The following is a 57,061-nucleotide window of genomic DNA, read 5'->3' as shown; positions in this document are numbered from 1 at the left end:
GCCGACCCGGCTGGAACTGCCGGCCCCGCTGCTGGATGCCAGGCGGGTGACGATCCTGGGCGCCATCCCGCGCCAGGACGGCCGGCCGGCACCGGAACACTGCCTCGTGCCGCTCACCGATGCCGGCGGCCGTATCGGCGCGGTGGTTGCCGCCATCGCCTATCCGCGCCCTGGCGATCTGCCGGTGGATGGCGGCGGCAGCGCGGCGCTGGGGCAGATCTATCAGGCGGCGCTGGATGCGGCCACCAGCCGCTTTCCCGGCCTTCCGGTCATCGCCACCGGCCATCTCCACGTCGCCGGCGCCACGGTGTCCGAGACCAGCGAGCGCCCGGTGATGATCGGTGGTGAAGAGGCGATGTCCGCCGGCATCTTCCCCGCTGGGCTCGCCTATGTGGCGCTGGGCCATCTGCACCGGGCGCAGCGGGTGGCGGCCGGCACGGCGGTGCGCTATGCCGGCTCGCCTTTTCCGATGTCGATGGCCGAGCGCAACTATCGCCATTCGGTGGCGCTGGTGACGCTGGCGCCGGATACGGAACCCGACATCCCCCTGCCCGAGATCGACCTGATCGAAATCCCGCGCCCGGTGGCCTTTCTTCGGGTGCCGGCCGACGGTGCTCTGGCCCCCGACGATGCCATCGCGGCGCTGACGGCGCTCGACATCGCCCCGATGCCCGAGCATGCGGAACTGCGCCCCTTCCTTGAGGTGGTGGTGCAACTGGATGCCCCGGCCCCCGATCTGCGTCGCCGGCTGGATGCGGCACTCGATGGCAAGCCCGTGCGGCTGGCGCGGGTGCGCAGCCTGCATGCCGGTGCCGGCGGCACGCTTGGCGATGGCACCGCCGCCATGGCCGGGCTCGACGAGATCAGCCCCGCCGAGGTGTTCGCGCGGCTGCATCGCCAGAGGTTCGAGACCGATCCGCCTTCGGCGCTGATCGACGGCTTCCGGCATCTGCTGGCCGATGTCGCGGCGGGCGACGATCAGGACGACCTGGTTGCCAACACGACTGGGCATGAGGTGCCGCGATGAGACTGCTCCGGCTCAGCGGCCGCAATCTGGCCAGCCTCAGCGGTTCGTTCGAGATCGATTTCGAGGCCGCACCCCTGGTCCATGCCGGGATCATGGCGATCACCGGCCCGACCGGCGCCGGCAAATCGACCCTGCTGGATGCCATCTGTCTGGCGCTGTACGACGCGGTGCCGCGCAGCGCCGGCGCCGGACGGATCGACGGCCAGGATATCCAGATCACCGATGGCCGCCGGGTGATGTCGCATGGCGCGGGCCTGTCCGAAGCCGAGATCGACTTCGCAGGCGGCGACGGCCGGCGCTATCGCGCGACATGGCGGGTGCGCCGCGCCCGGGGCAAGGCCGATGGCAGTATCCAGGCCAGCAGCCGGTTGCTGATCGACATCGCCAGCGGCGACGTCATCGCCAACCAGAAAAAAGAGGTCGCGGCCGAGATCATCCGGCTGATCGGGCTGGATTTCGACCAGTTCCGCCGCGCGGTGCTGCTGGCCCAGGGCGAGTTCGATGCCTTCCTGCGCGCCGAACCGAAGCTTCGGGCCGAACTGCTTGAGAAGATCACCGGCACCGCGATCTATGGCGCCCTGTCACGTGCCGCCCACGACCGCGACCGGCAGGCCCGCGCCGGCATCGCCGCGATCGAGGCGCGTCTGGGTGAACACCGCCCGATGACCGCTGAAGACCGGGCCGGCGCCGAGGCGGCGGCCGAGGCCGCCCGCGACATGGCGGCAAGGGCCGCCAGGGCACAGGCGGATGCCGCCGACCAATTGCGGCGCGTGGAACAGCGGCTGGCGCTGGCCCGTGCCCGCGACGCCGCCGCAGCGATCCTGGCCGAGGCGGAGGCCGCCGACCGCGCCGCCGATCCGGACCGCGCGGCGCTGGATCGCGATCGCCGCGCCTTTGGCCTGCGCGCGGACTGCAGCGCCGCCGATGACGCCGTGGCGCGCCATAGCGTCGCCCATGCGGCCGAAGCCGAAGCGGCGGAGCGGGTGACCGCCGCCGAGGCGGCGGTCACCGCCGCCGACATCACCCGCGACGCAGCCTGTGCCGCGCGCGATGCCGCCACCCATGCCGCACGCGCCGTGGCGCCGGCGATCGCCCAGGCCCGCCTGCTCGACAGCCGGATTGCCGATGCCGCCGCCGCCGCGACCGAGGCTGGTGCCGAGGCGCAACGCGCCGAGATCCATGCGGCCGAGACGGCCGAGGTAGCCCGCCGGATCGACGCCGCGATCGCTGCCACGACGCAACGCCATGCGGCCGCGACCGCCGATCTGGCCCGACATCAGCAGGCGGCGCCGGCCCTGGCCGATCGGGCGGCGGTGCTGGCACTGATCGACGAGCGCGCGCCGCTGGATGCGGCGCAGGCCGAACGCGCCGCCGCGATCGCGGCACATGATCGCGAGGACGCCGCCGATACCCGCCGGCTGGCGGCGCTCACCGCCGAACGCGACGCAAGGGCGGCACAGCTCGACATGATCGCACCGGCGCTCACCGCCGCCGAGGCCGCGGCCGATCAGGATGCGGCACGGGATCTGCGCGACCGGCTCGACCGGCTGGGCATGATCGCAACCCTGGTCGACAGTCTGCGCGACGGGATCGTCGATGCGGCGGAAGCGCTGCGGCACAGCGACGGCTTGCGCGCGCAACTGATCGCCGTGGACGCCGCCATCACCGCCGCCGCCGCTCGCGCGACCGCCGCCACCGCCGCGCTGCCGGTCAGTGAAGCCCGACTGGACGAGGCCACCCGCGCCCGCGACCTCTCGGATGCCACGGCCGACGAACATGCCCGCCGGCTGCGCGCGCTGTTGATCCCCGGTGCGCCTTGTCCGGTCTGCGGATCAACCGACCATCAACGCCAACGGGTCGAGCCGGATGCGGCCGGCGACCTGCTGGCGGCACGGCTGGACGAAGACCGCGCCCGGGTGCGCGCGCTTAGCGCCGAGGCGAACCGGCTGCATGGCGAGATCGCCGCCGCCCACGCCCGGCATGGCGATGAACGGCGCCGGCGGGCGGAGATTGAGGCCGCGATCGCCGATGCCACCGACACGCTGGCCCGCATCGCATCCGACCATGATCAGGTGCTGCTGGCACTGGATGCCGCCGCCGCCGAGGCCGGGCTCACCGATGCCCCCCTGCTGCCGGTCGACCTTCAGGCCACCGCGCGATGCCCCACGCCGACCGCGCTTGCTGATGACTGGCACGATCTGATCGCGCATGAGGCCACCGCCGCCCGTGAGCGGCTGGATGCGATCGATCAGGCAATGGCCGAGGCGCGCGCCCTGCGCGACCACCGGGACAAGCTGCTGGCCGATCGCGATGCCGGCGCCGCCCGGATCGCGGCCATCACCGCCGAGGCGGCCGAACGCCGGGCGCTACGGGCGCGACTGGACCAGCACCGTGCCGATCTGGCCGCACAGGCGGTGCGGATCGATGCCCGGCTGGCATCCCTGCTGGACGCGACCATCCCCGACTGGCAGCAGCGTATCGCCGCCGATGCCGCGGGTTTCGCCGATGTGCTGCGCACCGTCGGCGAGGCCATCGACCATGCCCGCCAGCAGCTTGCCACCGCCGAGGCCGATCTGGCGCGGCTGGCGACGGAGCTTGCCGCCGCGAAGGCCACCGCCCAGGCGGCAGCCGACCGCCGGCAGGCCGCCATCACCCAGGCCGGGCGGCTGGCGGCGGCGCGAGACGACCTGCTCGCCCAACGCGCCGCATGCCTGGACGGCCAACCGGTCGACGCGGTCGCGGCGGCCCATGACCAGGCCTGCGCCGCCACCGCCGCCCAGGCCGAGGCAGCAACCGCCGAGGCCGAAGCCGCGCGTCGGACGCTGGCCGTGATCGCGGAAGCCCGGCGCGGCGCCGTGCAGGCGGCCGAAGCCGCCCGCCATGATGCCAGTGCGGCACAGGCGGCGCTGGAGGCTGCCTGTGCCGCCATCGGATGTGATGTCGATACGGTCCGGGCCGTGATTGCCCGTGGTGGCACGGTGCTGGAGGCTGAGGCGGAGCGGCTGGCAGCGCTGACCCGCGCGGTCGGCGATGCCCGCGCCACGCTGGCCGCCCGCGCATCCGATCTCGACCGGCATCTGGCCGACCCGGCCACCATCGCCGCCGGCGCCGACACCGCCACCATCGACATGGCCATCCAGGCATGCGATGCGGCGCAGGCCGCCCGCGATCTGGCCGATGACCGGCTGCGTCAGGCCCTGCAGGTGATCGCCGCCGATGATGCGGTTCGCCAGACCGCCGGCGCGCTGGATGCCGAGCTTGCCGCGGCGCGGCAGGCAGCGGAAGTCTGGGCCGATCTGGACGACCTGATCGGATCGGCCGATGGCACCAGGTTCCGCCGCTATGCCCAGTCGCTGACCCTGGACCGGCTGCTGGCCGGCGCCAACCGCCATCTGGCGGAGCTGCACCCGCGCTATGCCCTGCGCCGGATGGCGGGCAGCGACATGGCGCTGGAGGTGATCGACCACGACATGGCCGACGAGGCGCGCGCCGTCCATAACCTGTCGGGCGGTGAACGCTTTCTGGTCAGTCTGGCACTGGCGCTGGGGCTGGCCGATATCTCGGCCGGGCGGGGGCTTGGTATCGAAAGCCTGTTTATCGACGAAGGCTTCGGCGCGCTCGACCCGCAAAGCCTGGGCCTTGCGATCAGCATGCTGGAACGGCTTCAGGCCACCGGCCGCCGGGTCACCGTCATCAGCCATGTCGAGGCGCTGAAGGACCGGATTCCGGTGCAGATCCAGGTCGTGCCGCAAGGTGGCGGCCGGTCGAGGATCGCGGTTGTGGCCGGCTGACGCGCGGCCACGACCCTGATCACCACCGGCCACCACCGATCCTGGCACCGCAGATCAGGGCGCGCTTAGCCGTTGCGGTACTGGAAGCTGTAGGCATTGATCGCCGGCACCCCACCCAGATGGGCGTAGAGCACAGTGCAGCCGGCAGGGATGCGGCCGGTTTCGATCAGGTCGATCATCGCCTGCATCGACTTGCCCTCATAGACCGGGTCGGTGATCAGCCCTTCCAGCCGCGCCGCCAGCCGCATGGCGGCGTTGGTCTCAGGTGACGGAACGCCATAGGACGGATAGGCATAGCCGCGTTCCAGCACCACATCCTCGGGCGTGATCGCGCGACCCAGCCCGACCGCGTCGGCGGTGTGCCGCGCGATCCGCAGGATCTGGGCGTGGGTCTCGTCGGGCGTGGCCGAGGCATCGATGCCGATCACCCGGTCCGCCCGGCCGTCGGCCGCGAAGCCCACCACCATCCCCGCCTGGGTGCTGCCGGTCACCGAGCACACCACCACACAGTCAAACCGCAGGCCCATCGCCGCTTCCTGTGCCCGCACCTCTTCGGCGAAGCCCACGAATCCCAGCCCGCCCAGCGGATGATCGGAGGCGCCGGCGGGGATGGCATAGGGCCTGCCGCCGCTGCGGCGCACATCCTCCAGCGCCTCTTCCCAGCTCTGCTTGAAGGCGATGCCGAAGCCGGCATCGACCAGATCGACCCGCGCGCCCATCAGCCGGCTGAGCAGGATGTTGCCCACCCGATCATAGACCGCATCGTGATAGTCCACCCAGTTCTCCTGCACCAGCCGGCAGCCCAGCCCCAGCTTGGCCGCCACCGCCGCCACCTGACGGGTGTGGTTGGACTGGATGCCGCCGATGGTCACCAGCGTATCGGCGCCCTGGGCCAAAGCCTCGGGGATCAGATATTCCAGCTTGCGCAGCTTGTTGCCGCCGAAGGCCAGGCCGCTGTTGCAGTCTTCCCGCTTGGCGAAGATCCGGACCTTGCCGCCCAGATGCGTCGACAGCCGGTTCAGCGGCTCGATCGGTGTGGGGCCGAAGGTGAGTTGATGACGTGGAAACCGGTCGAGATGCATGGCATTCAGCCTCCCCTGACGCGCGGATGGCCCCCGCCATCCTCACCCCCCTCAGGCTCCCGCGGATCGCGGCCGGCGGCAAATGCGTTTTCAACCCGAATCGCGCCTTGAAATATGTCGATATGGTCGAGATAGTCGGTATTAATTGTGCAATTATGGCATAATGCGCTTTAGTATTGCGCATCATCGGCGACGTAGCCCATGGATGACGCGCCACCCCTCGACCGGATCGACCGCAATATCCTGCGGGCGCTGCAACAGGACGCCGACCGGCCCAATACCGAGCTGGCGGCCATGGTCAATCTCAGCCCCACCGCCTGCCTGCGGCGGGTTGAGAAGCTGAAGGCACGCGGCATCATCCGCCGCACGGTCGCCCTGGTCGACCCCGACACGGTCGACCTGACCACCCTGGTCTTCGTGGGTGTGGTGCTCGACCGATCGACGCCCGACAGCTTCGAGGCGTTCGAAGCCGCCGCGCGCGGCCTCAGCGGCTGTCTCGAATGCCATCTGGTCGCGGGCGAGGTGGATTATTTCCTGCTGCTGCGCACCCGCGACCTCGCCCGGTTCAACAAGCTGCATGCGGGCGAAATCATCAAGCTGCCGGGGGTGCGCCAGATCCGCACCTTCTTCGTGCTGAAGGAAATCCTGTCCACGACAGCCCTGCCGATCTGACCCGGCGGCGCCGACACGGACTCTCTGAAAGGCACCCGCACATGGTGGCTCCCAGCTCGGCCTGCTGACGGCGGCGGAGGCCCGCATCGTGGCGCTGGTCAACGACCTGGATCAGGCAGCGCTTTATGGCGCGCCCCCTGGTACAAGACCCGCACACTGGGCCGCATGATCCAGTTGAACACGGCATCGCCCTATCGCAATGCCCGCGGGCGTCTGCGCCGCTGGATGGCAGGGCGCGGCCCGCCTACGAGCCCTCGGCGCGCTGCGGTTGCGGCGCCGCATGCGGAACAAGAGGTTCACGTGTCGCGGTCTGGCCCACCGGCCCGTCATGATCGGTGCCGGTGATCAACCGGGCGCCGCGCTGCAACGTCATGTAATCCCAGGCCCATTTGAAGGCGACGGCGATGCGGTAACGCAATCCGATCAGGAAATAGACATGGGCAAAACCCCAGAACAACCAGCCGATATAGCCGGTCAGCTTCATGCGGCCGCGCTTGACCACCGCCGAACGCCGGCCGATGGTCGCCAGATCGCCTTCGTGATGATAGGTGAAGGGCCGGCTGGCGGTCTTGCCGGCGGCGCGGTCGCGGATCAGGGCCGCCACATGGGCGCCCATCTGCTTGGCCGCGGGCGCGATGCCCGGCACCGGCTTGCCATCGGTGCTGGTGACGCTGGCCGTGTCGCCGATCGCGAAGATCTCAGGATGTCCGGGCACGCTCAGATCGGGTGACACCTGGATGCGGCCGGCGCGGTCATGCGGCGCGCCGATCCAGCGCGCCGCCGGTGATGCCACCACACCCGCGCCCCAGACCACAGTTCCGGCCTCGATCCGGCCATCGACCAGGGCGCTGTCCGGGGGGGTTGTCTGCCCCTCGGCCAGATCGACCGAGACACCATCGGCGTCGCAGGCGGTGACCCGGGCACCGGTCAGCACCTCCACCCCCATGGCGGTCAGCGATGTGCGGGCGTAATCCGCCAGATCCTGCGGAAAGCTCGCGAGGATGCCGGGCCCGGCCTCGACCAGCACCACGCGGGCGGCACGCGGGTCGATGCGGCGGAAATCGGGCGCCAGAATCTTGCGGGCGATTTCCACGATCGCGCCGGCCATCTCCACGCCGGTCGGCCCGGCCCCCACCACCACGAAGGTCAGCAGGCGTTGCCGCAGGGCCTCGTCGCCAGCCATTTCGGCGCGCTCGAATGCCAGCAGCAGCCGACGGCGGATCGTGGTCGCATCCTCGATCCGCTTCAGGCCGGGCGCGGCATCGGCCCAGTCGTCATGTCCGAAATAGGAATGGGTGGCGCCGGTCGCCAGGATCAACTGATCATAGGGTATGGCGATGTCGCCGGCATGAACCACGCGGGCTCGGGTGTCGATGGCATGGACATCGGCCATCAGCACAGTGGCATTGCGCTGCCGGCGCAGGATGCCGCGGATCGGCCAGGCGATATCGGCCGGCGACAGGCTGGCCGTCGCCACCTGATACAGCAAGGGCTGAAACAGATGATGGTTTTCGCGGTCGATGACCGTCACGTCCACCGGCGCCCCGTCCAGCGCCTGCGCCGCCTGAAGTCCTCCGAACCCGGCGCCGATGATCACCACGCGCGGGCGCGATGGCACGGAACCGGCGTCGGCGGGCATTGGTGTGGTGGGAACGGCTTCGGGACGGGTATCAGGCATGGCGGGCACTCCTGCGGCTGTCGCGGCGATACATGCACGGGCAGGAATGACCGTGATCTGTCGCCGCAGTCCGCAGCACCATATGGCGCCCGCCGCAGGTCAATGCCACCGGCAGGGCATCGCCCCACCAGTGGCAAAGTCATGGCACCCATGTCGGATGGCGCCAAGGTGGCCGGGTGCGGACGCGCCGGCTCAGTTGCCGCGCAGTTGCTCCGTCACCTTGGTGACATTGCCCGACACCTCGCTCACATCGCGCGCCACCTGGGTGATGCTGGCAGAGATTTCGCGGGCCGCGGCATCCTGCTGTGACACCGCCGAGGCGATGCTGGCCGAGATGGTCTGCACCTGACCGATGGCGGCGGCGATCGCCTGGATCGCATCCACGGTGCGGGCTGCCTCGCGCTGAACCGACGCGATCTGTTCCACGATCTCGTCGGTCGCGGTCGCGGTCTGCTTGGCCAGCGACTTGACCTCATTCGCGACCACCGAGAACCCCTTGCCGGCGTCACCGGCACGGGCCGCCTCGATGGTGGCGTTCAGCGCCAGCAGGTTGGTCTGGCTGGCGATATTGTTGATCAGCTTGATGACCACGCCGATCCGGTTCCCGGCGGCGACCAGCGCCTGCACGGTCTCGTTGGTGCGTGCCGCCTCGTCAGCGGCCGTCGACGACGCACTTGCGGCGGTGCTCGACCGCGCGGCGATCTCGGCCACGGATGCCGACAATTCTTCGGTCGCCGTCGCCACCACCTGGGTGTTCGCCGTCGCCCTGTCCGCCGACATGCCAACCCGCGCCGACAGGGTGTCGGCAAGGTCCAGAATCGTCTTGCGCCGATCGGCTTCCGCCCGCGCCTCGGCGAATTCGGCCAGCTTCTGGCCGTGGATGTCGATCAGCGAACCACAGGCCCGCAGCGGATTACCCTGGGCATCGCGCGACACGCCGCCCACGGCCCGGAACCAGCGATACTCGCCCGACCGGGTCTTCAACCGATAGGGCACGTCATAACCGGTCCGCCCGCTGCGATCGGCCAGGCAGGCGCCGAAGGCATCTAAGGTCGGGCCGGAATCGTCGGGATGCAGGCGATCGGACCACGAGGTGACATGGTCGGGAAAGCCCTTCATGTCGCCGCGCTCGAAACCGACCAGCCGGCGGAATTCATCCGAAAACCGCCAGACGCTCTTCGGGTCCATGGCGTCGCCGTTATGCAGCGTCGCATCCCACAGGCCCATGCCGGCATGGGTGTCGAGCAAAGCCATGCGTTCAAGCTGGTTGCGTTCGGCATTGATGTCGATCAGCGAGCCGCAGGCGCGCAGCGGATTGCCCTGGGCGTCGCGGGCCACGCCGCCGATGGCGCGGAACCAGCGATACTCGCCGTTCTTCATCCGCAGCCGATAGGGCACGTCATAACCGGTGCGACCGGTCTTGTCGTTCAGGCAGGCGGTAAAGGCCGCGAAGGTCGGCCCCTCATCGGCCGGATGCAGCCGGTCCGACCACGCGTTCACCTTGTCGGGAAATCCCGCCAGATCACCATGGGCGAAGCCGACAAGCCGGCGGAATTCATCTGAAAACCGCCACGACGCCTTGGCATGCATGGCGTCGCCCTCATACAGCACGGCATCCCACAGGCCGACGCCGGCATACTTGCCCAACAGCTCCATCTGGCGGAGCATTTCACTGTCGTTGCTCTGTAGTCTGTTGTTTTTTTGCCAGAACATGATATTGCACCCGCTGCCCAATGAACCTTGAGCAAGCATTTATAGAACGGTCTCGTGAATAATCAGTTAAATCTGCATCGTGGTCTTTCGGGATGAAAATGCGTTCATCACTTGCATTTTCTTTAGCTTATCAACCATGGCGATATGCGGACAAGGTCAAGGCTCCCCGATAAAGGCCGCGAGTTCCGGTGTCTGTTGATGCGCGAACAGGTCTTTGGGCGCGCCCCGTTCGTGGATGCGCCCCTGATGCATGAACACCAGTTCGTCGCAAACCTCGCGGGCGAAACGCATTTCATGCGTCACCATCACCAGAGTCATGCCCTCTTCGGCAAGGGTACGGACCACCGCCAGCACCTCGGCAACCAGTTCCGGGTCCAGCGCCGAGGTGATCTCGTCGCACAACAGCACCTTCGGCTGCATGGCCAGCGCGCGTGCAATCGCGACACGCTGCTGCTGTCCACCCGACAACTGGTCGGGCGTGTGATCGAAGCGATCCGACAGGCCCACCTTGGCCAGCATGGCCCGCGCGACCGCCTCGGCCTCGGCGGTTGCCATCTTCTTCACCACCTTCAGCGACAGCATGACATTGCCGCCCGCCGACAGATGCGGGAACAGATTGAACTGCTGGAAGACCATGCCGACCTTCAGCCGCAGCGCCTTCAGGTCGCGCTCCCGCTCGCGCCCGTCGGCGCGCTCGCCATCGACGATGACCACCCCGTCGGTCGGCCGTTCCAGCCCGTTGACGATCCGCAGCAGCGTGCTCTTGCCCGATCCGCTGCGCCCGATCAGCGCCACCACCCGGCCTTCCTCGATCGAAAGATCGACCCCCTTCAGCACCTCGACCGCACCGAAGCTCTTGCGGATGCCGGCCAGCTGGACCAGCGGCCCCGCGCCCTTGCCCGCCAGGCCGGCACCGGACGCGGCCGCCCGGGTCATCATCGTGTCAGCGTGCGACATTGAGTGTCCTTTCAAGCCGGCGGGCCAGCATCGAGAGCGGGAAGCACAGGGCGAAATAGATCAGCGCGACAAAGCCATAGACCGTGAACGGATCGAAGGTGGCATTGGCGATCATGGTGCCGGCCTTGGCCAGTTCCACGAAGCCGATGATCGAGGTCAACGCCGTGCCCTTGACCACCTGAACCGAGAAACCCACCGTTGGCGGGATCGCGATCTTCAGCGCCTGCGGCAGGATCACCCAGCGCATCCGTTCGGCATAGGACATCGCGAGCGCGCGTGCCGCCTCGTCCTGGCCCTTTGGCACCGCCTCGACGCAGCCGCGCCAGATCTCGGCCAGAAACGCGCCGGTGAACAGCACCAGCGACAGCACGGCGGCGCTCCAGGCCGACACCTCGATACCGATCAGCGGCAGGCCGAAGAACACCAGGAACAGTTGCATCAGCAGCGGCGTGCCCTGGAACAGCTCCACATAGCCGCGGGCGATACCGGCCGGCCATCGCCTGCCCGAGACCAGCGCGAACAGCGCCACCAGCCCCGCCACCGCGCCGCCGGCAAAGGCGATCAGCGACAGCACCACGGTCCAGATCGCCGCATCCAGCAGGTTGCGCAGGATGTCGAGCGTGCCGAATTCAACCATGGACGGCACCTCCGGATGCGGCCGCGGTGGTGGCGGCCCGTCGCGCGGCCAAGGCGGCACGCCGGTTGGCGCCATAGAGCAGGCGGTCACCCAGTTGTTTCAGCAGCGCGCGCGTGCCGATCGCCAGCGCCAGATAGATCGCGGTCGCCACCAGATAGGCTTCGAACGCCCGGAAACTGCGGGACTGGATGAAATTTGCGGCGAAGCTGAGTTCCTCCGCCGCAATCTGCGAACACACCGACGAGCCCAGCATCACGATGACGATCTGGCTGGACAAGGCCGGCCAGATCTTGCGCAGCGCCGGCACCAGCACGACGTGGCGGAAGCATTCGATCCGGGTCATGCCCAGGCTGGCCGCCGCCTCGCGCTGGCCGGCCGGCACGCCCTGAATGCCGGCGCGGATGATCTCGGTCGAATAGGCCCCCAGATTGATCACCATCGCCAGCATCGCCGCTTCCACCTCGCCAAGCCTGACACCGGCGGCGGGCAGGCCGAAGAAAATGAAGAACAGCTGCACGATGAACGGCGTGTTGCGGATCAGCTCGACATAGATCCCGGCCAGCTGGCTGAACACCGCCACGCGTTCAGCCCGGGCATAGGCGCAGGCGATGCCAAGCAGCACGCCGACGACACCGCCGACCAGGATCAACTCGATGGTCAGCACCACGCCTCGCACCAGGACGTCGGCATAGGTCAGGATGGGCGTGAAGTCGAAGCGATAGGCCATGGGGCATCGCCCTTCGAGCGGCGCTGGCGCGGGGGAGCCGGGGCTGAGAGCCGGGAGTCGGAAGCCGGACGGTCAGAGATCGGCCGGCAGCGGCGCGCCCAGCCAGGTTTCAGAAATCTTCGACAGCCGGCCATCGGCCTTGGCGGCGGCGATGATCTCGTTGATCTTGGCCACCAGCGCCGTATCGCCCTTGGCAACGCCGATATAGCATGGCGAATTCTTGATCAGGAATTTGGGTTCCGGCCGGGTGCGCGGGTTGCGCTCAAGGATGGCCGCCGCGACCACATTGCCGGTCGCCACCAGCTCCACCTGCCCCGACAGGAAGGCCTGAATGGTGCCGTTATTGTCTTCATAGCGCCGGATGGTGACATCGGTCGGCGCCACCTTGGTCAGTTCCAGATCCTCGATCGCGCCGCGCGTGACGCCGATGGTGTGGCCGGCCAGATCCGCCGGCCCCGCCACGGTCAGATCGGCCGGGCCGAACACGCCGTTGTAGAACGGCGCATAGGCGTCGGTGAAATCGATCACCGCCTCGCGCTCAGGATTCCTGCCCAGGCTGGAAATCACCAGATCGACCTTGTCGGTGGTGAGATAGGGAATGCGGTTGGCGCTGGTCACCGGCACCAGTTCGGTCTTCACGCCCAGCGCCTCACCGATCAACCGCGCCATGTCGATGTCATAGCCGCGTGGCGCCATATCTGGGCCGACCGATCCGAAGGGCGGAAAGTCCTGAGGCACCGCCACCCGCAGCACGCCCATGGCCTGGATCGTGTCCAGGCCGGCCGCCGCGGCCGGCGCGCTCGCGGTCACCAAACCGACACCGGTCGCGGCCATCACCGCCGCCATGGCCATCGCACCCAGTACGCCACGGCGACGCATCATCATCCCTGCCTTGAACCGACCCGACATCGACATCCCCCATCCCTGAAGATCCCAGGCCCCGACGAGCCCGGTGCATCGCAGCGCCCTGTCCGCTGCTCATGTTTTGAGCGTGATTATATTTGGGGCATGAGTCAATGCGAATTTTTCAGGCAAGTATCGATGCCATCTGCGGCATCCGCTTGCAAAGCCCAGAAAATCAGGACATTCTTCGCCTGAAATATCCGGTCTAACTGGTCTGACCGGTCCAGCCAAAGGAACCAAAATTGGCCGGAGACAGCGTCCCCGAATACGTCGCGGGCCAACTTCAGCGAATGATTCTGGCCGGTGAACTGGCCCCCGGCGCGGCCCTGCCCGCACAGCGCGCCCTGGCCGAACGCCTCGGCGTCAGCCGGGCGTCGCTGCGCGAGGCACTGACCGTGCTGGAAACCCTGGGGCTGGTGCGGGTGCGCGCTGGCAAGGGCGTGTTCGTCGCCGATCCGTCCGCCGATGACACCACGCCGGGTCCGCGTGGCGACCGGCACGACCATGCGGCGCGCGTCTATCAACTTCGCCTGGCGATCGAGCCCTTCGTCGCCGGGCTGGTGGCGTTGACCGCGCATGATGCCGAACTCGACAGCCTGGCCGAAACCGTGGCCGAGATGCGCGCCGCCATCACCGATGGCGATCTGGTGCGCGCGGCCCAGGCGGATGGCGATTTCCACCAGCGCCTGCTGGTCTCGGCCGGCAACCCGCTGTTTCCGGCGGCGATGCGGCCGGCTGGGCCGATGCTGGCTGAAACCCGCCGCATCCCCTTTGCCAACCGCGAGGGCGTGCGCGCGCCGCTGGATGAACATGAACGCATCCTGGCCCAGATCCGCGCCCGCAGCCCGCAAGGCGCGCGCGACGCCATGCACCGCCACATCCTTAGCGCCGCCACCCGCGCGGGCGTGGGCGTGCTGCGGCCCTAACGTCGCCACCCATCCGCCCTTCGATCATGTGCCCCCATCAAGCCGGAAGCCGATCCGATGCCGATTTTCGCGCCCACCGCCGCCATCAACCTCGCCTCCCGCGCCCTCGGTGCCCGCACGCTCAGTTGTTCCGACGATTTCTTCGGGGCGCTGGACCGGCTGATCGACGATGCGCCGCCGGTGTTCGTTCCCGGCAAATACGACGACAACGGCAAATGGATGGATGGCTGGGAAAGCCGGCGCCGGCGCGATGACGGGCATGACTGGTGCGTGCTGGCGCTTGCCGCCCCCGGCCATATCGACGCGATCGAGATCGACACCCGCCATTTCACCGGCAATTTTCCCGCCGCCGCCGGCCTGTGGGCGTTGGCCGGCGACAGCGTCGCCGAAACACCCGCCGCCGATGATCCACGCTGGCGGCGCATCCTGGCGCCGTCTGCCCTGAAGGGTGATGCCGGCAACGCCTTCATGCCTGATGCCGCCGTGATCGCTGCCGCGGACGGCCGTGCCTGGACCCATCTGAAGCTCGACATCTTCCCCGATGGCGGCGTTGCCCGGCTCAGGGTCTATGGCCGCCCCGCCAGCCTGCCCGCCCCACGCGCCGACGGGCTGGTGGAACTGTCATCGGCCCTTGGCGGCGCGCGCGCGATCGCCTGGAACGACGCCCATTACGGCGATCCGCGCCACCTGCTGCTGCCGGGGCTGGGCGAGCGCATGGAAGATGGCTGGGAAACCCGCCGCCGGCGCGAGCCGGGGCATGACTGGTGCATCATCCGTCTGGGAACGCCGGGCAGGGTTGCATTTATTGAAATCGACACGCGCAGGTTCAAGGGTAATTATCCTGACACCTGCTCGGTGCAGGGTGTGATGGCACCCCGGATGGCGGATGCGGCATGTGTGCCGCAAAGCCTGTTCTGGGCGGATGTCCTGACCTCCCGCAAGCTCGGTCCTGATGCCTTCCACGGCTTCGAACCCGATGCGCCGGCAATCCTCTCCCATATCCGCTTCAACATCTTCCCCGACGGCGGCGTCAATCGGCTGCGTATCTTCGGCACGCCTTGCGCCGTGGAGTGATGGTTTGCATGCATACGTTCCCACGGAGCATCCTGCGGCCGCGGCGGCTGACCCGCGCCGACTTCCTGCCGTTCGGCGACGTCATCGACGCCGGCGACACCGGCCGCACGCCGATTGCGATCAATGGCGGCACCTGCCTGCGTCATGACAGCCTGGCCCTGGTGGAAACCGACCCGGCGGGACATGCGGCACTCAGCCTGTTCTTCGCCCATGAACCGGTCAGCCTGCCGCTGGTGATCGAGGTGATGGAACGCCATCCCCTGGGCAGTCAGGCGTTCATGCCGCTCAACCGCTGCCGCTTCATCGTGGTGGTCGGTCCGGCCGAAGACCCGCGCCCGCGCCCGGAAAATCTTCAGGCCTTCATCTCCGACGGCCGCCAGGGTGTCAGCTATCGGCGCGGCACCTGGCATCTGCCCCTCACCGTGCTCGATACGGGCCATCTGCTGGTGGTGGACCGTAAAGGCCCCGGCTGCAATCTGGGCGAACACGTGTTCGAGCCCGGCACCGGCCCGCTGCTGCTGCCGCAGGATCTCTGATCCACCGCAGCTCAGGACGCCCGGGTGTCAAGACACCGGGGCATCCAGAAACCGCTGCGCCACCGGATCACCGGCCGCCGCGAGATTGATCCGCAACCACGGGCCGGGGGCCAGATCCGGCCGGAACACGGCGCCCGAAACCAGCCCGATGCCCCGGGCTTCCGCCGCCTGTACCAGATCGTCCGCATCCGCCACATTGCGGTGGCGCGCCCAGACGAACATGCCGCCGGCGGGGCGGGTGAAGATCTCCCATCCCGCCGCCGCCATCCGTGGCAGCAGCGCCGCCCGCCGCAGCGCCAGCCGGCGGCACAGCGCGTCGGATTGCCGCCGCAGGGCGCCGGTTTCGATCATCACGGCCACCACCTGTTCGGCGAAGCGCGACGAGGCGACGCTGGTCAGCATCTTCACGTCCACGAAGCGCCGCAGATATCCGGGATCGGCGGCGATATAACCCACCCGCAGGGCCGATGACAGCGGCTTGGAAAAGCTGCCGACCATCACCACCCGGTCCAGCCCGTCCAGCGCCGCCAGCCGCACCGACGGCACCCCGTCTTCGAAATCGGCATAGATGTCGTCTTCGACGATGGTCAGGTCGTGGCCCGCCGCCAGGTGCAGCAGCCGGTGCGCCACCGTGGCCGAGGTGGTCGATCCGGTCGGGTTGTGCAGAACCGTGTTGGTGATGAACAGCCGCGGGCGGTGGGCGCGGACCAGATCCTCCAGCACCGCCAGATCCGGGCCTTCCGGCCGCCGCGGCACGCCCAGCATGCGCACACCCTGCAGCCGCAGGAGCCCGAACAGGTTATGATAGCCCGGATCCTCGACCAGCACGGCATCGCCGGGCCGGGTCAATCCCCGCACCACCACGTCCAGCGCCTGACTGCCGCCCGTGGTCAGCATCACCCTGTCCGCCCCCGCCGGCACCGACAGCCGCTCAAGCCGCCGCGCCACCAGCTGGCGCAGCCGGGGTTCCCCCAGCGGTGTGCCGTAATCGATCAGCGCCCGGCCGCCCTCGCGGGCCACACGGCGGATCGCGCGCGCAAGCTCGGTGGTATCGTGCCAGTCGTCGGGCAGGCGTCCGCCGCCCAGGCGCAGCAAGGCCGGCCGGTCGTCATACAGCCGCCAGATCCGGCCCGCGACCGCGCCCACCCCCTCGGCATCGGGCGGTGCCGAGGGCAGCGGCGCCGGCGGTGCCGCGACATGAAAACCGGCGCCGGGCCGCGCCACGATCCGGCCATCGGCCACCAGACGGTCATAGGCCTCGATGACCGTGTTGCGGCTCACCCCCGCATCCACCGCCAGACGACGGATCGACGGCAGCGCCGCACCGGCGGCCGCATCGGGTCCACGCGCCTCGATCCAGCGGCGGATGGCGGCAACTAGCTGATCGGCCAGCGGCTCGGGCCGGCTGCGGTCGATATCCGGCGTCATCCGGCATGGCCTCGCATCGCCTGGGGGCAGCGTTCACTGTACCTGTCATTTGATGGATACGGAACTGGCGATCCGCGCGGCGCCGTGCCTGTCGCCACGGCCCGGCCGGCGGCAGCATGGCGGTCGCGGCCATGTCGGCCGCAAATGGCGGTCGCGGCCATGTCGGCCGCAATCCGGAGCCCGCGCCATGTCCCTCGATCTGTCCGCACGCCATGCCACGACCCGCGCCGGCTCGCCCGCGCGGCTGGCGCTTGCCCTGATGGCCGTCACCACCGCCGCCAATCTGCACACACCGCTGGCGGCGCGCTATGCCATGGCCGACGGCCTGGGCTCAGGGGCGGCAGGGCTTGCCTTCGCGGCCTATGTCGGCGGCGCGCTGCCGATGCTGCTCGCCGGCGCCGGGCTGCCCGACCGGCTGGGGCGCGGGCGCACCCTCAGCCTGGCGCTGGGTCTCGCCGTCCTGGCCGATCTGATCGTCATCGCCCGGCCGGGGCTTGCGGCACTCGGCCTGTCGCGCGCGCTGCTCGGCATCGCCGTCGCCGCCACATCGACGCTTGCCCCCGCCTTCATGACCGCGCAATTCGCCCCCGGCACCGATCCGCGCCGGATTGCCGCCAGGGTCTCCGTCGCCACCACCTTCGGCTTCGGGTTCGGCGCCGCGATGACCGCGCTGTGCCTGATCGTCGATCCGCTGGCCTGGATACGGCCGCTCACCGTCCTGGCCTATCCGGTGCTCGCCGGCCTCGCTCTGCTCGCGGTGTCCGGATTGCCGCAGGGGGCCGGCCGCAGGCCCGATGCCCCGATGCTGCGCCGGCCGGCCTTTCCTGCCGGCACCCTTCCCTTCGGCTTCGCCATTCTCGTCGCCTGGGCGGTGGTGGGCGTGGTCATCGCCGTGCTGCCGGCAACCCTCGCCCGCGCCGGGCTCGACAGCTATGCCGGCCTCGCCACCTTTCTGGTCATCGTGCCCGGCATCCTGGCCGTGCCGGCCGCCCGGCGCATGACGCCGGAGGCAGCCATCCGCCGCGGCCTGCTGATCCTGATCCCGGCCTATGCGCTCATCGCCTGGGGCGCGCTCGACGGCCGGATCTGGGCGGTGTTCACCGGCACCGCGCTGGCCGCGACATCCTGCTATGGTCTGGTGCATGCGGGCGGGCTGGCCGGGGTTCTGATCCGCTCCGGTCGGGCGGCGACCGGTGCCACGGCCGGCTTCTATCTGCTGGCCTATCTGGGGTTCAGCCTGCCGGTCATCGTCACCGGCCGGATCGCCGATCTGGCAGGGCAGGAGGTCGCATTGGGCGGCTTCGGCGCGGCGCTGGTCATGGCCGTGCTGGTTCTGTGCGGCCTGTCGGCCAGAACCTCCCCACGCTGACGGCTGCCACCTGCCCGCGCTTACAAACCGTCCCAGAACCCGCCCTGGAAACGATGCGCCGCCCCGCGATAATGGCTGGCCAGCCGGTCCAGATAGATCCGCCGCACCTCATCCTGCCCGGCCTGATAGCGGTCGAGCCCGCCGTGATCGCCGCCCAGCGCCGCCGCGACCGCGGCACTGCCGGTCAGGGCGCCATGCATCGCCGACAGAAGGCCCTGGGCCGACAGCGGATCGAAGGCCTGGGCGGCATCGCCGATCGCCAGCCAGCCATCGCCGGCAACGCTGTCCAGCCGGGCGCCGCCGGCATCACAGCCGACCGGCGCTGCCAGGGCCTCATCCGCCCCGGCATGACCGGTCAACGCCGACAGATGCCGGGTCGCCAGCCGGGCCTGATGCCACAGCAGAGGATCGGCCAGCATCCGCGCCGCCACCGGTGCCGTCGTGTGCAGCGATGCCAGAACGGCGCCAGAGGGCATGCGCGCCGCATACCACCATCCCTCCGGCACCGCCTCGATCACCGTCCGGTCGAAACCGGGGTCGGACATGGCCCCGGCAATGGCGTTGAACCGGCCATAGAGAGCAATCAACTGCCGGTCGCGCAGCCGTGCCGCCCCCAGCCGGCGGGCGATCGCCGCCCTGCGGCCGGTGGCATCCACCAGCCAGCGCGCCTTGAGCGGCGGGCCGCCGTCGCTGAAGGCCACGCCCCAGTCGCCGTCATCCAGGCGGATCAGATCGCGCACGGCGGCACGTCTGAACCCGGCGCCGGCAGCACGCGCCGCGCGGCGCAGATCGTCGTCGAAGATCAGACGGTCCAGCCGCCATCCGGGGCCGTCGGGGCTGCGCAGGAAATCCGACGCCACCAGATCCGGCGTCGACCATGCCGACCAGTTGCCCCGCACCGGCCTGTGCCCCGCTGCATCGGACGGCACCGGCAGGCCTTCTGCCCGCAACAGACGCAGGGCCGCACCGGGCAGCGCCTCGCCGATCTTGGGCGCGGTCTGAACGCGGTCGGCCATCGTCACCGACAGCCCGGCCCGCGCCAGGGCATGGGCCGCGACCGCCCCGGCGGGGCCGGCACCCGCGACCAGGACATCGACCCCAGGCGCGGGCATGGCAGTATCGGCATGGTTGCCGGGAGCGGTCAGGTGGTCGTCCAATCGGCTGTCATCCATTCCCGGTGGCGGGTCGCCATCCTCAATCGTCGGTATGGCGCACGCGGATGCTTCTGAACGCGGCCAACTGTTCCTCGCTTGCCCAGCCTGCGCGTTCGGCACGCGACAGATTGCGCGGACCGGCCGCAAGCCGCAAGCGTGCCACCTGTTCCGCCGCCTGTTTCAGCCGGCCGCCGGCCAGGGTTTCCACATACATCACTGCCGGCAGGTCCGGGTCGCCGTCAACCCCCGGCCGGGCCTCGACAATGCCCATCGCACCGAAATGGGCGATCATCTCGTCCATCACCTCGGCGACGCTGCCAGTCAGCGCCCGCAACCAGCCGGCGCGGGTCTGGAAGGCGGCCACCCGCTGGTCGCGCGGCATATCGGGGTTGGTGACCAGATCATAGACCTCTTCGGTCAGCACCTGATTGGGCACCCGTGCCGGCCAGAACGACGGCAGATAGGGGTCGTATGCGATGTCGTAACCCGACCGGCAGAACGCCGTATCCCCCTGCCAGGGCAACGCCATCCAGCGGCTGATGTCACCCGGTCCCTGATCATAGACCGGCCCGCCCGGCGCCAGCGCGATCTGCTGGTCCAGAGTCTTGCCGTAATCGGGTTCCACCGCGCCGGCCGGCCGGTGACGCAGCCGGTAGAGCGACATGTACATGGTGCCATGACGCATCGGCCAGGTCATCTCGCAGCCCGGATGGAAAGCGTCGGCCAGGCAGTAGTGCAGCGCCGCCTTGTCGAGCATCGCCGGCTGGTCGGCCAGCGGCACCTGAGCGATGGTGGCGGGCGGCGGACCGGCCCTGGCGCGATCATCGACGAAATGCCCCTCCACCCAGCGGCGCAGGATGGCCTCGCGCACCCGCGACAGCGGCAGGTTGTTGCCCGGCGACGCTTTCGAGAACGAGCCGAAGGCATCGCCATAGAGCCATGGCCACAGCCGCTGCTCGTTCACCGGCGTGTCGGCCGGCCGGAAGGCGTTGAACACCACCTGGCGCAGTTCGATCCACGGATCCTCGCCGTCGGCGCCGGGAACCTGGGCCAGCCGGTCGATCAGCGCCGGATCGTCGAAATCCAGCGGACCGCCCTTGCCGAACATGGCAGCGAAGCCCTTGTTCACCCATTGCAGATTCGACAGCCGCGACAAGACCGGCAGCACGTCGCGGGTGAACGAGATCACCTCCGGCATGGGCAGGCGGCCGTCGTCGATATACATGTCGCTCAACAGGTCGTGCAGCGTCCGCCACGAGATGATGTCGGGCGCGTAATTCGGCGGCGCCACCACCACCCAGGCCGGGTCGACAGGCAGCGGACGGCCATCAATGGTCACCGCCGCCGTGACCGGCCCGTCCGAGATATCGTCATACCAGTCATTGGCATTGTTGAAGCTGTTGGGGTCTTCCGGCCGATAGACCGGCGCGCCCGAGGGTGATGCCGACACGCCCCGGCCGCCCAGAAAGATCAGCCGCCCGGCCGCGTCGGTGCGGATCTCGCCCAGCGGCACCACCACGTCCTTGAACCTGCCGGTATCGAAGGCATGTTCCGGCCCGCCCGACACCGACACGCCGCTGATGCTGCGCGGCCCCGGATCGATGACCAGCGACCCGCGATCGGCGAAGGGCACATCGGGGTTGCGGCGCGGCACGGTCATGGTCACCGCGTCCGGAATGTCGAGCGCCGCCTGGAACTGATACCACGCGGCCTTCTTGTTGGCCGGATGCACGGTCCAGGTGATGTCGGCATTCTCGGCGGTCAACTCGCGCACCACCTGGCCGGCGGCGTTATAGCCATAGATCCGGAACTGCGCCGCCTGGCGCTTGATGGCGCCGGTCTCGTCACGATAGAAGCCCGGCGCCTCGGGCACCGGCCCCACCACCTCGGGGCCGATATACCAGGCCTCGGCCGCATCGCCGATCCGGGCAACACCGATGCCGGGGTGGACGGCCGCGCGCACCACCACGCTGTCGACCGCCGGCGCCACCTGCACCAGCGGCCGGGGCACCGACGGCTCGCCCAAGGCCACACCATTGGCGTTGCGGCGCTGGTCGGCCGACGCGGCATAGACATCGCGCCGCGCCTCGGCGATCGACCCCTGCGGGGTATGGTCGGCGGTCACCCGCCAGATGTTCATCGACAGATTTTCACCATAGGCCGGCTGCCCACGTATGGTGATGTCCTGCGCGGGCAGGATCAGGTCGGCCACATGCACCGGCGGGCTCAGGGCCTCGTCCCAGCGCACGGTCGCCTCGTCCAGCGGCATCAGCGCCGGATCGGTCCGGAACTGGACCATGAAACGGAAGCTCGCCTCGCCGGCGCGCAGCCGCGCTTCCAGATCGGCGGCCAGATAGGTCGGATCGGCCGGACGTTCCGGCAGCGGATCGGCATCGATCGCCGCTTCCAGCTTATATTTCACGAACCGGCCGGGGCCATAGGCGAAGGGCACGCCGCTCCAGTAATCACTGCCCAGGCAGCTTGCCACCGGCTTTGCCATCTCGTCGAGCATCCGCGCAGTTTCGGGGTGTGCCTCCAGATAGGGACCATAATCGCCATTGATCACGCCGGCGCGCGTGAATTCGCACATATCGCGGGCGGTGTTGACGAAAAACACGTCGAAGTTCTGAAGAATGATGTCGAAGGTGGTTTCGGTCGGCGCCCCGAAGATCTTCGGGATCGGGGTGTCGAACAGCTTGATGCCGATGCCCAGCGTCGTCTTGTAATCGCTGATCGTCGGCAGGGTGTCGGACGAAAACCGCACCCAGGCCGGATATTCGGTGCCGGCGAACAGGCCCACCTTCAGATCTTCGGGCAGGTCGGGCCGGATGCGGAACCGGCCCGCCGCCACGCCATGCGGCTTCAGGAACACCGGGCGCAGCGCCGGGCACTGGCCCTTGGCGATCCGTCCGCCCTGCACGATATTGACGAACATGTCGACCAGCGATCCCACCGGATCGGTCGCACAATCGACGGCGGCTGTCGCCCCGGCGCCAATGCTGGCGCCGGATGCGGCATCCTTCAGATGATCGGTCACGGCTGCTCTCCCCACCCTGGTTGCTCCGGTTCACCCGGAGACACATTCGTCACCTATTGTGACGCATGCCACAACCATAGCAATGATTTCTGACAGCCGTACTGCCGCGTCAGGTGATGGATCCCTCGGCCTGCGGCGCATAGCCGAAGCCGGTTGCCGGTGCAGCGGCAGTCTCCACCCACACGCTTTTCACCCGCACATATTCCAGCAGCCCCTCATAGCCGCTGGACCGGCCATAGCCGCTCTCTCCGAACCCGCCGAAGGGCGACATGACGCCAATGGTCTTGTAGCCGTTGATCCAGAAGGTGCCGGCATTCACCGCCGCCGCCACCCGATGGGCGCGGGCCACATCCTGCGTCCACACAGCACCTGCCAGCCCGAAGCGGCTGTCATTGGCGATCGCCACCGCCTCGTCCTCGTCATCGAACGGCATGACCGACACCACCGGGCCGAAAATCTCCTCACGCGCCACCGCCATGACATTCGACACCCCGGCCAGGACCGTCGGCGCGTAGAAGAAGCCGCCGGCGAGGCGCGCGTCGTCCAGCCCGGCGGGCCGGCCGCCACCGGCCACCGCCACGGCGCCATCCGCCAGGCCGGCCGCGACCAGATCGCCGATCCGGCGGTGCTGGGCGCCGCTGATGATCGGCCCGATCCGGGTCGCCGGGTTCAGCGGATCGCCGATCGCGATCCGGCCCGCCGCATCGGCCAGCCGCTCGACCACCTGGTCATACGCCCGGCGCTGCACCAGCAGCCGCGACCCGGCCACACAGGACTGCCCGGCGCCCGAGAAGATCGCTGCCTGTGCGCCAAGCACCGCCCGGTCCAGATCGGCATCGTCGAACACGATGTTGGCGGATTTGCCGCCCAGTTCCAGCACCGTCGGCACCACCCGCATGGCCGCCTGGGCGGCAATGCGGGCGCCGGTCGCGGGCGATCCCACGAACACCACCTTGGCGCAAGCCGGGTGGGCGATCGCCGCGGCACCCACCGTATGGCCGGCACCGACCAGCACGTTCACCGCCCCCGCCGGCACACCGGCTGCGGTGATGATCGCCCCCAGCGCCACCGATGACAGCGGCGTCAGCTCCGACGGCTTCAGCAGCACGGCATTACCGGTGGCCAGCGCCGGCGCCAACTGCCAGCCGGCGGTGAACAGCGGCGCGTTCCAGGGCGTGATCTGGACCACCACGCCATAGGGTTCATAGCGGGTATAGTTCAGATGGCCGGATGGCACAGGGATCACCGCGCCATGCAGCTTGTCGGCCCAGCCGGCATAATATTCGAACATCTCCGCCACCTTCAGCGCCTCGGCGCGGGTGTCGGCCAGGGGTTTGCCGGCGGTCAGGCTTTCCAGTCGTGCCAGATCGTCCAGCCGGGCGCGTATGGCCACGGCCGCCGCCCACAGCACGCGGCCACGGGCGGCATGGGTCAGCGCCGCCCACACCCGCTGCCCGGCCCGCGCGGCCTCTGCCGCCGCATCGACGACATCGGCGCCGCCATCGGCCAGCGTCACCACGATGCGGCCTGTCGCGGGGTCGACAAGGTCCAGGGCGTCGCCGGTGCCGGCAAGGATCCGGCCGTCGACAAAGCTGCCGAAGGTCTCCGATCCGGTCAGACGGGTGAAGATCGCCCGGATCTCGGGCAGGGTATCGTCGGGGCGCATGACATGGGTCTCCGGTTTCAGAACGCGATCAATCGAGGGCGGCGATGCGGTTGAAGTCTTCGTCATCGCCCAGCGCATCGGCACTGTCGCGCCACAGCCGGGCCGCGACATCGAGCAGCGGCATGGATGTGCCGGTATCGCCGGCCAGCGCCTGAGCCAGCCCCACATCCTTGCGCATCAGCCCCATGGTGAAGCCGCTGTCGAACAGGCCCGACAGAATCCAGCGCGGAAAGTTGACCTCCGAGACGCCGGCGCGGCCCGATCCGGCATTCAACGCACCGATCAGGGTCTCGGCATCGACCCCCGCCGCCACGCCCATGCGCACCGCTTCCGACACAGTCAGCAGATGGGCGGCACACAGCAGGTTGTTCACCAGCTTGACGACATGGCCGGCGCCGACATCGCCGCAGAGCGACAGCTTCGCCGACAGCGCATCCAGCACCGGCTGTGCGCGGGCGATATCCGCCGCGGCACCGCCGACCATCATGGTCAGCGTGCCGGCGGCGGCGCCGGCGGGTCCACCCGACACCGGCGCATCGACCAGCGCATGACCGGCATCCGCCAGCATCGCCGCCAGCCGGCGGGTGACCGCCGGTTCCGACGTGGTGGTGTCGATCACCAGACGATCGGCCAGCCCCGCCGCCATCAGCCCGTCATCGCCGGTCAGCACCACTTCGACATGACGCGCCATCGGCAGCGACAGCACGGCCACCGGTGCTGCGGCAAAGGCGGCGGCCGGGCTGTCGGCAAGCGCGATACCGGCGGCGGCGGCCCGCGCCCGCGCCCCGGGGCCGGGGTCGTATCCGGTGACGGCGAAGCCGGCGCGCGCCAGGGTTTCCGCCATCGCGGCACCCATATTGCCCAGCCCGATCACGGCCACCTGCCTGTCGGTCATGTCACTGCTCCCTGAACTGAACCCGCTATTCGCGGTCGTTTGCGGGCAAGGCGCGACGACTTGCCGTCACCATGCCATCATCTTCACAATCCGCATCCGCCACCGGCTCAGCATGCGCAGCCGGCAAATCGCCGCTCAAGCGCTATTGCCGGAACGCCGCGTTGCCGTTATGGCAACGGTTGGCGACGCAAACTGACAAGGTGGAGACCGGGCGATGCTCAGGATCGACGACAAGCCCTTGCGCTATTTCCTGGCGGTGTTCGAGGCCGGATCGATCCGGGCGGCGGCCGACGGCCTGCACATCGCGCCTTCCGCGATCAGCCGTCAGATCGCCGGCATGGAAGCCGATCTGGGCGTGCTGCTGATGGAACGCACCAAGCAGGGCATCCGCTTCACCGAGGCCGGCCGGCTGGTCGCCGGTCATGCCCGCCGCCGGCTGGAACTGGATGACGGTTTCGCGGCCGAACTGGCGGCGGCCAAGGGCGGCATCGCCGGCCGGGTCCATGTCATCACCGGCGAGGGCTTCGTGGTCGACATGATGCACCATGCGGTCGCGGCGCTGGGCACGGCCTTTCCCGATGTCCAGCTATCGATCGATGTCGGCGGCACCGACCGGATGATGAACGGCATCCTGAAGGACGCCTATGATATCGGCCTGGTGTTCAACCCGCCGCGCCTGCCCGAACTCGACGTGCTGGCCGAAGCGGAAAAGCCGCTCTGCGTGCTGGTGCCACCGCATCATCCGCTGGCCGGCCGGTCCAGTTGCACCCTGGTCGAAACCCTGGACATGAAGGCGGCGCTGCTGGCCGAAACCTTCGGCGTGCGCAAGCTGATCGCCGGCGCCGAGGCCGCATCCGGCCTGCGCATCCGGCCGGCCCTGGTCACCGACTCGATCAATGTGGCCATGCATTTCGTGCTTGCCGGCTGCGGCATCACCTATCTGCCGGCCTTCGCCGTGTCGCGCCAGCTCCGCCGTGGCGAGGTCAGCGCCGTGCCGCTTTCCGATCCCGCCCTGGCGCATGTGCCGTCGCGGATCGTCGTTCGCGGCGGCCGGCCGCGCACCGGCGCCGTGCGGGCGGTGGCCGAGTTGATGGCGGCACGGATGGAGGCCTTCGGCGCCGAGGCCATGTGAGCCGTGGATCGCCAGCCGTTGCCGCTGCGGCAACGGCTGCGTGTGATTAAAGTGCTTGCCGTCCGGTGTCACGGTTTTGATTCTGGGGGGATGACAAGGGCCGGCCGGCCTGCGCGCCGGCCGGCCCGACAAATAACGCGCAGAGCCTGGGAAGGCCACGTCATGCCCCGGCCATGTCCGGGGCGGTAACCTCCATTCCGCCGGGGGGACGCAACATGTCCGTCGTAAAAGAAACCATGCAGCTGTGGCGGCTGCATCTTGCCGTGCTGGTGCTGGCGATCATCGCCGAGCTGATCGGCATCCAGCGCATTCCGATCGGGATCGGCGCCATCCTGCTGCTGCCGCTGCTCTATGCCTTCGTGATGGCGGCGCTGCTGAACCCCAACATCATCAAGCCGGCCGCCCGGCTGATCGGTACGCGTGAGGTCAAGGCCGCCTCGCCGCTGATCGTGATCGCGATCATGCCGTTCATCGCCAAATTCGGCACCACCATCGGCCCCGCCATCGACAAGATCATCGCCGCCGGCCCGGCGCTGCTGCTTCAGGAACTGGGCAATCTGGGCACGGTGCTGATCGCGTTTCCGATCGCGGTCTGGGTGCTGAAGCTGGGCCGCGAGTCGATCGGCGCCACCTTCTCGATCGCGCGCGAGCCAAACATCGCGATCATCGCCGACCGCTACACCCTGAAATCGCCTGAAGGCACCGGCGTGATGGGGGTCTATGTCATCGGCACCCTGTTCGGCACCTTCATCTTCGCCATCCTGGCCTCGGTCTTCGCCACCGCCGGCTGGTTCGATCCACGGGCGCTGGCCATGGCCTGCGGCGTCGGCTCGGGTTCGATGATGGCCGCCTGCACCGGCGCGCTGGCCTCGGCGCTGCCCGCCATGAAGGATGAACTGGTGGCGCTGGCCGCGGCATCCAACCTGCTGACCTATGCGACCGGGCTGTATGCCGGGCTGTTCATCGCCCTGCCGATGGTCGAGAAGCTCTATGTCATGGCCCGCGGCCGTGACGATGCCACGGCGCGCCGCGCCGCCGAAGCCGGGGAGTGAGACCGATGTCCGATACCACCCTTCAGGCCCCGGCCACCCCTGATGAGCGCAAGCTCAACCTCGTCGATCACGCTTTGGTGCTGATCGTGATCTGCGCCATCGATCTGGTGGTCAATGCGGTCAATCACCAGGTCGGCTTCCTGCACAACCTGACCGGCATGGTGGTGCTCTATGCCATCTGCATGGCCGGGCTGGTGCTGACCCGGATCATGCCGTTCTATCTGCCCAGCGTCGCCTGGATCTCGCTGGTCGGCATGGCCGTCACCCTGCCCTTCGTGCCCGGATCGGACTGGGTGGTGGCGCAGGTGACGGCGATCGACTTCCTGGCCCTGACCACCCCCACCCTCGCCTATGCCGGCTTCGCCATCGCGCGTGAGGAAATCGCCACCGCAAAGACATCCGGCTGGAAACTGGCCGTGGTGGCGGTGATGGTGTTCTTCGGCACCTATCTGGGCTCGGTGCTGATCGCCGAGTTGATGCTGGCCTGGACCTGACCGGTTCCCACATCCTTAGTCATGATCCACGCGTCATGGCGCCCGGGCATTGCCGTCCGGGCGCCATCCTCCGTCGGAAGCGCCCCCCATGTCGCTCAGCCTGTTCGACCTGTTCAAGATCGGCATCGGCCCGTCGAGTTCCCATACCGTGGGCCCGATGGTGGCGGCACGGCGGTTTCTCGATGCGCTGGACCGCGACGGCCGCTTCAGTGCCGTGGCCGGCATCACCGTCGAGATCTATGGCTCGCTTGCCCTCACCGGCCGCGGCCATGCCACCGATACCGCGATCATCCTGGGGCTTGCCGGTGAAACGCCCGACGGCGTCGATCCCGACCTGATCGCCGGGCTGGTCGAGGGGGTCCGGCAATCGCTACGTCTGGCGGCGCTGGGCCGGCGGCTGATCAGCTTCGACCCCGACACCGATCTGGTCTGGCGGCGCAAGGACACCCTGCCCCATCACACCAACGGCATGACCTTCATCGCCCGCGACGCAGGCGGCGCCGAGATTGCCCGCGACAGCTTTTATTCCATCGGCGGCGGCTTCGTGATCAGTGCCACTGAGGCCGATGCCGCCGCCGGTGATGCGCCGGTTCATGGCGATCGCGGCGCCCTGCCGCTGCCGTTCAGCAGTGCCGCCGAGCTGCTGGCCCTGACACGGCACCATCAGATCGATATCGCCGGGATCGTGCGCCGCAACGAGCATGCGCTGTGGGGGGCACCCGAAACCGCGCGCCGGCTGGCGGCGATCAAGGCGGCCATGCTGGGCGCGGTCGATCGCGGACTTGCGACCGACGGTCCGCTGCCCGGCCGGCTGACCCGGCGGCGCGCCGCCGATCTGGCCCGCCGGCTGACCGAACGCGCCGGCGCCAATGCCCTGCCGGCGCTGGATGGTTTCGAACGGCTATCGGCCTATGCGATCGCGGTCAACGAGGAAAACGCCGCCGGCGGCCGCATCGTCACCGCGCCCACCAATGGTGCCGCCGGCATCATCCCGGCGGTGCTGGCCTGGCTTCTGCGCCATTCGGGCATCGGCGGCGACGAGCGGGGCCGCGAGGCCGCCGCCGACACCATGCTGTTCACGGCAGCCGCCATCGGCATGCTCTACAAGCTCAACGCCTCGATTTCCGGCGCGGAGGTCGGCTGTCAGGGTGAGGTCGGCGTGGCCAGCTCAATGGCCGCCGGCGGGCTTGCCGCCGCGATGGGGGCGAGCCCGGCGCAGGTCGAGAACGCCGCCGAGATCGCCATGGAACATCATCTGGGCATGACCTGCGATCCCGTCGGCGGACTGGTCCAGATCCCCTGCATCGAACGCAATGCCATGGGTGCCGTGAAGGCGGTCAATGCAGCACTGCTGGCGCTGGCCGGCGATGGCAGCCATGTGGTGTCGCTGGACACGGTCATCCGCACCATGAAGGAGACCAGCCACGACATGCAGAGCAAATACAAGGAAACCAGCCTGGGCGGCCTTGCCGTCAACGTGCCGGTCTGCTGACAGGAGGATGATCCCGATGCCCGATAGCATGCCCCCCCGACAGAACGTCACCCTTCATCCCGCGGTCACGGCGATTGCGGACGAAATGCGCGCCTGGCGCCATCACCTCCATGCCCATCCCGAAACCGCCTTCGAGGAACACCAGACCGCGGCCTTCGTCGCGGAAAAACTGGCATCCTTCGGCATTCCGGTCGCGACCGGCATCGGCCGCACCGGCGTGGTCGGCACCATTCAGGGCCGCCGCGCGGCGTCGGACACGGCCCCCGCGCGGTCGATCGCGCTGCGGGCCGATATGGACGCGCTGCACGTCACCGAACTCAACCAGTTCGAGCACCGCTCGCAAAATCCCGGCCGGATGCATGCCTGCGGCCATGACGGCCATACCACCATGCTTCTGGGGGCCGCCAGGGTGCTGGCGGCCGATCCGGATTTCGCCGGCACCGTCCATCTCATCTTCCAGCCCGCCGAAGAGAACGAGGGCGGTGGCCGGGCGATGGTCGAGGACGGGCTGTTCGACCGCTTCCCCGCCGACATGGTCTTCGGCATGCACAACTGGCCGGGCCTGGCGGTCGGCCATATGGCGATGGCGGCCGGGCCGATGATGGCCGGCTTCGACATCTTCGAAATCCTGGTGCGCGGCCGCGGCTGCCATGCCGCCATGCCCGATCTGGGCCATGATGCGGTCACCGCCACCGCCCATCTGGTTGCTCAGTTGCAGAGCATACCGGGACGAAGCATCAACCCCCTGGCCTCGGCGGTTGTGTCCGTCACCCAGATCCATGGTGGCGACACCTGGAACGTGATTCCCGAAGAGATGGTGATCCGCGGCACCACCCGCAGCTTCAGCCCGGATGTCCAGGCGGTGATCGAGGCACGACTCGCCACCATTGCCGAGCACACCGCCGCCGCCCATGGCTGCACGGCCAGCCTGCGCTATGAACGCCGCTATCCGGCCACGGTCAACACGGCGCCCGAAACCGCGCGGGCGGATGCCGCCGCCGTGCTGGTGGTCGGGGATGCCGCCATCGACCGCAACCCGGTGCCGTCGATGGCGTCGGAGGACTTCGCCTTCATGCTGCATCAGCGGCCCGGCGCCTATGTCTGGCTGGGCAACGGCCCCACCGATGGCGGCTGCCTGCTGCACAACCCGGCTTACGACTTCAACGACGATGCGGCCCCCATCGGCGCCAGCTATTGGGTCCGGCTGGTGGAAACCGTGCTGGGCGGCTGATCCGCCCCGACCAGTGCCGCCCGGACCAGTGGCGACCGGGGCATGGGCGGCAAGTGACGGCGCCAGGAGGCACCCCGGCGCCGTCATCCATGTGGTCACGCGGCATCCGCGTCGATATCGGCCACATAGCTGTCGACGAGCTGCCGCAAATCGCGGGTCTGGGCGGCAAGTGCCGTCGACGCGCTGCTCATCTCGCCCGCGGCACGGCCGGTATGGCCTGCCGCGTCGGCAATGCCGGTGATCGACTGCAACACCTCGGCTGTGCCCGACGATGCCTGCTGAGTATTGCGGGCGATTTCCGACGTCGCCGCAACCTGTTCCTCCACCGCCGAGGCAACCGCCGTGGTCAGCGCACCGACCCGGCCGATGGTCGACGAGATCGACCGGATGGCGTCGACCGTGCGGCCGGTGGCGCCGGTCATGGCATTGATCTGCTGCTGGATCTCCTCGGTCGCCCGCGCGGTCTGGGTGGCCAGGTTCTTCACCTCCGACGCCACCACCGCGAAGCCCTTGCCGGCTTCACCGGCGCGCGCCGCCTCGATGGTCGCGTTCAGGGCCAGAAGATTGGTCTGAGACGCGATCTGCTGGATCAACAGCACCACATCGCCGATCTTCTGAGTGTTGGCGGCCAGTTCCTGCACCGTCGCATCGGTCGCCTCGGCCTCGGTCACCGCGGCACGGGTGACATCGGCGGTATCGACGGTGCGCGCGCCGACCTCGCGGATCGATGCCGCCAGTTCCTCCGACGCCGTCGCCACGGTCTGGACGTTGGCTGTCGCCTGTTCGGCGGCGGCGGCGACGGTGGTGCTGCGGCTGCTCTGGTCTTCCGCGGTGCGGCTCAGCCCCTCGGCATTGCCGCGCACCTGATCGGCGGCGCTGGACAGGGTCGAGACGATATCGGTCACACCGGCCACGAACTGCCGGGTCAGATCCTCGCGACGGCGACGCCGGGCAGCCTGGTCGGCGCGGGTGGCCTCCTGTTCGGCCGCCAGCGCATCGGCACGGATCATGTTGTCGCGGAAGGTCTCGACCGCCTTGGCCATGGCACCGATCTCGTCGCCACGATCAGCGCCGGGGATGACAACACCGGTGTCACGCGCGGCCAGACGCTCCATGGCCGCGGTCATCCGGCGCACGGGCACGGATACCTGGCGGAACATCAACCAGCCTGCGGCGATCGCAATCACCAGCCCGGCAGCCATGGCGACGATCATACCGAAGGTCGCACGTTCATTGGCACTGGCCGACAGGGCGCCCGAGCGGTCGGCGCCCACGACATTAACGCGGGTCAGGTCCGTGAGGCTCTGCCCAAGCGCTTGACGTGCATCCCGGGCCGGGCCGCGATATGCGCGCTGCGCTTCAAGCATCTGACCATCATTGAGCAGGGCCGACAGCCGTGCATTCTCGCTCTGATATGCGGCCCAATGCGTCATCAGGCGGTCGAAGATGGCCCGCTCTTCGCTGTTCGAGATCAGAGGCTTGAAGGCCTGAAGAGCAGTATCGACGGAGGCTGCCGCCGCGCTCATTCCTTCAAATAGTTCTCGTCTGGCGGACGGATCCCCCTCAAGAACCAGACCCGCGACCTGAATCCGATTTTGAAGGATGCCACGGTCGATATCGGCGATCAGCGTCAGGCTGGGGATCCGGTTCGCCCTGAGATCCAGAGACGTCTCTTCAATCACTTGAAACTGCCAGAGAGCAAACATCCCAGAGATAAAAATCACAGAAGTCAGAGTTGCAAACGCAAGTGACAGCTTTTGGCCAATGGAGAGGGACCGTTTCGACATAAATTGAGATCTCCCACAGTTTAGGGCCATAGACATGTGATGGCATTGACCGGTTTGTAGCAAAACGCCATATAATATTCGTAGTTAATTAACAATTATATAATCGAAGTGGATTCACCGTCTGCCCTTGATGTACGAAATATCCCAGTTTATTTTGTACAATCCGAAAGGAAATGATCGGCCGCCGAGGGCCGCCTCCCACCATGGTTTACGCAGACCGCACGGCCGTCGATCGTCAGCGTTTGACTCCGACAGTGCCGGCCCCCATGTCAATGGCTCATCAATCTTCCTCCGGAGGCTGACGCACGATGCTGATCCGCGCCGATTTCGCGGCCCCCGCCCTGGTCCGACCCGATCCCGAGGCGTGGATCGCGTCCCCTGCCGCCGGCGTTCATCGCCTGATGCTCGATCGGGTCGGCCACGAGGTCGCCCGCGCCACCAGTCTGGTGCGTTACGAACCCGGTGCCGGCTTCACGCCCCATGTCCATGGCGGCGGCGAGGAAATCCTGGTGCTGAAGGGCGTGTTCGGCGACGAGCATGGCGACTATCCGGCGGGCACCTATCTGCGCAATCCGCCCGGCACATCCCACACACCCCGCGCCCCTCAGGGCAGCCTGCTGTTCGTGAAACTGCGCCAGTTCCAGGCCGGCGACACCGCTCAGATCGCCCTGAACCCGGATGACATACCACCGCAGCCATTGGCCAAGGCCCGCGATGTGACCGAACGGCTGTTGCATGAATTTGGAGACGAGCGGGTGACCCTTCTGGACCTGGCCCCCGGGGCCGAACTGCCGGCCTGCCGCCGCAGTGGTGGCGAAGAGATTCTGGTGGTCAGCGGATCGCTGATCGATGGCGCCCACGGCCTGCTGCCGGCCGGAAGCTGGCTGCGGCGGCCACCGGGGCGGGTGTCGGCGCGCCGCAGCGATGGTGGCTGCCGGCTCTATGTCAAAACCGGCCATCTGCCGCCCGATCTTCAGGCGTTCGCGGCATGAGTGCCGCACGAGGCATGTCTGATATCCGTCTGCGCACAGCCACCGATGCCGATACGACCGACATCGCCGCCGTGGTGACCGCCGCCTTCGGCCGCCCGGACGAGGCCGATCTGGTCAGCCGGCTGCAGGCCGATGGCGATGTGGTTCTGTCGCTGCTGGCCGAGGATGCCGATGGGCGCATCGTCGGCCACGCCCTGTTCGGCCGGCTGGAGCTTGCAACCGGGATCGTCGCCGATGACGGCCCGGTCCGGTCGGTGTTCCTGGCACCGGTTTCGGTGCTGCCCGATCGCCAGCATGCCGGCATCGGATCGATGCTGATCCGCTTCGGTCTGTCACGCATGCGCAGCAGCGGCCGCGAGGCGGTGTTCGTGCTGGGCGATCCCGCCTACTATGCCCGGTTCGGGTTCGACGCCGAACGCGCCGCCGCCTTCGACTGCCAATGGTCAGGTCCGCATCTCATGGCGCTGGAACTGGTCGCCGGCGTTCTGGGCAACGGCACCGGAACCCTGCGCTATCCGGCAGCCTTCGGCGGCAGCCGCTGATCCGGCCAGACACCCACTTGTCGGTTCAACACCCCCGGGCGGTTCATCTGGCAAAGCAGTCTTCCAGCACAATGGCCGAGCGGGTGCGTTCAACCCCGTGAAAGGCGGCAATGCGGTCGATCAGGGCGTTCAGCCGGTCCAGATCGCCGCAGCCGACCAGGGCCAGCAGATCGAAGGGCCCCGAGACCGCATGCAGGGCGGTCACTTCAGGGCAGGCCTTCAATTGCTGGATCACCTGCCGCCCCAGCTTGGGGCGCAGTTCGATCATGACATGCGCCCGGACCTTCGGCTCCAGCGGCGTGCCCACCTCCACCCGATACCCGCGGATCACGCCTGTGGCCTCCAGCGCCGCCAGCCGGTGACGCAGCGCCGTGCGCGACAGGCCGACCTGTCGCGCCAGCGCCGCCACTGGCATACGGGCGTCCACCTTCAGCGCCGCGATCAGCGCGCGGTTGATGTCGTCGAGATCATGGGCCGCCATAGATCGGACTCCTGCCGTGGCTGATCGGCCCGGCCATAGCCGGATCGGCTATAAACAACCCGGCTTCAGCCATATCGTCAAGTGGATGCCGCACCTTGGCCCGCATCAGGATGGTCGTTGACAGGGCCACACCCGTCACGCACGCCAAAGAAGCGGAGACCATACCCATGCGCATCCTCATCCTCGGTGCCGGCCGTATCGGCACGGCCGTCGCCCATATGATGGCAGACGCCGGCGACCACCGGATCACCCTGGCCGATCGTCATTTCGGCCACGAGGCCAGCCAGCTCGCGCCCTCGATCGCGCAGATCACCGCCGATGCCGGCGATCCGGCCGATCTCGACCGGATCATGCGCGACCATGACGCGGTGCTGGCCGCCGGCCCCTATCATCTGTGTCCGGTGATCGCCGAGGCGGCGGTGCGCAACGGCCTGCATTATTTCGATCTGACCGAGGATGTCCGCTCCACCCGCGCGGTATCGGTGCTGGCCGAAGGGGCGCGCACGGCCCTGGTGCCGCAATGCGGTCTGGCACCGGGGGTGGTGTGCGTCATGGCCCATGGCCTGGCCCACGGCTTCGATCAGGTCGAGGCCATCCGCATCCGCGTGGGTGCCCTGCCGGCACATCCGACCGGGCCGCTCGGCTATGCCATGACCTGGTCGACGGCAGGTGTGGTGAACGAATACTGCAACCCCTGCGAGGCGATCTGGAATGGCGAGCGCCGCGAGGTGCTGCCGCTGGAAGGCGAGGAAACCGTCATCCTCCATGGCACCACCTATGAGGCGTTCAACACCTCAGGGGGGCTCGGCATGCTCGCCGATGCCTTCGACGGCCGTATCCGCACGCTCGACTACAAGACCCTGCGCTATCCCGGCCACCGGGCGATCATGAAGCTGCTGCTGGAAGACCTGAAGCTGCGTGACCGCCGCGACCTGCTGGAACAGGTTCTGGAAGCCTCGGTGCCCACCACCGACCAGGACGTCGTGGTGCTGTCGGTGTCGGTCGACGGCATGGTCCATGGCCGGCTGACCCGCAAATCCTGGACCCGCGAGGTTGGCGCGCGCGACGTTGCCGGCATGCATATGTCGGCCATCCGCCTGACCACCGCCGCCGGCGTCGCCGCGGTCATCGACATGCTGGCGGCCGGCCAGCTGCCGCAGCAGGGCCTTGTCCGCCACGACCATATCGACGCCGACACCCTGCTCGCCAACCGCTTCGGGCAGCACTACGCCTGATGTCCCGGACACGACGCGCATGCGGGTCAAATATGCCCGCTGGCAATCCGGGGTGGACATTCCGGATGAGCGGGATAGAACAGAAAGGGTGGTGCGGTTGATGATCCGGGTCGCACGGCAATCACGAGAGATGCCGCGCGACCCGATCGGGTCTTCTATCACTTGTCCACACACCATCAGGCGCACCCCGCAATCGTGCGGCTGTTTTCAAGGAATGACGAGGCCGGCACAGGCACACCGGCGATGTCTGGCAAGGGATCTTGCAGATGCTCAGCAGAACAGGGCACAGCCCGCGCGCGGCCACCTGCGGTCTTCGCAGCCTCGCCGCATGCGCGCTGGGCGGCATCGCCTTGATGGCGCTTGCCGGTGGTGGCGATGCCCGGGCGCAAGGGGTCGGCATCACCATCTCGTGCGGCGCACTTGGGGTGGAATTGCAGCTCTGCCGCGATGGCGTCGCCGCCTGGGAGCGTGAGACCGGCAACACGGTCGAGATCGTCTCGACGCCGAATTCGTCGAACGAACGTCTGGCGCTGTATCAGCAGATTCTGGGTGCCGGCGCCGACGACATCGACGTGTTGCAGGTCGACGTGGTCTGGCCGGGCATTCTGGCGCCGCATCTGGTGGATCTGAAACCCTTGCTGGGTGATGCGCCCGATGCCCATTTCCCGGCACTGATCGACAACGACACCGTCGATGGCCGGCTGGTCGCGATGCCCTGGTGGACCGATGCCGGCGTGCTCTATTACCGCCGGGATCTGCTTGAGAAATACAGCCATCAACCGCCTGAGAGCTGGTCGGACCTGACCCGCATCGCAGCCCTGATCCAGAAGGCCGAACGCGCCGAGGGCCGGGACGGTTTGTGGGGCTATGTCTGGCAGGGCCGCGCCTATGAGGGGCTGACCTGCAATGCGCTGGAATGGTTCGACGCCTTCGGTGGCGGCACCATCGTCGATGGCGATGGCAAGGTCACCGTCGACAACCGCCGAAACCGTGCGGCCCTGACCGAGGCGGCGGGCTGGATCGGCACCATCTCGCCCGAAGGCGTGCTGAATTACGACGAGGAAGCCGCGCGCGGCGTGTTCCAGTCGGGCAAGGCCGTGTTCATGCGCAACTGGCCCTATGCCTGGGCCCTGTCGCAGAGCGAGGACAGCCCCGTGCGCGGCAAGGTCGGCGTGATGGCGCTGCCGCCCGGCGGCCCGGAGGGCAAGACCACGGGCACGCTGGGCGGCTGGCATCTGGCGGTGTCGCGCTATTCGGCCCATCCAGAGGTCGCGGCCGATCTGGTGCGGTTCCTGACCAGCCCGGCCGAACAGAAGCGCCGCGCGGTCGAAGCCTCATACAATCCAAGCATTCCGGCGCTCTACAAGGACGACGAGGTGCTGGCCGCCAACCCGTTCTTCGGCCAGTTGTTCGAAACCTTCCAGACCGCCGTGGCCCGGCCATCACGCGCCACCGGCGACAATTACAACCGGGTCTCGGCCGCCGTCTGGCAGCGCGTGCAGGATGCCCTGGGCGGCCGCATGGCGCCGGATGCGGCCCTCGCCGCCCTTGATCGCGACCTGAACCGGCTGTCGCGTGGTGGCCGCTGGTGAGGCCGCGGGCATGATCGGCGCCGTGATGCGCCGGCCCCGATCCCTGCAGGCCACCGCCGCCCTGTTCCTGTCGCCGATGGTGCTGGCGCTGGCGGTGGTGGCGGTGTGGCCGCTGGCGCGCACGATCTGGTTCGGCTTCACCGATGCCAGTCTCACCGCACCGGCGGATTACACCCTGGTCGGCCTCGCCAATTATCTTGAGGTCTATGACGGCGCCTGGTACGGCGTGCTGGCCGATCCGCAATGGTGGCAGGCGCTGCGCAACACCCTGGTCTTCGCCGCCGCGTCGGTCACCGCCGAGACCGTGCTTGGCGTGGGCATGGCGCTGGTGCTGAACGCCCGCTTTCCCGGTCGCGGTCTGGTCCGGGCGGCGGTGCTGGTGCCCTGGGCGATTCCGACCGTGGTCTCGGCCAAGATGTGGGCCTGGATGCTGCATGATCAGTTCGGCATCATCAATGCCGGGGCCATGGCGCTGGGGCTGATCGACCGGCCGATGGCGTGGCTGGCCTCGTCCGATACCGCCATGCTGTCGGTCATTCTGGTCGATGTCTGGAAGACCACGCCCTTCGTGGCGCTGCTGACGCTGGCGGCCCTCCAGACCGTGCCGCGTGACTGCTATGAAGCGGCCCGGGTCGACGGCATCCCGCCCTGGCGCGTGTTTCTGCACATCACCCTGCCGCTGATCCGGCCGGCACTGGCGGTGGCGGTGGTGTTCCGGCTGCTCGACGCGCTCCGGGTATTCGACGTCGTCTATGTCATGACCGGCGAGGCCGAGGCCACGATGACGCTGTCGATCCATGCCCGCCAGCAACTGGTGCAGTTCCAGGACATGGGCTATGGCTCGGCGTCGGCGACCCTGCTGTTCCTGGTGATCGGGCTGGTCACCGTCGCCTATCTGGCCGTGCTGCGCCCCGACCGGGCCGCCAGCGGCCAACGCATGGCCGGCCATGCCGGGGAGGCCGGCGGATGACCCGCTATGCCGCGCGTGCCGGGCTGGCATTTGCCGTGGCTCTGCTGCTGATCTGGTCGCTGTTTCCGCTGTATTACGCGGTGCTGACCTCGATGGAGAGCGGCAGCGGCGTCTTTCAGGTCCGCTGGTGGCCGGATGCGGTCGATCTTGGCAATTACCGCGCCTTGTTCGCCGGCAGCAATTTCGGCCGCAGCATCCTGAACTCGATCATGGTGGCGACATTGGTGGTCGCAGCCTCGCTGCTGCTGGGGCTGACCGCCGCCCACGCCCTGGGCCGGATCCGGTTTCGCGGCCGGCGGCTGCTGCTGATGGCGGTGCTGGCGGTGTCGATGTTTCCGCAGGTGGCGGTGCTGTCGGGCATGTTCACGCTGATCCGCGGGCTGGGGCTCTATAATTCGCTCTGGGGTCTGGCGCTTGCCTATCTGCTGTTCACCCTGCCGTTCACGGTCTGGGTGCTGACCACCTTCATCCGCGAACTGCCGGTCGAGATCGAAGAGGCGGCGATCATGGATGGCGCCGGCCCCTTCACCATCCTGATCAGGATCTTCCTGCCGCTGATGTGGCCGGCCATGGCCACCACCGGGCTGATCGCCTTCATCATCGCCTGGAACGAATTCCTGTTCGCGCTGACCTTCACCCTGACCGACACCATGCGCACGGTGCCGGTGGCCATCGCCCTGCTGACCGGCGCCAGCCAGTACGAACTGCCCTGGGGGATGATCATGGCCGCGTCGGTTACCGTCACCCTGCCGCTGGTGGCGCTGGTGCTGGTGTTCCAGCGCCGTCTGGTCGCCGGGTTGACAGCCGGCGCCGTGAAAGGCTGATCGATGACCACCATGCCCGCCCAGCCCTCGGCACAGACACCCATCGCTGCATCCGATGTGATGCTGGAACTGCGCCATCTGTCGAAACGCTTCGGATCGACCGAGGTTCTGCACGATATCGATCTGGTGGTGCCGCGGGGCAGCTTCACGGTCTTTGTCGGCCCCTCGGGCTGCGGTAAATCCACCCTGCTGCGGCTGATCGCCGGGCTGGACGCCCCATCGGATGGCCGGATCCTGATCGATGGCCGCCGGGTCGACACGCTGCCGCCGGCGGCGCGCGGGGTGTCGATGGTGTTCCAGTCCTATGCGCTCTATCCGCATATGACCGCCCGGCGCAATATCGGCTTCGGCTTGAAGATCGCCGGCGGCTCGGCCGCCGATATCGAGGCCAGGGTCGCCCGGGTCGCCGGGATGCTCCAGATCGGCAGCCTGCTCGACCGCAAGCCCGCCGAATTGTCGGGCGGGCAGCGCCAGCGGGTGGCGATCGCCCGCGCCATCGTCCGGGATCCCAAGGTGTTCCTGTTCGATGAGCCGCTGTCGAACCTGGATGCGGCGCTGCGGGCGGAAACCCGGGTCGAACTGGCGCGGATGCATGCCGATCTGGGCGCCACCATGATCCACGTCACCCATGATCAGGTCGAGGCGATGACGCTGGCCGATCAGCTCGTGGTGTTGAATGGCGGCCGGATCGAGCAGGTGGGGCCACCAGCCGATCTCTACCGCCGCCCCCGCAGCCTGTTCGTCGCCCGCTTCCTGGGCAGCCCGCAGATGAACCTGTTCACGGCCACGGCCATGGCCGCCAGCCATGATGGCACCACCGCCACACCGTCCGGCGCCACACCGTCCGGCGCCACACCGTCCGGCGCCATGCCGTCCGGCGCCAGCTGCATCGGCATCAGGCCCGAAGATCTGACACTGGCCGATCAGGGGGGCGCCGCGATCGCGACCGGCCGCCTGATCATGGTCGAAGAGCTTGGCGAGACCCGCATTCTGCATGTCGATATCGGCGCGGCCTCGGTCGATGGCCGGCCCGTCACCCTGCGCCACCGCCCGGCCCCGCCCGCCATCGGCAGCCCGGTCACGCTGACCGCCGATCCGGCGGACTGGCATCCCTTCGACAGCCAGGGACAACGGCTGCCGCGATAGCGCCGCCGCTGCCACGACAGCGTCGCCCCCCATACGCGAATTGTTTACCGGTCCTGCAACACTGTAGGATCTGATCTCGCGGTGGTGCCGGACCGCGAGACCAGTCCTCCGGTTGGCGGTGTTGTGGAAGGAACGATCCGACGATGGATATCGGCACACTGGCGGTCTACAACGCCTGGGTCACCGTGGTCCTGACCATCGGGTTCACGGCGGTCGCGATCGCGCGCCGCAAATCCGAACACGTCCTGTGGTGGACCGCGGGCAATGCCGCGCGGGCGGCCGGGTCGCTGATCCTGGCCTTCAACATCGCGACCGGCAACGTCGCGACGGTTCTGGCGGCGAACACATTGCTGCTGGTGTCATCCGGCCTGTATCTGACCAGTTTCGAACGGCTGACCGGCAATCGCGGCATGATGCCGCCGGCCATCGCCATCATCGCCGGCACGGTGGGCGTGGTGCTGACCTTCACCGTCATTCAACCGGACCTGAAAGCCCGCATCGTCGGCTATTCGGTGGGCTCGTCACTGCTGCTGCTTCAATGTGCGGTGGTGGCCATCCGCCATGCCGGCCGCAGCAATACCCGCTCGTCGCTCCGGGCCGCCGGCGCCGTGTTCGGCGTGTTCGGGCTAATCACCCTGTTGCGCGGCCTGGCGACGCTGGCGGGTCCGGGTTTCGACGCGGTCCTGTCCAGCCCGCCGGTGCAGGCGGCATTCCTGGTGCTGGCTGGCATGTTCTATGTCGGCAGCAATTTTGCCATGCTGTGGAGCATCATCGTCGGGGATGGCGAGCGCCATGCGGCCGAACTCGATGCCGCCCGTCAGGCGGCGGAGCGTGCCAGCCTTGCGAAATCACGCTTTCTCGCCACCATGAGCCACGAATTGCGCACGCCCCTGAACGGCGTGCTCGGTGCCGCCCAGTTGCTGCTCGACGATCCGTCGCTCGCCCCTGAGCCACGACGGCGGGTGCAGATGATCACCAGCGCCGGACGGCATCTGCTGGGCGTGGTGAACGACGTGCTCGACTTCTCGAAGATCGAGGCCGGCAAGCTCAGCCTGCAACCGCGCGACGGCGTCGACCTGCGCGGTCTGCTGGGGGTCGCCACCGACGTGATCGCTCCTCAGGCCACCGCCAAGGGCCTGCTGCTGATGACCGATGCCGCACCCGATCTGCCGCGCGCGGTGCGGGTCGACGGCATGCGCCTGCAGCAGGTGCTGCTGAACCTTCTGTCGAATGCGGTCAAATTCACCCATGACGGCCGGGTGGTGCTGCGGGTCCGCCGGCTGGATGACGGCCGGCTGCGGTTCGAGGTGCAGGACGATGGCCCCGGCATCCCCGCGGGCAAGCGCGACCTTCTGTTCAAGGATTTCTCGCAGATCGAGGACGGCGCGAGCGAAAGCTCGGGAACCGGGCTCGGGCTCGCGATCTCGTCGCGGCTGGTGCGGGCGATGGGCGGCCGGCTGTCTCTGGACGCCACCGTCAGTCGCGGCGCGCTGTTCCGCTTCGATATCCCGCTGCCGGAAACAGCACCCGCCGCCGCCGTCGGCCCGACGCCCGCACATGCCACGACCGAGACGGATCCTGCCGCGGCCGTGGCACCCGCGCCACGCATCCGGGTGCTGATCGCCGATGATGTCGAGATGAATCGCGAGGTTCTGGCGGCGATGCTGAAGCGGCTGGGCTGCGCGGTCGACAAGGCCGAGGACGGCGCCGAGGCCCTGGCGATGGCCGCCCGTGGCGGGCTGGATCTGGTGTTGATGGATATGCGCATGCCGGTGATGGACGGGTTGCAGGCCACCCGTGCCATCCGTGGGCTGAACGATCCCTCCGCCGCCCGCGTGCCGATCGTGGCGCTGACCGCCAATGCCTTCGAAGAGGCGATCGACCAGTGCCGGGCCGCCGGCATGGACGACTATCTGGCCAAGCCCATCCAGATCGCGGAACTGGCCGAGGTTCTGCGCCGTCACACCAGCTTCGTCGAACAGACGGCCCAGGGCCAGGACGGTGCCACGATCGAAGCCGCGGCCATGTCGGCCATGAGCGGCGACGGGGCCGCGCCGACCGCGGGCGCCGACGACGAGATGCAGGCGATCGACCGGTTGCAACGCATGCTGGGGCGTGATCGCGTCAGCCAGATGCTCGACAGTTTCATGAGCACGGCCGCTGAACGGCTGCAACGCATGACACCTGCCGCCGACCCGGCCGTGCTGGCCGATGATGCGCGCACCCTTGCCGGCATGGCCTCGCTTCTGGGCCTGGAGCAGGCAGCCCTTCTCGGCCGCCGCCTTGCCACCTCGACCGAGAATGGCGAGGACGCGACAATCCGGCAGGCCCATCTGGACGCCTTCGGCAGCCGGCTGCGCAGCACGCTGGTGGAATTGATGATGCGGCGCGCCCGCCTGCGCGAACAGGTGATGCCGTAAACGAAGCCGCCTCCCGCCCCGGCGGACCGCTGTGCTACCCTGCCGGCCGCGCGCGACAGGGATCGCGCGGCAAGAACCGCAGGATGGAGGACATGCCTTGTTGAAGATCTATGGCACCAGCGGGTCGCGCACCTCGCGCAATCTGTGGCTGGCCGAGGAACTGGGGCTCGCCTACGAACATCTGCCGGTCGCGATCCGCGATGTGGCAGGCCACCCCGAGATCACGGCCATCAACCCGGCGCGTCAGATCCCGGTGATCGACGATGACGGCGTGGTCGTCGCTGAAAGCATGGCGATCAACCTTTATCTGGTGGCGAAGCATGGCGGACCGCTGGCGCCGCGGGATGCCGCGGAAACCGGCCATATTGCCCAGTGGACCTTCTGGGTGGTGACCCATGTCGAGGCGCTGGCGCTGACCGTTCTGGGCCATCGCGTGTTCTTTCCCGCCGACCGTCGCGATCCTGCGAAGGCAGACGAAGCCGAGGCAGCCCTGGCCCGGCCGCTGGCGGTGCTTGAAGGCGCGCTGGCCCGTGGCGATGGCTGGCTGGTCGGTGGCCGGTTCACGGTCGCCGATCTGAACGTCGCCGCGATCATCGCCTGGCTGGTCGCCTCGCGCGCCGATCTGGCGGCTTTCCCCAACGTCGCCGCCTGGGTGCGGCGCTGCCGGGGTCGCGATGCGGCAAAGAAGGCCCAGAAGCTGCCCTGATCCTGCCGACCGGCAAGCGCGCCTGAAACAGACGCGGCCCCACCCGGCATCCATCCCGTCCCCTGGGATGGCGCCGATGGCGGGGCCGCTTGCCCCTTCCCCCGGGGCAGCCCGATCCCCGCCGCATCGGGCGGGGGTAATCCTGTCTCGTCAGCAGTGACCGGTCGGTTATGGGTTTCTCACTCGGCCGGGCTCACCAGCGGACGCACCGGCACCGATACCGCCCCCGACGGGCGGATGGCGGCCGGCGCCTCGCTGTCGTCGACGACATGACCGGCGGCGAGCGTGGCATTCAGGCGGTCGCGGTCGAGTTCGCCTTCCCAGCGCGCCACCACCACGGTCGCCACCGCATTGCCGATGAAATTGGTCAGCGAGCGGCATTCCGACATGAAGCGGTCGACGCCCAGGATCAGCGCCATGCCGGCGACCGGCACCGAGGGCACCACCGCCAGCGTCGCCGCCAGCGTGATGAAACCCGATCCGGTGACGCCGGCGGCGCCCTTTGAGCTGAGCATCGCCACCAGCAGCAGCAGGATCTGGTCGCCCAGCGCCAGCGGCGTGTCGGTTGCCTGCGCGATGAACAGCGCCGCCATGGTCATATAGATATTCGTGCCGTCCAGATTGAACGAATAGCCGGTCGGCACCACCAGCCCGACGACAGGCTTCGAACAGCCGGCCTTCTCCATCTTCTCCATCAGCGCCGGCAGCGCCGATTCCGATGAACTGGTGCCCAGCACCAGCAACAGTTCGGCCTTGATATAACGGATCAGGCGCAGGATCGAGAAGCCGTTGGCACGGGCGACCGCCCCCAGCACCACCAGCACGAAGAACAGAGCCGTCATATAGAAGGTGCCGACCAGCATCGCCAGATTGGCGATCGAGCCGATGCCGTATTTGCCGATGGTGAAGGCCATGGCGCCGAAGGCACCGATCGGAGCGACCTTCATCACGATATGGACGATGTTGAAGATCACCTGGGTGGCGGTCTTCAGCACCGACATCACCGGCGCGCCACGCTCGCCCATCATCGACAGGCCAATGCCGAACAGCACCGAGAAGAACAGCACCTGAAGGATATCGCCCGAGGCGAAGGCGCTGAACGCGGTGCCCGGAATGATGTTGAGCAGGAAACCCACCAGCGACTGGTCATGCGCCTTGGCGGCATAGCCCTGCACGGCGGCGGCATCCAGCGAGGCCGGATCGATATGCATGCCATCGCCCGGCCGCACGATGTTGGCGATCACCAGCCCGACGATCAGTGCCAGGGTGGAAAAGGTCAGGAAATAGATCATCGCCTTGGCGCCGACCCGGCCGACCTTTTCAAGATCGCTCATGCCCGCGATGCCGGTAACCACGGTCAGGAAGATCACCGGGGCGATGATCATCTTCACCAGCTTGATGAAGGCATCGCCCAGCGGCTTCAGTTCAGCGCCCAGTTCCGGCCAGAAATGGCCGAGCAGAATACCGGCCGCCACCGCGACCAGCACCTGAACATAAAGATGCTGATAGAATTTCTTCGGCGCGGGCGCGCCCTTGGTCGCATCGCGACCTGAGATCGGCTGTGCCATCCTGCGGCGTCCTCCATGAGCGCCGGCGTATCGCACCGGCCTGATCTTGCTTGTGGCCGGCGGCTGCCCTGGCGGCGCCTCCCTGCGGGCTCCCCAGCCCTTCGGTCGGCGCAGGCGGTCCCGCGCGGTTGAGGATCAGTATTGGCAAGTGCCGTGCCAGAGGATGCACCACCGCACAAGCCTTTGAATTCCAATCAGGAATATCCGGCATGCCCCGCTTGACTGCCGGCAATTTGTGTGGAAATCCAGCCGGAACTCCGCCTGATATGGCGAATATCCGCACGCTGTGCGGATTTGCGCATGGACTGAATTGCAGCCACACTACAAGCCATGACCAGTTCCACCGCCCGGACCGAAACCGCCAGCCCCCCTGCCCCGCCGCACCGCCCGCGGCCGGCGCGGCGCGGGCGCGGCTGGCTGCTGTTTCTGCTGATCTGGCTCGGTGCCGGCGGCCTGCTGGTCTGGCAGGCCGGCCAGATCGCCCGCGATCAGGCGACCACCGACCTGACGGTGGCGGGGCAGACCGCGATTGCCCTGCATGTCGAGGCGCTCGCCGCCGAGATCGACAAGCAGCGCGCATTGCCGGTGGTGCTGGCAACCGACCCCGACGCCCTGGCGGTGCTGCGCGCGCCGGCCGACGCCACGGCGGTCATGGCCCTGAACCGCAAGCTTGAGGCGTTGAGCACCGCCACCCGCGCCGCCGTGATCTATCTGATCGATAGCGATGGCATGACCATCGCCGCCAGCAACTGGCAGGGACCGGCCAGCTTCATCGGCAATGACTATGGATTTCGGCCCTATTACGCCGTCGCCATGGCCGAAGGCGCCGCGGAGCATTTCGCCATGGGCACCGTCAGCCACAGGCCCGGCATGTATCTGGCCCGCCGCATCCAGGCCGCCGACGGGCGCCGGCTGGGGGTGATGGTGGTCAAGATCGAGTTCGACCGGATCGAACAGCTGTGGCGCGCGGCACCCGACCGGATCTTCGCCACCGATGCGCGCGGCGTGGTGCTGGTGACCGGCATCGATGCCTGGCGGTTCCGCAGCCTGACACCGCTGCCGCAGGAAACCCGGAGCGCCATCCGCGCCAGCCTGCAATATGGCGATGCGCCGCTCGACCCGCTGCCGCTGGCACTCGACACCGGCATGGGCAAGCCGCTGGTTCACCTGACGACGCCGATGGCCGCCGGATCACGCCTGCTCCATATCCGGTCGGCGATGCCGGATATCGGCTGGACCCTGCACCTGCTGAGCCCCGCCGACCAGCCGCTGAACCGGGCTGCCGCCAATGCCCGGACCATTGTCACGACCCTTGTGACCCTTCTGGCCGCAGCCACCGCCGCCCTGCTCTATCGCCGCCAGCAGCTCCGCGCCCGGGTGGCTGCCGCCGATGACGCCCGTGCGCAACTGGAGGCGGCGGTGCGCGACCGCACGGCCGATCTGGCCAGCACCAATGCAACACTGGAAGCCGAGATGGAAGAACGCCGTCTGGCCGAGGCCGCCGCCCGCCAGATGCAGGATGATCTGGTTCAGGCGAGCCGGCTGGCGGTGCTGGGCCAGATCGCCGCCAGTGTCGCGCACGAGATCAACCAGCCGGTCGCGGCGATCCGGGCCTTTGCCGACAATGCCGCTGCCTTTCTGGACCGCGATCGCCCGCAGGCCGCCCGCGACAATCTGGTCCGCATCGCCGGCCTGACCGACAGGATCGGCGCGATCACCGGCCAGTTGCGCGGCTTCGCCCGCAAATCCGCCCCCACCCCCACGCCAGTTGCGGTGACCGAGGCCGTCGACGGCGCCCTGCTGCTGCTGGGCCACCGGCTGCGTGCACATGCCGTGGCATTGGATCTCGACATGCCGGTCGATGCGGCCGATGCGCGCGTGATGGCCGATCGCGTGCGTCTGGAACAGGTGCTGGTCAACCTGATCGGCAATGCGCTGGATGCCGTGGCCGATGGTCCGGAGCCGCGGATCTCCATCAGCCTGCGGCGTGCCAAAGGCCGGATCGCTCTGGCCGTCGCCGATAACGGGCCGGGGCTGCCCCTTGAGATCCGCGCCGGCCTGTTCCTGCCGTTCCGCACCACCAAGCCCGACGGGCTGGGGCTGGGCCTGGTGATTTCCGCCGATCTGGTGCGCGAGATGGGCGGCACGCTGACAGCCGGACCACCCGCCACCGATGACGGTTCGCCCGGCCGGGGCGGCGCGCAGTTCATCCTCGACCTGCCGGAGGTATCATGACCGGTCGCGACACCATGCCCCCCACCACCGGACCGGTGATCTTCGTCGACGACGAGGCCGATATCCGGCTGGCCAATGTCCAGAGCCTGGAACTGGCCGGCTTCGCGGTCATCGCCTGCGACAGCGCCGCCGCGGCGCTCGACGCGGTGCATGCCGATTTCCCCGGCGTGGTGGTCACCGATGTGCGCATGCCCGGCACCGACGGATTGGCGCTGTTCCGCAGGCTGCGGGCGCTCGACCCCGACCTGCCGGTGATCCTGGTCACCGGGCATGGCGACATCGCCATGGCGGTGGAGGCGATGCGCGACGGCGCCCATGACTTTCTGCCCAAGCCCTATCCATCCGACCGGCTGGTCGAGACGGTGCGCCGAGCCGTGGCGATGCGGCGGCTGGTGATCGAGAACCGGCGCCTGCGGGCGGCGCTCGATGCCGAGGACGGCCTGCCGCTGATCGGCCGCACCCCGGCGATGGACCAGTTGCGGCGGATGGTGCGCGAGGTGGCCGCCGCCGATATCGATGTGCTGGTGCTGGGCGAGACCGGGTCGGGCAAGGAGGTGGTGGCCCAGGCACTGCATGCCGGCAGCCACCGCCGCGACCGGCGGATGGTGGCGCTGAACTGCGGCGCACTGCCTGAAAGCGTGATCGAAAGCGAGTTGTTCGGCCACGAGCCGGGCGCCTTCACCGGTGCCCAGCGCCGCCGGATCGGCCGGATCGAGCATGCCGATGGCGGCACGCTGTTCCTGGACGAGATCGAAAGCATGCCGAAGGCGCTGCAGGTCAAGCTGCTGCGGGTGCTGGAAACCCGCACAGTGGAACCGCTCGGCACCAACGAGATCCGCGCGGTCGACCTCCGGGTAATCGGTGCAACCAAGGTCGATCTGCTTCAGGCGGCGGCGGCCGGCGATTTCCGCGACGACCTGTATTACCGCCTGAACGTGGTGACGATCCGCATCCCGCCACTGCGCGAGCGCCGCGCCGATATCCCGCTGCTCTATGTTCATTTCCTGGCCCGCGCCGCCAGCCGCTTCAACCGGCCGCCGCCACCGATGACCGATGCCGTCCGCCACCATCTGTGGGTCCATGACTGGCCGGGCAATGTCCGCGAACTGGCCCATTTCGCCGAACGGGCGGCGCTGGGCCTGACCGACGGTCCGCCCGACCACGCATCCGGCCTGTCGGCCATGGCCGGCAGCGCGGTCGATGCCAGCCTGGCCGACGACCCGTCTCTGCCGCTGCCGCGCCGGGTCGACCGGTTCGAGGCGGCGGCGATCCGGGCGGCCCTTGCCGCCGATCACGGCGAGGTCAAGGCCGCGGTCGCGCGGCTGGGCCTGCCGCGCAAGACCTTCTACGACAAGCTGCAACGCCACGCCATCGACCCGAACGACTATCGGGAAACCCGGCGCGGCCAGCCTTGACCAACTGGTCTCAGACCAGCCGGTATCAGACCACCCGCGCGATCCAGGCCGCCAGAACCGCCATCACCTCGTCGCGGTTGGTTTCGTTCAGCGTCTCGTGACGGGCGCCGCCGAAGACATGGCTGGACACGTCGGTCAGGCCGGCCTGGCGATAGCGGTCGACCAGCGGCCCGAACCAGGCGAGATTGTTGTTCACTGGATCGTGGCTGCCGGTGAACAGCAGCAACGGCATGTCCTTGCGCAGACGCGCGCCCACCGCCGGATCGGCGAGCGGGCCGCAGACCGTGAAGATCGATCCGAACGACGCCTCGGTGACGGTGAAGCCGCAGAGCGGATCGGCGATATAGGCATCGACCTCGGCCGGGTCGCGGCTCAACCAGTCAAAGGGCGTGCGCACATCCGGCAGACCTTCATTCAGGTCTTCCAGCCGGAAGCTGCCCGACATGGCGGCGCTGCCGAGCATCTCGACCGCCGTGGTGCCCGACAGCGCCACACCATCGGCCAGATCGCCATGGTCCACCAGATAGGACTGGGCCGCGAACGAGCCCATGCTGTGGCCGACCAGCACCAGCTTCAGGCCCGGATGCAGCACCCGCAGATGCCGGCTGACCACCGCCAGATCGTCGACCAGCGCCGCGAAGCCACGCGGTCCGAAATCGCCCAGCGTGCCGGCCGCCGCCGCCGCCGGCCCATGGCCGCGATGTTCCGAGGCATAGACGACATGCCCCTCCGCCACCAGATGCGCTGCCAGCCGGGCATAGCGTCCGGCATGCTCGCCCATGCCATGGGCGATCTGGACGATGCCGCGCGGCGCACGGGTATCGTCGTGCCAGCGCTGGATCAGGATGTCATGGCCGTCGGGTGCGGCCAGGGTCAGTGTGGCATGGGCGGGCATGGCGTGAGTTTTCGACATCGGGGGCCTCTTCCTGCTGAATCAGATCTGGCTGCCAACCGTTCTACCGCACCATGCGCGACAGGTCATGCACTCCCGCCGACAGCGGCGGCCGCCACGCGGTTGCGTCCCGCCGCCTTCGCACGATACAGCGCCGCATCGGCACGGGTCATCAACTCGTCGATCGTGGTATCATCGGGTCCGGCCACGGCAACGCCCAGGCTGGCGGTGATCGGGATCGCGCGCCCATCGCTCAACGCCACCGGGGTTCCAGCCAAGGCCACGCGCAGGCGCTCCGCCAGGGCCGCGGCCGCATCAGCGGCCGCGTGATGCAGCAGGATCACGAACTCCTCGCCACCCATCCGCGCCACCAGATCGCCGCCACGGATCGCCGACCGGCATCGCTCGGCGACCGACCGCAACACCTCGTCGCCGACGCCATGTCCATACCGGTCGTTGATCTGCTTGAAGTGGTCCAGATCCAGCATCACCACGGCAAGCGGGCTGCCATGGTGCAGGGCAATGGTCAGGTCGCGGCTGGCCACGTCGAAGAACGACCGCCGGTTCATCACCCCGGTGAGGAAATCGGTCTCGGCCATCTGTTTCAGGCGGTGGATCAGGTCTTCCCGATCCCGCTCGATCCGCCGGCGTTCCTCGATTTCCGCAGTCAACGCGGCCGTGCGTTCCGCCACCCGCGCTTCCAGCCCGGCATTCGCCGCCTCCAAGGCCACGCGCTTCTCGGTCAGCGCACGGATCATGCGGCGCAGGGCAAGCGCCAGATCTCGAACCTCGCGATAACTGCCATCCGCCGGCACATCGCCGGGGGCGCTGCTCTCGCCTGCCCTCTGTGCGGCCAGGTTCAGGCGGTTCAGCGGCCGCGCGATCCACCCCGCCAGCCACAATGCGACGCCGCAGGCGATGGCAGCGATCGTCACCGCTCCGGTCAGGATCAGCCGCCGCAGATCGGCGACCGGGGCCAGGGCCACGTCCAGGGGCTGGCGCACCACCACGATCCAGCCCAAGCCCGGATAGTCGCGAAACCCCTGCCCGGCGTGATAGGCGGTCAGATAGTCACGGCCGTCATCCGGCCAGGTCTCCACGCCGGACGCCATGGTGCCGGCACGTGCGAGGCCGGCAAGAGCCGGCTTGCTTGCCTCCAGCGATTCCGGTCCCAGCAGCACCGTGCCATCCGGTCCCAATACCATGATCTCGGTCTCGGTATGCGCCTCGCCGGGCGCGATCAGCGATCGGCGGATGTCATCGGCCCATCGCCACGACAGATGCGCCCCCACCACACCCAGCAGGCGGCCAGCCTCATCCTGGACCGGCATCGCCACGTCCACGAAACGCAGCGGCGCCCCCGGATCGGGATTGTCCAGAAGCCGTTCCAGCAACAGGGCCTTGTGAACATCGCCGACGAACGGCCCGGACATCGCGCCCACGAACCAGGGCCGTGCCGACACGTCCTGGCCCTCCAGCAACCGGCCGGTCGCGGCGGTCACCCGCCCCTGCGGGTCGGTGATGCCGATCCAGGCGTAATCGGGATAGGTGTTCTGCAACGCCATCAGCGCCTCGCGCTGGGCCGCCGTCTCGGGCCGGCGCAGAAGCGGGCGCTGCGCCATGATCCGGATGTCACGCCAGCGCTCGAACATCGACCGGTCCAGCTTGTCGCTCATCTGGAAGGCGACTTCCCGCAGGTCACGCCCGATATCGAGCCTCGCCCGCCGCCCGGCCAGTGCATCGACCACCAGGGCCAGCACCACCACCGTCCCCAGGGTGAGCGCCGTCATCGAGATCAGGAGATGAAGGCGCAGGCTTATGCGGGGAGCCGTCATATCCGATCGTGCATGCTCATCGACCGCATGCTTGTCTGGAGGTGCAGCCCTGGTCATGGATGGTCCCGCCCCTGCCCGCAGCCCGGATCATGACTGATACCATGAACAGGACGGCCTTGACAGGCACGACCATTCGGCGCCACCTTGATATCAGGTGACTGATTCTTCAGAAGAGAGTGTCGGCGATGAACGCCCAGCCGGCGGTCGCAGATCGACATCATGGCGCGAGACCCGACGCCGCCGGCAGCATGCTGGCGCGAGGTCGCCGTGCGCGCGTGGGCTGCACCAATCTGTGCAAGGCCTGGTATAATCAGGACCGCATTCTGGCGTTCGATTTTCCGCGCCGCGACTGACCCATTCCGTCTGCCGTCTCTTCAGAGTATCGCCCCCGGCCGACACGCCACGGGGGCCTTGCGCGCGGGCAATCTGCCGGCGCCAACAGGATTTCCATGACATGACCCGTATTCCTGAGCCGTTCCGCATCAAGATGGTGGAGCGCATCCGCCAGACCACGCGCGAAGACCGGATCGCGGCCCTTGAGGCTGCCGGCCACAACCTGTTCCTGCTGCGCGCCGAAGATGTCTATATCGACCTGCTGACCGACAGCGGCACCGGTGCGATGAGCGACGCCCAGTGGGCGGCGATGATGACCGGCGACGAGGCCTATGCCGGAAGCCGCAGCTTCTATCGCCTGCAGGACGCCGTCGCCGATCTGTTCGGCTACCCCCATGTCGTGCCCACCCATCAGGGGCGCGGCGCCGAGCAGATCCTGTTTCCGGTGCTGGTGGCGCGGGTCCGCGACCGCGCCGGCCGGCCGGCGGCGGGGGCCGCCGATATCAGGCCGGTCTTCCTGTCGAACCATCATTTCGACACCACCGCCGCCCATGTCGAGATCGCCGGCGGCCGCGCGGTCGACGTGCTGACGCCCGATGCCTATGACACCGCCCGGCCGCATGACTGGAAGGGCAATTTCGACCTCGTCCGGCTTGCCGCCGAGATCGAGGCGGCGGGCCCCGGCAATGTCGCCGGCCTGATCATCACCATCACCTGCAACAGCGCCGGCGGCCAGCCGGTGGCCATGGACAACATCCGTGCCGCCGCGGCCATGGCCCGCGCCCACGACATTCCGGTGGTGATCGACAGCGCCCGCTTCGCCGAGAATGCCTGGTTCATCAAGCAGCGCGACCCGGCCTGGCGCGATCGGTCGATCCGCGAGATCGTGGCCGCGATCTATGCCGAGGGCGACGTGCTGACCATGTCGGCCAAGAAGGATCCGATGGTCAATATGGGCGGGCTGTGCGCCGTGCGCCGCGACCTGGACATCTTTCAGGCCGTGCAGGCCCTGTGCGTGCCGATGGAAGGCTTCATCACCTATGGCGGCATGTCGGGCCGCGACATGGATGCCCTGGCGGTGGGGCTGTACGAGGCGATCGACGAGGCGTTTCTCGATTATCGCATCGCCCAGGTCGCCCATCTGGGCGCGCGGCTGCTGACCGGCGGTGTGCCGATCCAGGCGCCCACCGGCGGGCATGCGGTGTTCGTTGATGCCGCCCGCCTGCTGCCGCATATCCCCGCCGACCGTTTCCCGGCCCAGGCGCTGGCCAATGCGCTCTATGTCGAGGCGGGCGTGCGCGGGGTCGAGATCGGCTCACTGCTGCTGGGTCGCGACCCGGCAACCGGCATGCAGAAGCCGTCGCGGCTGGAACTGCTGCGCCTGACCATCCCGCGCCGGGTGTATACCAACGACCATATGGACTATGTGGCCGACGCCCTGATCCGGGTGAAAGCCCGCGCCGACAGCCTGACCGGATTGAGCTTCGTTCATGAACCACGGGTGCTGCGCCACTTCACCGCCCGGCTGCGCCCCGATCAGGCGGAGCCGCTGCGCCGGTCGGCCTGACCCGTTGATCGGCCAGCCCCGTCGATCGCCCTGACCCGTCGATCGACCTGACCCGCCCTGCCTGCTGTTTCGTCTTGGGCTGCACCGCCGCTGGTTTTACGCTGGCGGCGGGCGCTATACACACACACACGCGCGCGCCCCATGAGCCGCGGAAGAAGGCAGCCCGGATGAAACACCCGCAGACGCGCCCCAATGCGGGCGACATGGCCCGCAAATTCCTCGGCAAGACCGCCGACATGCTCGACCAGCAGGAACGCCGGGTTCTGGAGGGCATCGTCGAGCGCCAGCCGATGAGCCGCGACGTTGCCGACATCGCCGACGAACAGACCGGCTTCTGGGGCCGGCTGGCCGACCGGGTGGCGGCGGTCGGCGGCTCATGGGGCTTCATCTTCGGCTTCATGCTGGTGCTGTTCGGCTGGATGCTGCTCAACAGCGGCCTGCTCGACCATTGGCGGGCGACCTTCGACCCCTATCCGTTCATCTTCCTGAATCTGGTGCTGTCAACGCTGGCCGCGATCCAGGCGCCGATCATCATGATGAGCCAGAACCGTCAATCGGCGAAGGATCGCATCGCCGCCGCCCATGATTATGAGGTCAATCTGAAGGCCGAGCTTGAGATCATGCGCCTGCACGAGAAGATCGACGCCCTGCGCATCGAACACCTTGAGGCCCTCGCCCACCAGCAGGCCCAGATCCTCGACCTGTTGCAGCGCCGCCTCGACGGCAGCGGTCCTGCCCCCGACGGACCGGCCCCCGGCTGACCGGCCGCGGGCTGACCCCCGCCCAGATATCACAAGCCATCGCTTGACATATGTCGGCGCCGGCCGGACACTGGTTTTTGTTATTAATAATGAGTCGCATTCTTAATCGATGCGACCAGCAAGGACCGGATCCCATGACGTTCGAATTGCCCTCCCTGCCCTACAGCACCACAGCGCTTGCGGCCCGTGGGATGAGCCAGGAAACCCTGGAACTGCATCACGGCAAGCATCATCAGGCCTATATCACCGCGCTGAACGGCTTCGTCGCCAAGGATCCGAGCCTTCAGGGCAAGGCGCTGGAAGAGATCATCCTTCTGGCCCGGGACCGTGCCGACATGGCGCCGGTGTTCAACAATGCCGGCCAGCACTGGAACCACATCATCTTCTGGCAGAGCCTGTCGCCCGCAGGCGGAGTGATCCCAGATCGTCTGGGCGCGCGGCTGGTCGAGGATTTCGGCAGCATCGACGGGTTCAAAGAGACCTTCAAGCAGGCGGCGGTCAGCCAGTTCGGCTCGGGCTGGGCCTGGCTGATGCTGAAGCCCGATGGTCGCCTAGGCGTGTCGAAGAGCCCGAATGCCGCCAACCCGCTCAGCGCCGAGGATGGCCGGGTGCTGCTGGGGCTGGATGTCTGGGAACACAGCTATTATCTCGACTTCCGCAACCGGCGGCCGGATTACGTCACCAACTTCCTCGACACCCTGGCCAATTACGACTTCGCCGAGGCGGAACTGCTCGCGGCCTGAGCGACCCCGGGGCTGAACTGAACACGGCCTGAACGGCCGTGGGCGGCGCCGTCAGCACAGCTCGTACACGCCGATCAACTCGGCCGTACCCAGTGCATGCGGACGCGCCGCCACCCGGATCTCATCGAGCGTCGCCTGTTCGGCGATGTCCAGCCGGTCCACATCCAGCGCCAGCAGCCGGATGTGATAGTGATGGGGCCCATGGCCGCGTGGTGGCTGCGGCCCGTCATAATGCAGATTGCCGAAGCCGTTCACGCCCTGACCTGCGGCCAGATCGCGCTGATCTGGCCCGACCCCTTCCGGCAGATCACGGCGGCTGCCATCGATGCCGTGCAGCACCCAATGGACGAAGGTGCCACTAGGTGCGTCGGGGTCTTCCATCACCAGCATGAAGCCGCGGGTGCCGGCCGGCGGATCGGTCCAGGCCAATGGCGGTGACAGGTTGCAGCCATCGCGGATATGCCGCCGGGGGATCTTGTCGCCCGCCGCGAATGCCGGGCTGGTGAGCGTGAAAGCCATGGTCGTCGGTCTCCGCTGTCGATAGCTGCAGACCAACTGGCGGCCGCCGCGGCAGGTTCCGGCTCAAACGACCGGAACAGCGGAGCGCGACGCGGATTGATCGCCAGATGCGATATCCGCCAGGAGATCCGCCATGGCCACGCCGCATATGACCTCGCCCCCCGCAAACATGCACGGCGGTCCTGCCGCACCGAATGCCGTCACCGCCGAACGTGCCCGTCTGATCCGCCACCATGCGGCGACATTGCCGCCGCCAACCCAGACCGGCACCTTTGGCGCCGCCTTCGATCATCTGGGCGATGCCCGCGTGGTGCTGCTGGGCGAGGCGATCCAGGCGGTCCTCGACCATCTGGACCAGAGGGATCCCGAGGCGGCCCGGCTCGCCCGCCACCGATATGGCTGTCTGACCCCGTGGCTGGACACGCCCGAAACCTATGGCCTGGATGTGCGGCAGTTGGGCGGCCGGGCCTGCGAGGAACAGGCCGTGGCCCAGTTGGCCGACATGCTGTCACGCCGCATCACCGGCCCGGACGGCGAGGCCCTGCTCGATGCGGTGCAGAATGCGCGCGTCGTCCGGGCGGCGGAGCGGTATTACCGCCTGATGTATCAGGGTGGCGCGGCTGGATGGAATCTGCGCGACCGCCACATGTTCGACACCCTGCAGGCCCTGCTGGACCAGCCCGGTGCCCGTGCCGTGGTCTGGGCGCATAACTCGCATGTCGGCAATGCCGCCGCGACGGAAATGGGCTGGCAGGGCCAGTTCAACATCGGCGAATTGTGCCGCACCGCTTTTGGCGATGATGCGGTGCTGGTCGGCTTCGGCACCGATCGCGGCACGGTCGCCGCCGCCCGCGATTGGGGCCAGCCCATGGAGGTGAAGACCGTGCGCCCGGCACGGCCCGACAGCCACGAACATGTGTTCGCCGTGACCGGCCTGGACCGGGCGCTGATCGACTGGCGCGGCCGCACCAGGGCTGAACTGGTCGACGCCTTGAGCCCGCCTTTGCTGGAACGCGCCATCGGCGTGATCTACCGCCCAGAGACCGAACGCCTCAGCCATTATTTCGAGGCGGTTCTGCCCGAACAATTCGATGCCTGGGTGTGGCTGGCAGAGACCCGGGCGGTGACGCCGCTGCCGGCAGAGCCGCCGGCCGGCGTGCCCGACACCTATCCCTTCGGGCTTTAGGCTGCGTCAGGCCAGGACGCGCCGCCGGCCGCCACGGAGCTGGCGGCGGTTGCCGGGCCGGGCCGCCAGCATTGCCAGAGCCAGGACACACACGCCCGCGACCGCAATCCCGCCGGCGGCCAGCGACGGACGGCCCAGCCGGCTGCGGAAACCGCCATCGATGCCGCCCGGATCTTCTGGCGGATTGAACAGATTGCCATCGGTGACCGGTGCCGGATCGGCCCTGCGGAAATAGCGCTCCATCACCCGGGCCGCCATCCGCGCACCGGTGTCTCGGCCAAGCAGGTGGCCCAGGCGCAGCAGATGCACCTCCGGCCCCACGATCACCTGCGGCCGTGGCCGGCGCGCCAGACCTACGATCGCCGCCGCCACCCGCCGCGGGTCATGGACCGGCGGCATCGGCTTGATCTGACGGCCGGTGTAATTCGCGCCATGGCGCAGGCCCGGCGTGTCGATGAATGACGGATAGACATCGCAGATATGGATGTCAGGCTGATCGGCCAGTTCCGCGCGCAGCGACTCCGAAAAGCCCTTCAGCCCGAATTTGCTGGCGCTATAGAGGCTGTTGCCGAATGCCCGCTACCCATGGTTTGACGCCGTCTGCTGACGGCTTGGGAGCTTGGCGGGGGTCTCGCGCGG

47 protein-coding genes and 1 pseudogene (1 of these 48 cut by a window edge) are annotated in these 57,061 nt (G+C 68.3%); 27 read left to right on the top strand and 21 right to left on the bottom strand.

Translation table 11 applies throughout. The annotated features are described in order from the left end of the window. Both IEW15_RS14295 and IEW15_RS14290 read left to right on the top strand, forming a co-directional pair. Window positions 1-1,027 carry the 3' portion of an exonuclease SbcCD subunit D C-terminal domain-containing protein gene (locus tag IEW15_RS14295; RefSeq protein WP_188579057.1) on the top strand. 263 nt of this gene lie to the left of the window's left edge, so the window shows 1,027 of its 1,290 coding nt (coding positions 264-1,290); the start codon falls outside the window, past its left edge; the stop codon is at window positions 1,025-1,027. Beyond that, window positions 1,024-4,818 carry an AAA family ATPase gene (locus tag IEW15_RS14290; protein WP_188579055.1) on the top strand — a complete coding sequence of 1,265 codons (3,795 nt, stop codon included), beginning with the start codon at window positions 1,024-1,026 and terminating at the stop codon, window positions 4,816-4,818. Before IEW15_RS14295 ends, IEW15_RS14290 begins: the two co-directional genes overlap by 4 nt. Before the next feature lie 65 nt (window positions 4,819-4,883). On the opposite strand, the gene IEW15_RS14285 is transcribed toward IEW15_RS14290, so the two are convergent. Then, window positions 4,884-5,900 carry a 1-aminocyclopropane-1-carboxylate deaminase gene (locus tag IEW15_RS14285; RefSeq protein WP_188579052.1) on the bottom strand — a complete coding sequence of 339 codons (1,017 nt, stop codon included), beginning with the start codon at window positions 5,898-5,900 and terminating at the stop codon, window positions 4,884-4,886. Between the two features lie 201 nt (window positions 5,901-6,101). Here IEW15_RS14285 and IEW15_RS14280 point away from each other — a divergent pair, with 201 nt between their 5' ends. Continuing rightward, entirely contained in the window at window positions 6,102-6,572 is a 471-nt protein-coding gene (locus IEW15_RS14280; protein WP_188579050.1) for an Lrp/AsnC family transcriptional regulator, read from the top strand. Between the two features lie 244 nt (window positions 6,573-6,816). Here IEW15_RS14280 and IEW15_RS14270 read toward each other — a convergent pair whose 3' ends face one another. The 6 genes from IEW15_RS14270 to IEW15_RS14245 form a co-directional block, all read right to left on the bottom strand. Beyond that, window positions 6,817-8,250 (bottom strand): NAD(P)/FAD-dependent oxidoreductase, encoded by a 1,434-nt coding sequence (locus IEW15_RS14270; RefSeq protein ID WP_229708114.1) that lies wholly within the window; start codon window positions 8,248-8,250, stop codon window positions 6,817-6,819. Between the two features lie 192 nt (window positions 8,251-8,442). Beyond that, complete coding sequence (locus IEW15_RS14265) at window positions 8,443-9,963, bottom strand: methyl-accepting chemotaxis protein (protein WP_188579048.1); 1,521 nt, start codon at window positions 9,961-9,963, stop codon at window positions 8,443-8,445. Between the two features lie 156 nt (window positions 9,964-10,119). After that, on the bottom strand, window positions 10,120-10,899 hold the full coding sequence (locus IEW15_RS14260; RefSeq protein ID WP_306432621.1) for an amino acid ABC transporter ATP-binding protein: 780 nt from the start codon (window positions 10,897-10,899) through the stop codon (window positions 10,120-10,122). Between the two features lie 7 nt (window positions 10,900-10,906). Then, window positions 10,907-11,557, bottom strand: coding sequence for an amino acid ABC transporter permease (locus IEW15_RS14255; RefSeq protein WP_188579046.1), 651 nt, complete (start codon window positions 11,555-11,557; stop codon window positions 10,907-10,909). Then, on the bottom strand, window positions 11,550-12,284 hold the full coding sequence (locus IEW15_RS14250; RefSeq protein WP_188579044.1) for an amino acid ABC transporter permease: 735 nt from the start codon (window positions 12,282-12,284) through the stop codon (window positions 11,550-11,552). The genes IEW15_RS14255 and IEW15_RS14250 overlap by 8 nt, the downstream gene beginning before the upstream one ends. A gap of 72 nt (window positions 12,285-12,356) precedes the next feature. Beyond that, window positions 12,357-13,163 (bottom strand): transporter substrate-binding domain-containing protein, encoded by an 807-nt coding sequence (locus IEW15_RS14245; RefSeq protein ID WP_188579077.1) that lies wholly within the window; start codon window positions 13,161-13,163, stop codon window positions 12,357-12,359. 266 nt (window positions 13,164-13,429) lie between these two features. On the opposite strand from IEW15_RS14245, the gene IEW15_RS14240 reads away from it, so the two are divergent. From IEW15_RS14240 to IEW15_RS14230, 3 genes are read left to right on the top strand one after another with little or no spacing between them, the layout of a single operon-like run. Continuing rightward, window positions 13,430-14,113, top strand: coding sequence for a FadR/GntR family transcriptional regulator (locus IEW15_RS14240; protein ID WP_188579042.1), 684 nt, complete (start codon window positions 13,430-13,432; stop codon window positions 14,111-14,113). Window positions 14,114-14,170: 57 nt separating this feature from the next. Then, window positions 14,171-15,187: an allantoicase gene (gene alc, locus IEW15_RS14235; RefSeq protein WP_188579040.1), complete on the top strand. Its 1,017-nt coding sequence runs from the start codon at window positions 14,171-14,173 to the stop codon at window positions 15,185-15,187. Window positions 15,188-15,195: 8 nt separating this feature from the next. Then, a complete protein-coding gene (locus IEW15_RS14230; RefSeq protein WP_188579037.1) occupies window positions 15,196-15,723 on the top strand; it encodes an ureidoglycolate lyase in 528 nt (175 codons plus the stop codon). A 27-nt stretch (window positions 15,724-15,750) separates the two neighbouring features. Here the strand turns inward: IEW15_RS14230 and IEW15_RS14225 are convergent, their stop codons facing one another. Continuing rightward, window positions 15,751-17,151 carry an aminotransferase-like domain-containing protein gene (locus IEW15_RS14225; RefSeq protein WP_188579034.1) on the bottom strand — a complete coding sequence of 467 codons (1,401 nt, stop codon included), beginning with the start codon at window positions 17,149-17,151 and terminating at the stop codon, window positions 15,751-15,753. Window positions 17,152-17,338: 187 nt separating this feature from the next. Here IEW15_RS14225 and IEW15_RS14220 point away from each other — a divergent pair, with 187 nt between their 5' ends. Next, complete coding sequence (locus IEW15_RS14220) at window positions 17,339-18,520, top strand: MFS transporter (protein ID WP_188579033.1); 1,182 nt, start codon at window positions 17,339-17,341, stop codon at window positions 18,518-18,520. 20 nt (window positions 18,521-18,540) lie between these two features. Here IEW15_RS14220 and IEW15_RS14215 read toward each other — a convergent pair whose 3' ends face one another. From IEW15_RS14215 to IEW15_RS14200, 4 genes are all read right to left on the bottom strand, one after another. Continuing rightward, complete coding sequence (locus IEW15_RS14215; RefSeq protein ID WP_188579030.1) at window positions 18,541-19,632, bottom strand: NAD(P)/FAD-dependent oxidoreductase; 1,092 nt, start codon at window positions 19,630-19,632, stop codon at window positions 18,541-18,543. Window positions 19,633-19,714: 82 nt separating this feature from the next. Continuing rightward, a complete protein-coding gene (locus IEW15_RS14210) occupies window positions 19,715-22,609 on the bottom strand; it encodes a LodA/GoxA family CTQ-dependent oxidase (protein WP_188579076.1) in 2,895 nt (964 codons plus the stop codon). A 211-nt stretch (window positions 22,610-22,820) separates the two neighbouring features. Continuing rightward, window positions 22,821-24,377, bottom strand: coding sequence for an aldehyde dehydrogenase family protein (locus tag IEW15_RS14205; protein WP_188579028.1), 1,557 nt, complete (start codon window positions 24,375-24,377; stop codon window positions 22,821-22,823). A 28-nt stretch (window positions 24,378-24,405) separates the two neighbouring features. Further along, window positions 24,406-25,272 (bottom strand): NAD(P)-dependent oxidoreductase, encoded by an 867-nt coding sequence (locus IEW15_RS14200; protein WP_188579026.1) that lies wholly within the window; start codon window positions 25,270-25,272, stop codon window positions 24,406-24,408. A 214-nt stretch (window positions 25,273-25,486) separates the two neighbouring features. On the opposite strand from IEW15_RS14200, the gene IEW15_RS14195 reads away from it, so the two are divergent. From IEW15_RS14195 to IEW15_RS14175, 5 genes are all read left to right on the top strand, one after another. Then, on the top strand, window positions 25,487-26,404 hold the full coding sequence (locus tag IEW15_RS14195) for a LysR family transcriptional regulator (protein ID WP_188579024.1): 918 nt from the start codon (window positions 25,487-25,489) through the stop codon (window positions 26,402-26,404). 215 nt (window positions 26,405-26,619) lie between these two features. Then, window positions 26,620-27,456: a DUF3100 domain-containing protein gene (locus tag IEW15_RS14190; RefSeq protein ID WP_188579021.1), complete on the top strand. Its 837-nt coding sequence runs from the start codon at window positions 26,620-26,622 to the stop codon at window positions 27,454-27,456. 5 nt (window positions 27,457-27,461) lie between these two features. Continuing rightward, on the top strand, window positions 27,462-27,950 hold the full coding sequence (locus tag IEW15_RS14185; protein WP_188579019.1) for a hypothetical protein: 489 nt from the start codon (window positions 27,462-27,464) through the stop codon (window positions 27,948-27,950). An 88-nt stretch (window positions 27,951-28,038) separates the two neighbouring features. Next, on the top strand, window positions 28,039-29,442 hold the full coding sequence (locus IEW15_RS14180; RefSeq protein ID WP_188579017.1) for an L-serine ammonia-lyase: 1,404 nt from the start codon (window positions 28,039-28,041) through the stop codon (window positions 29,440-29,442). 16 nt (window positions 29,443-29,458) lie between these two features. Beyond that, on the top strand, window positions 29,459-30,673 hold the full coding sequence (locus tag IEW15_RS14175; RefSeq protein ID WP_188579014.1) for a M20 aminoacylase family protein: 1,215 nt from the start codon (window positions 29,459-29,461) through the stop codon (window positions 30,671-30,673). A gap of 95 nt (window positions 30,674-30,768) precedes the next feature. Here the strand turns inward: IEW15_RS14175 and IEW15_RS14170 are convergent, their stop codons facing one another. After that, entirely contained in the window at window positions 30,769-32,460 is a 1,692-nt protein-coding gene (locus IEW15_RS14170) for a methyl-accepting chemotaxis protein (RefSeq protein WP_188579012.1), read from the bottom strand. A 308-nt stretch (window positions 32,461-32,768) separates the two neighbouring features. Between IEW15_RS14170 and IEW15_RS14165 the strand changes: the two genes are divergently transcribed. Together IEW15_RS14165 and IEW15_RS14160 are read left to right on the top strand one after the other, a co-directional pair. Continuing rightward, complete coding sequence (locus IEW15_RS14165) at window positions 32,769-33,452, top strand: cupin domain-containing protein (protein WP_188579010.1); 684 nt, start codon at window positions 32,769-32,771, stop codon at window positions 33,450-33,452. A gap of 14 nt (window positions 33,453-33,466) precedes the next feature. Then, the gene (locus IEW15_RS14160; RefSeq protein ID WP_188579009.1) at window positions 33,467-33,994 is read left to right on the top strand and encodes a GNAT family N-acetyltransferase; all 528 of its coding nucleotides are present in this window, start codon (window positions 33,467-33,469) and stop codon (window positions 33,992-33,994) included. A gap of 43 nt (window positions 33,995-34,037) precedes the next feature. Here the strand turns inward: IEW15_RS14160 and IEW15_RS14155 are convergent, their stop codons facing one another. Together IEW15_RS14155 and IEW15_RS14150 are read right to left on the bottom strand one after the other, a co-directional pair. Continuing rightward, the gene (locus IEW15_RS14155) at window positions 34,038-34,475 is read right to left on the bottom strand and encodes an Lrp/AsnC family transcriptional regulator (protein ID WP_188579007.1); all 438 of its coding nucleotides are present in this window, start codon (window positions 34,473-34,475) and stop codon (window positions 34,038-34,040) included. Further along, window positions 34,462-34,644, bottom strand: coding sequence for a hypothetical protein (locus IEW15_RS14150; protein WP_188579006.1), 183 nt, complete (start codon window positions 34,642-34,644; stop codon window positions 34,462-34,464). The genes IEW15_RS14155 and IEW15_RS14150 overlap by 14 nt, the downstream gene beginning before the upstream one ends. On the opposite strand from IEW15_RS14150, the gene IEW15_RS14145 reads away from it, so the two are divergent. The 7 genes from IEW15_RS14145 to IEW15_RS14115 all read left to right on the top strand — a co-directional run bounded on the left by IEW15_RS14145 (window position 34,643) and on the right by IEW15_RS14115 (window position 43,368). Beyond that, window positions 34,643-35,710 carry a saccharopine dehydrogenase family protein gene (locus IEW15_RS14145; protein WP_188578996.1) on the top strand — a complete coding sequence of 356 codons (1,068 nt, stop codon included), beginning with the start codon at window positions 34,643-34,645 and terminating at the stop codon, window positions 35,708-35,710. The genes IEW15_RS14150 and IEW15_RS14145 overlap by 2 nt on opposite strands. A gap of 353 nt (window positions 35,711-36,063) precedes the next feature. Then, complete coding sequence (locus IEW15_RS14140; RefSeq protein WP_188579073.1) at window positions 36,064-37,302, top strand: ABC transporter substrate-binding protein; 1,239 nt, start codon at window positions 36,064-36,066, stop codon at window positions 37,300-37,302. Between the two features lie 10 nt (window positions 37,303-37,312). Further along, the gene (locus IEW15_RS14135; protein WP_188578992.1) at window positions 37,313-38,272 is read left to right on the top strand and encodes a carbohydrate ABC transporter permease; all 960 of its coding nucleotides are present in this window, start codon (window positions 37,313-37,315) and stop codon (window positions 38,270-38,272) included. Further along, window positions 38,269-39,096: a carbohydrate ABC transporter permease gene (locus tag IEW15_RS14130; RefSeq protein ID WP_188578990.1), complete on the top strand. Its 828-nt coding sequence runs from the start codon at window positions 38,269-38,271 to the stop codon at window positions 39,094-39,096. Before IEW15_RS14135 ends, IEW15_RS14130 begins: the two co-directional genes overlap by 4 nt. A 3-nt stretch (window positions 39,097-39,099) precedes the next feature. Then, window positions 39,100-40,242, top strand: a complete 1,143-nt coding sequence (locus IEW15_RS14125) for an ABC transporter ATP-binding protein (protein ID WP_229708110.1) — start codon at window positions 39,100-39,102, stop codon at window positions 40,240-40,242. Between the two features lie 143 nt (window positions 40,243-40,385). Next, complete coding sequence (locus IEW15_RS14120; protein WP_188578988.1) at window positions 40,386-42,662, top strand: ATP-binding protein; 2,277 nt, start codon at window positions 40,386-40,388, stop codon at window positions 42,660-42,662. Between the two features lie 97 nt (window positions 42,663-42,759). After that, on the top strand, window positions 42,760-43,368 hold the full coding sequence (locus tag IEW15_RS14115) for a glutathione S-transferase family protein (RefSeq protein ID WP_188578986.1): 609 nt from the start codon (window positions 42,760-42,762) through the stop codon (window positions 43,366-43,368). A 179-nt stretch (window positions 43,369-43,547) separates the two neighbouring features. Here IEW15_RS14115 and IEW15_RS14110 read toward each other — a convergent pair whose 3' ends face one another. Next, window positions 43,548-44,936, bottom strand: coding sequence for a dicarboxylate/amino acid:cation symporter (locus IEW15_RS14110; RefSeq protein WP_188578985.1), 1,389 nt, complete (start codon window positions 44,934-44,936; stop codon window positions 43,548-43,550). A gap of 330 nt (window positions 44,937-45,266) precedes the next feature. Here IEW15_RS14110 and IEW15_RS14105 point away from each other — a divergent pair, with 330 nt between their 5' ends. Together IEW15_RS14105 and IEW15_RS14100 are read left to right on the top strand one after the other, a co-directional pair. Continuing rightward, window positions 45,267-47,171, top strand: coding sequence for a sensor histidine kinase (locus IEW15_RS14105; RefSeq protein WP_188578982.1), 1,905 nt, complete (start codon window positions 45,267-45,269; stop codon window positions 47,169-47,171). Beyond that, window positions 47,168-48,586: a sigma-54-dependent transcriptional regulator gene (locus IEW15_RS14100; protein WP_306432620.1), complete on the top strand. Its 1,419-nt coding sequence runs from the start codon at window positions 47,168-47,170 to the stop codon at window positions 48,584-48,586. Before IEW15_RS14105 ends, IEW15_RS14100 begins: the two co-directional genes overlap by 4 nt. A 25-nt stretch (window positions 48,587-48,611) precedes the next feature. Here the strand turns inward: IEW15_RS14100 and IEW15_RS14095 are convergent, their stop codons facing one another. Together IEW15_RS14095 and IEW15_RS14090 are read right to left on the bottom strand one after the other, a co-directional pair. Further along, the gene (locus IEW15_RS14095; protein WP_229708109.1) at window positions 48,612-49,499 is read right to left on the bottom strand and encodes an alpha/beta fold hydrolase; all 888 of its coding nucleotides are present in this window, start codon (window positions 49,497-49,499) and stop codon (window positions 48,612-48,614) included. Window positions 49,500-49,564: 65 nt separating this feature from the next. Beyond that, window positions 49,565-51,268 (bottom strand): sensor domain-containing diguanylate cyclase, encoded by a 1,704-nt coding sequence (locus IEW15_RS14090; protein WP_229708108.1) that lies wholly within the window; start codon window positions 51,266-51,268, stop codon window positions 49,565-49,567. Between the two features lie 499 nt (window positions 51,269-51,767). Here IEW15_RS14090 and IEW15_RS14085 point away from each other — a divergent pair, with 499 nt between their 5' ends. The 3 genes from IEW15_RS14085 (at window position 51,768) to IEW15_RS14075 (ending at window position 54,717) form a co-directional block, all read left to right on the top strand. Continuing rightward, window positions 51,768-53,213 carry a tryptophanase gene (locus IEW15_RS14085; RefSeq protein ID WP_188578978.1) on the top strand — a complete coding sequence of 482 codons (1,446 nt, stop codon included), beginning with the start codon at window positions 51,768-51,770 and terminating at the stop codon, window positions 53,211-53,213. Between the two features lie 167 nt (window positions 53,214-53,380). After that, window positions 53,381-53,974, top strand: a complete 594-nt coding sequence (locus IEW15_RS14080; protein WP_188578976.1) for a DUF1003 domain-containing protein — start codon at window positions 53,381-53,383, stop codon at window positions 53,972-53,974. A 134-nt stretch (window positions 53,975-54,108) separates the two neighbouring features. Next, window positions 54,109-54,717 carry a superoxide dismutase gene (locus IEW15_RS14075; RefSeq protein ID WP_188578974.1) on the top strand — a complete coding sequence of 203 codons (609 nt, stop codon included), beginning with the start codon at window positions 54,109-54,111 and terminating at the stop codon, window positions 54,715-54,717. A 51-nt stretch (window positions 54,718-54,768) separates the two neighbouring features. Here IEW15_RS14075 and IEW15_RS14070 read toward each other — a convergent pair whose 3' ends face one another. Then, window positions 54,769-55,236 (bottom strand): YbhB/YbcL family Raf kinase inhibitor-like protein, encoded by a 468-nt coding sequence (locus IEW15_RS14070; protein ID WP_188578972.1) that lies wholly within the window; start codon window positions 55,234-55,236, stop codon window positions 54,769-54,771. Between the two features lie 133 nt (window positions 55,237-55,369). Here IEW15_RS14070 and IEW15_RS14065 point away from each other — a divergent pair, with 133 nt between their 5' ends. Then, the gene (locus IEW15_RS14065; RefSeq protein WP_188578970.1) at window positions 55,370-56,422 is read left to right on the top strand and encodes an erythromycin esterase family protein; all 1,053 of its coding nucleotides are present in this window, start codon (window positions 55,370-55,372) and stop codon (window positions 56,420-56,422) included. 6 nt (window positions 56,423-56,428) lie between these two features. Here the strand turns inward: IEW15_RS14065 and IEW15_RS14060 are convergent, their stop codons facing one another. Further along, window positions 56,429-56,821 carry a hypothetical protein gene (locus IEW15_RS14060; RefSeq protein WP_229708107.1) on the bottom strand — a complete coding sequence of 131 codons (393 nt, stop codon included), beginning with the start codon at window positions 56,819-56,821 and terminating at the stop codon, window positions 56,429-56,431. Between the two features lie 54 nt (window positions 56,822-56,875). After that, window positions 56,876-56,983: pseudogene (locus tag IEW15_RS26365) on the bottom strand (SDR family oxidoreductase); the annotation flags it as partial. Window positions 56,984-57,061 lie beyond the last annotated feature (78 nt).

Origin of the sequence: Tistrella bauzanensis (assembly GCF_014636235.1) — a bacterium.
GTDB lineage: Bacteria > Pseudomonadota > Alphaproteobacteria > Tistrellales > Tistrellaceae > Tistrella > Tistrella bauzanensis.
This window is presented reverse-complemented; position numbering and strand designations above follow the sequence as displayed.

Excerpts from the sequence above, each read along its gene's own strand:
- IEW15_RS14075 (WP_188578974.1), top strand. The coding sequence starts at position 54,109 with ATGACGTTCGAATTGCCCTCCCTGCCCTACAGCACCACAGCGCTTGCG.
- IEW15_RS14085 (WP_188578978.1), top strand. The coding sequence starts at position 51,768 with ATGACCCGTATTCCTGAGCCGTTCCGCATCAAGATGGTGGAGCGCATC.
- IEW15_RS14285 (WP_188579052.1), bottom strand. The coding sequence starts at position 5,900 with ATGCATCTCGACCGGTTTCCACGTCATCAACTCACCTTCGGCCCCACA.
- IEW15_RS14245 (WP_188579077.1), bottom strand. The coding sequence starts at position 13,163 with ATGCGTCGCCGTGGCGTACTGGGTGCGATGGCCATGGCGGCGGTGATG.
- IEW15_RS14265 (WP_188579048.1), bottom strand. The coding sequence starts at position 9,963 with ATGTTCTGGCAAAAAAACAACAGACTACAGAGCAACGACAGTGAAATG.
- IEW15_RS14090 (WP_229708108.1), bottom strand. The coding sequence starts at position 51,268 with ATGACGGCGCTCACCCTGGGGACGGTGGTGGTGCTGGCCCTGGTGGTC.
- IEW15_RS14160 (WP_188579009.1), top strand. The coding sequence starts at position 33,467 with ATGTCTGATATCCGTCTGCGCACAGCCACCGATGCCGATACGACCGAC.
- IEW15_RS14210 (WP_188579076.1), bottom strand. The coding sequence starts at position 22,609 with ATGTTCGTCAATATCGTGCAGGGCGGACGGATCGCCAAGGGCCAGTGC.
- IEW15_RS14195 (WP_188579024.1), top strand. The coding sequence starts at position 25,487 with ATGCTCAGGATCGACGACAAGCCCTTGCGCTATTTCCTGGCGGTGTTC.
- IEW15_RS14250 (WP_188579044.1), bottom strand. The coding sequence starts at position 12,284 with ATGGCCTATCGCTTCGACTTCACGCCCATCCTGACCTATGCCGACGTC.
- IEW15_RS14155 (WP_188579007.1), bottom strand. The coding sequence starts at position 34,475 with ATGGCGGCCCATGATCTCGACGACATCAACCGCGCGCTGATCGCGGCG.
- IEW15_RS14220 (WP_188579033.1), top strand. The coding sequence starts at position 17,339 with ATGTCCCTCGATCTGTCCGCACGCCATGCCACGACCCGCGCCGGCTCG.
- IEW15_RS14255 (WP_188579046.1), bottom strand. The coding sequence starts at position 11,557 with ATGGTTGAATTCGGCACGCTCGACATCCTGCGCAACCTGCTGGATGCG.
- IEW15_RS14135 (WP_188578992.1), top strand. The coding sequence starts at position 37,313 with ATGATCGGCGCCGTGATGCGCCGGCCCCGATCCCTGCAGGCCACCGCC.
- IEW15_RS14120 (WP_188578988.1), top strand. The coding sequence starts at position 40,386 with ATGGATATCGGCACACTGGCGGTCTACAACGCCTGGGTCACCGTGGTC.
- IEW15_RS14165 (WP_188579010.1), top strand. The coding sequence starts at position 32,769 with ATGCTGATCCGCGCCGATTTCGCGGCCCCCGCCCTGGTCCGACCCGAT.
- IEW15_RS14200 (WP_188579026.1), bottom strand. The coding sequence starts at position 25,272 with ATGACCGACAGGCAGGTGGCCGTGATCGGGCTGGGCAATATGGGTGCC.
- IEW15_RS14110 (WP_188578985.1), bottom strand. The coding sequence starts at position 44,936 with ATGGCACAGCCGATCTCAGGTCGCGATGCGACCAAGGGCGCGCCCGCG.
- IEW15_RS14290 (WP_188579055.1), top strand. The coding sequence starts at position 1,024 with ATGAGACTGCTCCGGCTCAGCGGCCGCAATCTGGCCAGCCTCAGCGGT.
- IEW15_RS14100 (WP_306432620.1), top strand. The coding sequence starts at position 47,168 with ATGACCGGTCGCGACACCATGCCCCCCACCACCGGACCGGTGATCTTC.
- IEW15_RS14125 (WP_229708110.1), top strand. The coding sequence starts at position 39,100 with ATGACCACCATGCCCGCCCAGCCCTCGGCACAGACACCCATCGCTGCA.
- IEW15_RS14065 (WP_188578970.1), top strand. The coding sequence starts at position 55,370 with ATGGCCACGCCGCATATGACCTCGCCCCCCGCAAACATGCACGGCGGT.
- IEW15_RS14280 (WP_188579050.1), top strand. The coding sequence starts at position 6,102 with ATGGATGACGCGCCACCCCTCGACCGGATCGACCGCAATATCCTGCGG.
- IEW15_RS14175 (WP_188579014.1), top strand. The coding sequence starts at position 29,459 with ATGCCCGATAGCATGCCCCCCCGACAGAACGTCACCCTTCATCCCGCG.
- IEW15_RS14105 (WP_188578982.1), top strand. The coding sequence starts at position 45,267 with ATGACCAGTTCCACCGCCCGGACCGAAACCGCCAGCCCCCCTGCCCCG.
- IEW15_RS14260 (WP_306432621.1), bottom strand. The coding sequence starts at position 10,899 with ATGACCCGGGCGGCCGCGTCCGGTGCCGGCCTGGCGGGCAAGGGCGCG.
- IEW15_RS14180 (WP_188579017.1), top strand. The coding sequence starts at position 28,039 with ATGTCGCTCAGCCTGTTCGACCTGTTCAAGATCGGCATCGGCCCGTCG.
- IEW15_RS14270 (WP_229708114.1), bottom strand. The coding sequence starts at position 8,250 with ATGCCTGATACCCGTCCCGAAGCCGTTCCCACCACACCAATGCCCGCC.
- IEW15_RS14230 (WP_188579037.1), top strand. The coding sequence starts at position 15,196 with ATGCATACGTTCCCACGGAGCATCCTGCGGCCGCGGCGGCTGACCCGC.
- IEW15_RS14215 (WP_188579030.1), bottom strand. The coding sequence starts at position 19,632 with ATGCCCGCGCCTGGGGTCGATGTCCTGGTCGCGGGTGCCGGCCCCGCC.
- IEW15_RS14190 (WP_188579021.1), top strand. The coding sequence starts at position 26,620 with ATGTCCGTCGTAAAAGAAACCATGCAGCTGTGGCGGCTGCATCTTGCC.
- IEW15_RS14170 (WP_188579012.1), bottom strand. The coding sequence starts at position 32,460 with ATGTCGAAACGGTCCCTCTCCATTGGCCAAAAGCTGTCACTTGCGTTT.
- IEW15_RS14145 (WP_188578996.1), top strand. The coding sequence starts at position 34,643 with ATGCGCATCCTCATCCTCGGTGCCGGCCGTATCGGCACGGCCGTCGCC.
- IEW15_RS14080 (WP_188578976.1), top strand. The coding sequence starts at position 53,381 with ATGAAACACCCGCAGACGCGCCCCAATGCGGGCGACATGGCCCGCAAA.
- IEW15_RS14060 (WP_229708107.1), bottom strand. The coding sequence starts at position 56,821 with ATGCCGCCGGTCCATGACCCGCGGCGGGTGGCGGCGGCGATCGTAGGT.
- IEW15_RS14140 (WP_188579073.1), top strand. The coding sequence starts at position 36,064 with ATGGCGCTTGCCGGTGGTGGCGATGCCCGGGCGCAAGGGGTCGGCATC.
- IEW15_RS14070 (WP_188578972.1), bottom strand. The coding sequence starts at position 55,236 with ATGGCTTTCACGCTCACCAGCCCGGCATTCGCGGCGGGCGACAAGATC.
- IEW15_RS14095 (WP_229708109.1), bottom strand. The coding sequence starts at position 49,499 with ATGTCGAAAACTCACGCCATGCCCGCCCATGCCACACTGACCCTGGCC.
- IEW15_RS14150 (WP_188579006.1), bottom strand. The coding sequence starts at position 34,644 with ATGGGTATGGTCTCCGCTTCTTTGGCGTGCGTGACGGGTGTGGCCCTG.
- IEW15_RS14185 (WP_188579019.1), top strand. The coding sequence starts at position 27,462 with ATGTCCGATACCACCCTTCAGGCCCCGGCCACCCCTGATGAGCGCAAG.
- alc (WP_188579040.1), top strand. The coding sequence starts at position 14,171 with ATGCCGATTTTCGCGCCCACCGCCGCCATCAACCTCGCCTCCCGCGCC.
- IEW15_RS14225 (WP_188579034.1), bottom strand. The coding sequence starts at position 17,151 with ATGACGCCGGATATCGACCGCAGCCGGCCCGAGCCGCTGGCCGATCAG.
- IEW15_RS14130 (WP_188578990.1), top strand. The coding sequence starts at position 38,269 with ATGACCCGCTATGCCGCGCGTGCCGGGCTGGCATTTGCCGTGGCTCTG.
- IEW15_RS14205 (WP_188579028.1), bottom strand. The coding sequence starts at position 24,377 with ATGCGCCCCGACGATACCCTGCCCGAGATCCGGGCGATCTTCACCCGT.